Below are 41,206 nucleotides of genomic sequence, written 5' to 3' on the forward strand. Positions count from 1 at the left end.
TTTTCTTTTCTCCGGATAGGCTTCAATTCGTCCAATCTCGTTTGGATCTGATTTCTAAAATGAAAAAAAAATATGGTTCCGATTTGGCTGCGATTCTGGATTGCAAAAGTAAAGCAGAACAGGAATTGGAAGCGATGGAAGAAAATTCCAAGAATAAGGAATCGATGCAAGTCGAAATCGAGAAGGTGACTTCTAGACTTGCTTCTCTTTCGATTCAACTTTCCAAAGCGAGAAGGGAGTCTCTCATTCGTTTCGAATCTTCCCTCAAGTCCGAATTGGAGCAGCTCGGAATGCCAGGGGCGGCAGTTCAAGTCGTACTTCGCTGGGAACCGAGTCCGGAAGGAGAAGTATCAGCTTCAGGTAAAAGTTATATTGTAAACGAATCGGGACTGGATCAACTCGAATTTTATTTCAGTCCGAATCCGGGTGAAAAACCAAGACCACTTCGTAAGATCGCCTCTGGCGGAGAGGTGTCTCGAGTAATGCTTGCAATTCGCTCTATTTTGGGTAGGCAGGCCAATTTACGGGTTTTGATCTTTGACGAAATTGATTCCGGTTTAGGCGGAGAAATTGCAATGGATGTGGCTCGAAAACTCAGAAATCTGGCGGAAAATCACCAATTGATTTTGATCACACACTTACAACAGATCGCATCTGCAGCAAACGATCATCTAAAAGTTACGAAGTCGGTAGAGGGAGGACGTACGTTTTCGAAGACGGAATTTTTGAGTTTAGAAGAGAGGACTTTGGAACTTGCAAGAATGATCTCAGGTCAAAAAGTGTCAAAAGGCGCTCTAGAACACGCTAAAGAGTTGTTGAAGAAACAAGCGGTTTAAGATACAGATTTCCCAATTTCGAATCCTACAAAAAGGAGATACGCGAATTAGAAAACTGTTTGGCAGCTACAGTAGAGTTTTAAACTCTACTCATGGGAGAATTTTACTGAAAATGTTTTTAGCCAAATCCGATTCTCTAATTTCTGCAATTCCTCCGGAGTCTGTACCGATTGTTATTGTTTTAGTTTCCATCATCGGTTTTACGATCATTATTGAAAGATTGATCTATTTTTCTAAGTGGAAACCGATTGCTCTCGATGACTGGCGTTCTCTCAAAGAATTATTTCGCCAAAAAAATTGGAATACAGCGATCGATTATCTCAAAGGCATGAACAACGGCCCCTCTGTTCTCGTTCTTCAAGCAGGTATTGAATCTTCGCTTAAAAATTTAGAGGCGGCGGAAGAAGAAATGCTCTCTGCAGGTTTTGCACAAATTCTCAAAATGGAAAGATTTCTTTCCGGACTCGGGACTATTGCGACAATTTCTCCTCTTCTTGGTGTTCTTGGGACAGTACTTGGGATCATTCGTTCCTTCGAAGAAGGTTCAGGGACAAGAGGAGCTGAAGTAGGGATCAGTGAAGCTTTGATTACAACCGCGATGGGACTTGCAATTGCGATCCCTGCCTATGTTGCCTATAACTACTTTCAAAAGAAAAAAGAAGATACGATTGCCGAAATGGAAAATCTTTCCGGTCAAGCTCTTAAATATTTGAAATAAATATGAAGTTCAGAAAGTTTCGATCTTCCGCAAGTAGAACAGGGCAAATCGAATTAGCTCCTTTGATCGATGTGATTTCTTTTATCGTTATTTATTTTTTGATGAATGCAACTTTGGAAAAATCGACGGTCATGAAAATCGAACTTCCTCGGTCTTCTTCAACCGCCCAAGAAAAGAAAAAAGACGAACTTGTGATTACGGTCAATAAAGACGGTAAGATTTTCTTAGACAAGGATACCGATCCGGTTCCATTGGAAAAGCTGACGGAAAAAATCAATGTCTTCCTTGGTCCTTTGGAGAAAAGGGAACCAGGCAAAAATCGGGTTATCATCCGAGGAGACGGAACTGCAAGTTATCAGACCGTGATTAAGGTAATTGATAAAGTAAATGAGGCAGGAGTAAGTAAGTTTAACCTAGCGATGGTAAGACAAACTGGTTCCGGAGAAAAATAAATTCCGATTTTGGACGGTTTTGGTTCTAGTTGCAAATATCTAGGTGGCTTTAGTTTTTACTTTGAAACGAATATTATCCCCAACTTTAAAAGGATCTGTGCTTGTGATTCTTTTAGGACTTTTATTCTATTCAGGTGAACTAACTCAAATTTTTTCCAAACGAAACGACTTTTTGGGAAAAGTTATCAAAGAAGTTAAATTCAAAGGAAATAAAAATACTCCCGATAGTGATCTCGAATCGATGATCGAAATAAAAATCGGTAAAACTCTTACCAAAAAAATTCTCGATCGGGACCTAAAGAATCTTTTCAACTCCGGCTTTTTTTATTTCGTCGATATTCAAGCAGAAGAAGTTTCGGATGGAATTCGTATCATTTTCGATCTTAAAGAAAGACCACGAGTAAAAGAAATAGAGTTTGTCGGTGCGGACGAAGTTTTTCCGGCGGATTTGAGAGACAAACTCCCTCTCAAAGATAATGAAGTAATCACACCCCAAAAGATCACTAAGTCGAGAGATTTGATTCTTCAGAAATACAGAGACGAAGGATTTTTTCTCGCTTACGTAAAAGTGGAATTGGGAAAGCCGGATGCGAAGACAAATCTGGTTCGAGTTCGTTTTGTTATCGACGAAGGGGAAGAAATTCCTGTCTCCAAAATCAACGTTTACGGCAACGAATCCATCGAGACCTCGGAAATTCTTTCTGTTATGGAAATGAAAGAAGAGGGCGTTTTCGAAGGTGGTAATTTTAAGGAATCCTCCTTTGAAAAAGATAAGGATACCATCGTCGCTTATCTCAAAAGTAGAGGTTATCTTGATGCTGAATTGATTCGGGAAGGAACCAATTGGGAAATCCATTGGGAAAACCCGGAAAAAAAAGATAGAAGAGTTATCATCGTAAACGTAAAAATTTCCGAGGGCCAGATTTATTTCTTCAACGGCTATACTGTAAACCATGACATGTCCTTAGATGGAGAGGGCAGGCCCCTTTTTTTGAATAAAGAGAAGAATCCTCCCGAAACTGCAAAGGACGAATTGAAACCTCTTTTTTCTCCCAAAGAAATCGAAAGAAGTTTGGATTACAGCGACGGAGAGGTCGGAGCAATTTTTGATGAAACTCGTTTTATGCGGGACCGTGGAACCGTGAACGAAATGTACAGCTCGAAAGGTTATCTCTTTGCACAGGTGATTCCCCGTAGAAAAGTGGTTTCTCTTGATCGCGAAAATTTAGAATATTATGAAAATTGTTACAGCCGTAAATCCAAGGAAGAAAGAAAAATCTGTGAAAACGAATATTCTCAACTTCATATCAAACGATTGAGGCAACTCTACAACACCAAACCTGAGTTACACGGCAAAAAATTCGTTCATGTGGATTTTAATATCCGAGAAAACAATCTCGCCTATGTGGAAAATGTCATTATCAAAGGAAATAAAAAAACCCAGGATCGTGTAATTCGAAGGGAACTTCTTTTCAAACAAGGGGATCTGTTCAACTCCATTCTAGTCAATCGTTCCCGAGAAAGGATTTATAACCTGGGCTACTTCAAAGAAGTAAACTTTAACATGAGACCGGGTTCGGACCAGACGAAGATGAATCTTATTATCGAAGTTCTTGAACAACCTACGGGAACAGTTTCCATGGGTGGCGGTTACGGTACAATCACCGGATTCTCCATTTTTACCGAGGTCGGTGAAAATAACCTAAACGGAACCGGGCAAAAAATTTCCGGACGTCTTGAGTTCGGTCCTTTCCGAAGGCTCTTTCAGATAACTTGGACGGAACCTTGGCTTTATAATAAACCTTGGTCTCTTTCTCTTTCTCTTTTTTATTCTTCTAGGATTTACAACGTAGGTGCCGTCTCAATTACGGAGAATAATAACCAACAGTCCATCAAGGAACAGGCTATTTATTCTAGGGATGGGGTCGGTTTTACCGTCGGAATCGGCCACAGGATTTTTATCAACTGGACTCATTTTCATAGATATTCCCCAAGTATCTACGCTTCCACAAATCCGTCTTCTCTTGTGTCGGATCAAGTTCTTGCGGAGGTCCGTAGGGGCTGGCAGTTTCGTTCTCAGATTTCGAATGGAATCGCGTACGACATTCGAGATAATGTTTTCAACCCTACGCAGGGTTACGATTTGCTTTTTCAGATGGACAACGTCGGGCAGGCATTAGGCGGTCAATCTCATTTCGATCAATATAGGGTTCTTGCGGAATATTATCATACTTGGTTTGATTATAGTTTTTTCGGACTCTTTAGAAACAACGCACTTAAACGATGGAGAGTCGTGCAAGAATTTAGAAGTTCCTCTCTTTTTACATACCAAAGGGTTCCATATTACGGTAAACAGGATCCGATTCAAAGGCCATACATTCAATTGCAAGACTTACAGTTCTTAGGCGGTTACGAGTCCCTTCGCGGTTGGTTTTATAACGACGCAAAATATCCTACCGAATGGAGGGACGGTGCTGCAACCAGGATGCTTTTTAGCTCCGAACTTCGTTTTCCGATCGAACCCACCTTACTCTGGTTAGTCGCCTTTTTCGACGCAGGAGCCTTGTATGAGGAAGTCAATCGAGCGACTGGGGTGAGAAGGGATCTGTTTACAACTTACGATCAAAGAGTCAGAGAAGCTCAGTTAAAGGATCCCATCGGATACGCCCTTTCAAATTACTACAATCTGAACGCCCTTCGGAAAGCGGATTATACTTACGAAGAACTTAACAATCCTGCCAACCTGGTACTTTCCGGAAGTAATATCGCTTTGGATAAATTCCGGTTTTCCTGGGGAATCGGTCTCAGGATTCAGATTCCGGTTCTTCCTCTTCGAATTTATTTCGCTCAGAAATTGAAGTATTCGGGAGTTCCGGATCATCCCTTTACGAAATTTGAATCCGACAATGCATTTCAGTTTGTGTTCGGAATCGGAGATTATAGATTTTGACCTCTTCTTTCCTTATAGGTCTGAACGAAGAACAAAAAAAAGCCGTTTTACAGATAACCGGCCCAGTACTCATCTTAGCGGGCGCAGGCTCAGGTAAAACCAGGGTCATCACACATAGAATCGCAAACCTTTTAGTCAATCACGGAATTGATCGAATCTGCGCGTTAACCTTCACTAATAAGGCCGCCGCTGAGATGGTCGAACGAGTAAAAAACTTAGTCCCTTTCCTTCCGGCAAATCTTCAAATTAAAACATTCCATTCTCTTTGTCTTTATATCTTAAGGAGAGAAGCGTTTTTTTTTGGATTTGACAGCGCGTTTACCGTTTACGATACGACCCTCCAAGAGTCCCTTCTCAAACAGGTCGTAAAAGACCTTTCCTTGGATCCTAAATTCTACAAACCGTCTATGCTCGGAAATTATATCAGCGGTTTGAAAGATAAGATGTTATCTCCCGAAACTTATTTGGAAAAGGAAGGACGCACCGATTTTTCCAAAACTGTATCCGCAATTTATAAAGAATACGAAAAAAGAAAAGATGCGAACCGTGCTTTCGATTTCGGAGATCTCATTTGGAAAACGGTGCAGCTCTTTCAAAAATCCCCGGATGCAATCGCCAAATATCGTCATAAATGGGAATACGTAATGGTAGACGAATATCAGGATACAAACAAAGTACAATACCAGTTAGTACTTCTTCTTGCAGGTGAAAAAAGAAACCTTTGTGTTGTTGGCGACGACGACCAATCCATTTATTCCTGGAGAGGAGCCGACATCGGAAACATTCTGAATTTCGAAAAGGACTTCCCCGAATCCACGGTCATAAAATTAGAAGAAAATTATCGTTCTTCATCGAATATCATCCTTGCTGCTTCAAAAGTGATTTCGAACAACACTCAGAGAAAACAAAAAGAAATATTTACGAATAATCCCAAAGGTTCTCCAGTTGTGTTAAACGAATTTGAAAACGAATCCGAGGAAGCTCACGGAGTAATCACCAGGATCCGTTCCGCGTATTCTTACGGAACGGAATATAAGAATATTGCAATATTCTACAGAACAAATTCTCAGTCCAGATATTTTGAGGAAGCGCTTCGGAATTTAGGAATTCCGTATAAAATCTTCGGGGGTTTCCGATTTTTTGACAGGGCGGAAATCAAGGATTTTATCGCTTATCTGAGTGTGGTTTCCAACCCACTCGACAGCGTTTCACTTCTTCGAATCGTAAACTATCCTCCGAGAGGAATCGGCGATTCCGGAATTGGTAAAATCCGTGAATTTTCTCTGGAAAAAGGAATTTCTCTTTTGGAAGCCTTGGGCCAAGAAGATATTCCTCTCAAAAAAGCGGCGAAATCCAAAGGGAAGGAACTCTATAGTTTATTCAGCGATCTGATAGAAAAGGCTGAAAAGAATTCTTCCCCTTCCGAAATCGCATTAGAACTTTTGAATCGTTCCGGTCTCGTTTCCCATTTAAGGGACGAAGGTACGGAAGAATCGATTGCCCGTTTAGAAAACCTTCAGGAACTTGTTAATTCGATCGAGGAATACGAAAAAAATTCCGATTCTCCTTCCTTGGAAGAATATTTGAATCAGATCAGCTTAATAACAAGTGAAGAAGAATCAAAAGAACTTACCGATTATGTGAATCTTATGACGGTACACAATGCAAAAGGTCTGGAATTTAAGATCGTCTTTCTTTCAGGTTTGGAAGAAGGTACATTCCCTCACAGTATGAGTTTGGAAGATTCTCACTTTGGAGACGAAGAAGAAAGAAGACTTTTTTACGTCGCTCTTACGCGTGCCCGGGAACAATTGTTTCTAAGTTATTGTAGGACTTCCAGAAAGTTTGGTAAGGTGGAGGACAGAATTCCCTCTCGATTTCTGTCGGAAATCCCTGAAGAATGTTTCGTAGAACGTGTAAGCCGGGAACATACTGCGAGAAGACCCCAGGGGGCACCTTTGGCTTCTAAGACTAGGCGAATCGAAGAAAAATTTAATAGCGCCTTTTCATCTACACCCGATCCTACTAATCTCTATCTAAAGCCGGGAGACCGGGTAAGACACAAACAATTCGGAATCGGGACAATTCAGACGATTTCGGGAAAAGAAAAAAATACGAAAGTTTCCATTCGTTTCGGAAACGTTGAGAAAAACTTTTTTGTTGCCTATACCCCACTCGAGAAATTATAAGGAAGGGACTAAGTTTGCCCATTCTAAAATCCGATATTAGTATCGGAGATAGGAAACCAGATGAAGAAAATATTCGCAATCGCTCTTTTACATCTCATAACCTTTGTCGGCCTTCAAGCGGGAAAATCGCAAGGTGTTGTGGAAGAATTCAACAAAGTAGAAGAATTTAATAAAAACGTGAAGCTTTCCGACGCAATGAAAAAAGCGACTCTGGAAAGGAATCTTCTTTCTGCAGTAAAATATACGCTCCACCATAGATATCTTGAATACAAAGAAATCACTAAGGATCTGAATGCAGATACGATGCTTTACGAACCTCAAAAAGGAACGTATACGGTTTATGTAAAATTCAAAAAATATCTTTTCTTTTATAGCTTCAAAATGGATCCCGAAATATATCTCCAAACTCCTGAAAACGAAGTGTTTTATCTTCGTCCCGAAAATTTAGACGACCCTCATAAGGAAAATACCGCTAATCCGGGCGGAAAGTAATTCTCTTTTTTGGATTCGATTCAGTATCTTCAGCCCGCCGTAAACTCCGTTTTGGAAGCGGGCAAAATCGTATTAGAGATCTATAATTCGGATTTTAAGGTTAAAGATAAGGGAAAAAACGATCCCGTCACCGAGGCAGATCTAAAAGCCGGGGCTCATATTTCCAGAAATTTACATTTTTCGAATATTCCGATTCTTTCCGAAGAAGATTTGGAAAAAAAGGATATCTCCAAATTTGTCGCGGCTTGGATTTTGGATCCGATCGACGGGACCCGCGAATTCGTGCATAAAAATCCAGAATTTGCGATCAGTTTAGGGCTTTCCGTCAAAGGCAAAGCGATCCTCGGAATCATTTTCAATCCAGTTACCCGCGAATTGATCTATGGAATGGAAAACTTAGGCATCGTTTATCAAAAGTTGGAAGAAATTCCAAATTCGTTCTCTATTGAATCCAGGAATTTTACGAAAACATTAAACAATTCTAAACCTACAAACAAAGTTCTCATTTCTAGAACCGAAGAAAAAGAAGGACTTTTCTTTTCCTCTATGATTCCTGTCGGTTGGGAGTTTTCATCAATGGGTTCGATCGCATATAAGCTCGGTTTGGTAGCGGCGGGAAAAGCGTCCCTTTCGATCTCTCTAAAGCCCAAAAATGATTGGGATATCTGCGCGGGAATCGCCCTTGTAAATGCCTCGGGAGGTTCTGACTTGGAAATTCGATCCGGCAAACCTTATAAGTTTCAAACGGTGGGCGGAAGAGGGGATGGACTTGTGGCGGGACATACCCCGTCTCTCATACAGGTCTGGGAAAGTTCGAAATCGCATTTTCAATCGGGCCTAAAAGACTGGGATTAATTTTTTTAGTAAAATCATGAAAAAAAAAGAATATTCTGAAAATATAATTCATACGATTAAAATCGGTGTAGATGCCAGACCTTTCTCCACTCCTGTTTCCGGTGTGGGCAAGATGATTCACGGCGTTTTGTTTGATTTAGGGAAGGATGTAAGCTTCGAGTTCTATCTTTTCTCCCACAAAGATATTCATCCGAGTTACGTAAACCTTTTGGATCTTCCCGGAATTCGTTTTGTCAAAGGAGAAGGCTTTTTTTCCAAAAAGGGAGGACTTTACTTTGCGGTCGCTCTTCCGTTGCAGTTGAGCAAAATGCGACTTGATCTTTTCTGGGGAACTCAACAGGTAATTCCCCCTTTTCTTTCTAGAAAAACCGCAACCATTTTGACGTACAACGATCTGGTTGCGTATCGTTTTCCAGGCACGATGAGAACCCTCGCGAGAATCCAACAAAAATTTTACCTCGCTCGTTCCGTCAAACGTGCGGACAAACTACTTCCTATTTCCGAATCCACACGAAACGAAGTAGCCGAATTCTTTCATATTCCTTTTGAAAAGATGAAAGTCGTTTATCCCGGAATCGAACTTTCTGAATTCAAAGGACTGCTCAAAAAGAGACCGGGCAACAGAATAAGTTCCCTTCCTAAGAAATTTTTCCTTTCGGTTTCGACCGTCGAACCCAGAAAGAATTATCAATTTTTGTATAATGCTTATGTTGAATATTCAAAATCTGTAAAATTTAATCAAAAATTTTCCTGGGTTATCGGCGGGAAGGCCGGTTGGGAAGATCCTAAATTTATTGAAACCCTTCGAAGTCCGGAAAGTAGGGCTTTGGGCATCATTTGGATTGAAAGTCCGACCGATGTGGAGCTTGCTCATATGTACGAGAAGTGTGCTTTGTTTTTATTTTCTTCTTTGTATGAAGGATTCGGGATTCCACTTTTGGAGGCATTGAGTCTTCAAAAGCCTGCAATCGTCACGGATCTTTCGGTTTTTCGAGAAATCGGTGGGAATAAAATTCAGTATTTAAAACTCGAAGAAAAACTTTGGACTCTGGCGCTTTTGAATTTTTCTAAAAAACCGTATTCCGGTGAGAAAGTGGACATTCGAAAATTCTATCGAAGCACCGCAGCAAAAACGGTCTCGGATCAAATTCGAGAAGTTTTGAAATCAAAAAATCCGCTTGAAACTCGTTGAAGGAAAATGTAGAAACTCCCACGAAATTCAAGATCCACTGTAAAACCTATTGCTACAGTTGATTTTACGATAAACCTAAAAACCATTTTTTCCAGCCGTTAAGTCGAGCAAGGGTTCCTGAAAATTCCAAACCGATTTTAGAATCGACCTGGAGATGGATTCTTTTCCGATCTAAGGGCTGAAGTTTTACGGAAAATTCTTCTTCTCCATTCTCAAAGTGAAGATAATCCGGGCAAAATTCCAGCTTACGTCTTTCTTTTGAATTTGTTTCGGTTGGGTTTAAAGGAATTGAAAGGGATTTCGAACTTTCTTTTCCCTCGAGTAGAATTAATAGTCGACTTTGTTTCAATTCCAATTTTGCCTTTCGATCCGTTTCCAAAAAATAGGGTTCTTTTTGCATAGGTGTGGAAATCAATCCCGAACCACAAAATCGATCGTTCTTCAGATAAGATAGAAACTCTTCATGGTCTGAGAAATAATTGTAAAAAATTGGATTCACTGGAGTAATCCTAATTTGAAGAGAACGATTGTATTGAAAAGATTTTTTCCTTATGTGATATTCTTGATTCGATGGAGTTAAGAGGCTGGTGGAGGAAACGAAAGCGCGTTCACTTCTATTGGCGCTCGACAGAGTTTGGGTATCAGAACTCGGGCTTGACACAAGAAACATAGGAGAAGCGAAGCTTGAGTTAACGAAAATGCAGAAATTCCTATATTTTATTACGAACTTGTGGAATGATTGGAGCTAATTTCTTTTCAGGATTCAGGTCAGTTTTTAATCAGTTTTTTAATAGGATGGGGGATCATGTGGAATTTTCGTCCGATTTTATTATTCATTTTTTTTCTGGGATTCTCTTGTAGTTTTACCAAGGAAGAATCAATTCTCTATCAACTTTCCTTATACGACTTGGACGGACGCCCGGTCTCTCTTAAGGAATACAAAGGAAAAGTCTTACTTTTAGACGTTTGGGCTTCTTGGTGTGAGCCTTGTAAGGACGCAGTTCCTGTTTTAGAAAAACTTTCTAAGGATCTACAAGGAAAAAACGGTGTTCTTTTGGGAATCAACACTGAGCCGGAGCTTTCTAAAGAAGAACATTTGAAAGCCGTAAAGGAATTCGGGATAACGTACCCGTTCTTTGTGGACCGGGATTTTACTTTCATCAATCAGTATAAAGTGGAAGGACAACCCGCCTTGATTGTCTTTAGTCCATCTGGAGTTTTATTGAAAATTCAGTACGGCGTCCGAGAGAAAGATTATCCAAAACTCAGAGCAAATTTTTCGAATTGGTTTTCTGCACCATAGCATTACATAACAAAGTAAATAAAATAGAATCTCCCGGAAAGCATTTTGAAAAAAAGGTTTCTTTCTTAGGTTCCCTATTTACTTTTGAATCCTTATCAACAGGATCTTTGTCGGAATCCCTAAGTTGTAATAACGAAAGATACCAGGAGTTAAATTAGTTTAATGGCGGAAAATTTAGCACAACTGTTTCGCGAATCCGCGGAAAAATATCGGGACCTACCGGCTTTTTTTTCCAAGGATTCTAAAAAGAATTACTACCCAATGACGTATTCTCAATTGTACGAGCAAGGAATTCAACTTGCGGAAGCTTTGATTGAATTAGGTGTTCAGCAGAAACAAAGAGTAGGTTTGTTTGCTGACAATCGGATCGAATGGATCATTGCGGATTACGGGGTGATTCTTACGGGTGCGGCGGATGTTCCACGTGGAACCGATATTACTGATTCTGAAATTGTTTATATCCTCAATCATTCGGAAGTGGAAGTTGTTTTTATTGAAAACGATAAGATGCTCGAAAAATTCAACAGAAATAAATCTCAGCTGACTAACGTAAAAACTTTGATCATGATGGATTCAACGAGCACCTCTCCCGGCGTCTTGAAGATGCAGGATCTAATTGAAAAAGGTAAAAAACTTCGGACGGGCGGATCCCGAAAGGCGGAAGAGAGAGTTTCCGCAATTGATTCGGAGGATCTTTTCACGTTAATTTATACGTCCGGAACTACCGGACTTCCTAAAGGTGTAATGTTGAAACATTCCAACATGATGCATCAAATAAAATACGTAAGTCCTATGTTGGATATTAATTCGGAAGCACGCCTCCTTTCCATTCTTCCGATTTGGCACGTGTTCGAAAGGGTTGTAGAATATGTTTGTATCGGACTTGGAGCCGCTACTTATTATACGAATGTAAGGGATCTTCGTCAGGATTTGGCTACTGTAAAACCTACGTTTATGGGTTCCGCTCCTAGACTTTGGGAAAACATCTACAACGGAATTTACACTCGGATCAACGATCCAGCTCAAACTCCCGCCTTTCGCAGAGGTCTTTTTAGACTCGCGTATTTCTTTTCCAGAAAGAAAAATCAAGCGCTCCGTTTTTTGAAAGGAATCGAAGTGGATTATACAGGAAGAAATCCAATCTGGTCTTTCTTTTACGGAATTCTAATGTTCATCCAGTTCCTTTTAACGGGACCATTTACTCTCACCGTTTTTGCAGGTGGATTAGGTGCTTATTTCGCGGGAACCGAATTGTATTATCTGACTTCTTTTTTCTACGTCATAGCAGGTTTAGCACTTCTTCTAAACAGTTTTACATTAGACAAAATCGTTCTTGCTAAGATTAGAGCAGCTACGGGCGGTCAATTAAAAGCGTCTATATCCGGAGGGGGGGCCCTTCCCAGACATGTGGATGAATTTTTCGGTAACATTGGAATCAACGTTTTAGAAGGTTACGGCATGACAGAAACTTCTCCCGTGATTTCCGTAAGGACTTTTGAAAAACTCATCATCGGTTCCGTAGGTGTAATTGCTCCCAAAACGAAACTTCAGATCCGTAGCGACAACAATGCGGTGTTGACCGAGATGGACGAAAACGGAAAAATTACTCAGGGAAAACTAGGATTGAAAGGAGTTGTTTTCGTCAAAGGGCCTCAAGTCATGAAAGGTTATTTCAAAAACGAGGAGGCCACTTCTAAAGCGATAACCGATGGTTGGATGAATACTGGAGATATGGGAATGATCAATTTTAAGAAAACCCTAACTCTTACCGGCCGTGCTAAGGATACGGTAGTTCTTCTTGGAGGAGAAAACGTAGAACCAGTGCCAATCGAAAATAAACTTCAGGAGTCCACTTACATCAGCCAATGTATGGTGATCGGACAAGATCAGAAAAATTTAGGTGCAATCGTAGTTCCGGATTTCGAAAAACTCCAAGAGTGGGCACAAGAAAATGGAATCATCGAAACGAATAAGGATAAATTAATCGAAAATCCGAGGGTCTACGATTTATACAGAAAAGAGATTAAGGCTTTGAACAACACCAAAAACGGATTCAAATCATTCGAGCAGGTGACTCCTTTTATACTAATCTCTAAACCTTTTGAAGTTGGCGACGAACTCAACAATATGATGAAGATGAAACGTCACGTGATCACTGAAAAATACCACGACAAGATCAAGAAAATCTATTCTACAAATCAGGATTAGAATTTTCTAATTTTTGTTAGATTTTGAAAGCCGACCTTTTAAGGTCGGCTTTTTTATTTCTTCGGAGAATTTGACGTCGTACCGATAGAATTTGTATGACCGGCACTCCAAAACAAACCCAGAAATTCTCCGTATTTTCTCCTTTGGGACAAAGAGATATATATGCCCTCGACAACCTCTATTTTTCACCCCTCAGAGAAAACGAGGTTTGGGATTTTTCCAAAGTGGGGGAATTTTCTCCACTTAATCTCGGCTTTCTATGTATGAGATCTATTCTTGCCGATCGTTGTAAAGGTACAATCACTCTACAAGGGCTTAATCCAGGATTTGTTTTAGGACTTTCCAAAATCAACGGATTTGAAAACTGGAATCTTTTCAAGACCAAAGGATTTATCCCAAAAGTGTTCGGAAAAAAATTTCCGATGAAGATGAATTCCAAAATTCATGAGATTTTAAACCCAGTGCTTGGGACGTATGAAAAGGAATTGTTCGAAGAATGGAGCCCGAAGGCAATTGTGATTGAAGGAAGTTTTGAAAACCGGGAAATTCTGATCGCCGGAGTCGCTCTTCCGGGAGACGACAAAAATCTTCCTAAACTTCTAAAGAATCTCATCCAAACACTTTCCGGAAATTGTGGAAAATTTTATTTGAGAACGGAAAAACATTCTTACCTTTGTCTGAAGAAAGAAAAAGAAAATATAGGACCTGTTTTCTTTCAAGAGAAGGAAAATACGTGGGATTCTTTCATATTTTTGATTTTGGAAATCGAAAATACTTAACTTAACGTTAATTAACAAATGCAAAAGCGATTGTGTGAAAACTCTAAATTCAGATTTTTTTTATTTCTATCAAGAGTTTATATTTTAAAAGAATCAGTTGTAATCACTTGGTAAGTCTGTAATAAATGTAGGAGTTCTGCAGATTCTCGTTTCTACATTCCGAGGTTTTGAGACGGGCCCTTAGTAGGTTTGAGTTTATTTTTTGTTATCTACACAAAACCATCTATTGCACAAAATATCAAGATCCATATTTAGTCCCTTTTTGCGGAAAGATCGGTTTAACATTGCGATATGGCACTTTCAGTACAAGATTTTTCTCTTTTTTCCACCCTACGTCGAACTCACGCTAACTTAGGTGCTTACTGAAAAGGAAGGCTTCGATACTTTCATAGTTTTCTTCCTCGGAAAGTTCTAAGATCTTTCTTACTAAAATTCCTGCTTGGTGTAAAGAAATCGATCGGACGATTTTTCGAATCGGGTTTAAAAATGGGATTGAAACGGATAGCTCTCTAATTCCAATTCCGATTAAAAAGATCGTAAAGTCTGTATCTGATGCAAGTTCTCCGCAGAGACTGAGCGGTTTGTCGTAATCTCTTGAAACTTCCACGATTTTGATCAAAGCTCTCAAAAAAGCGATATGATATGGATTGTATAAAGAAGAAACGTGGATGTTGTTTCTATCCACCGCCATTATGTATTGAAGTAGGTCATTTGTTCCCACTGAAAAAAAATCCGCTTCTCGCGCGATCAGATCTAAAGCGGCAACCGCAGCGGGAGTTTCAATCATCGCACCGATTTTGATTTTTTTATTGTATTTTTCCTTTTTAACGCTTAATTTGCGTTTGCATTCTTCCAAAAGTTCGCGAGTGCGAACGATTTCCCCGGGACCGGTAATCATCGGCAACAAAATACTAACATTTCCGAAAGCAGAGGCTCGTAAAATCGCCGTTAGTTGTTCGGCGAACCATTCCGAATGAGAAAGTGAATACCGTATACCTCGGTTTCCTAAAAATGGATTTTCTTCGAGTTCTCCCGTTGAAAACTTATCGGCCCCAATGTCGAAGGTGCGGATGATAACCGGTTTATCTTGCATCCCTTCTGCGATTGCTTTATAAGCGAGAAACTGTTCTTCGCCAGAAACGTTTCTGTCTTGGTATTTTAAAAATAAAGATTCACTTCTAAAAAGTCCCACACCTTCGGCTCCGAATTTGATTGCCTGTTCGCAATCGAGTTCGGTTTCAAGATTACACTTGATTCGAACACGAATCCCATCTTTACTTATGGCTCTAATTTTTTTAGTTCCACTTTCTTCCGTGGGATAAGAAGAGGAAAATCCGTAATACTTAACTTCTTCCAAAGTCGGAAAACGAACTACGTTTCCCAACTCCGCATCTAAAAAGATAAATTCGTTATCTTTGACATGTGTGGAAAAATCCTTTAACCCTACGATAGTGGGAATCCCGTAATTTCTCGCTAGAATTGCCATATGTCCCGTTTTCCCACCTAAGTCGGTCGCAATTCCGCGGATACGAGTCTTATCCATCAGAATCATTTGAGAAGGAGTAAGTTCCCTTGCGACCAAGATCAAATCCTCTTTTAAACCGGAAAGAAAAGAATCCTCTTCCTTTTTACCCGCAAGGAACTCGATCAATCGATTTGAGACGTCTTGAAAATGATCCACTCTTTCCCGGAAAAATTCATTCTCCATAGCTTTAAACTTTTCGGAAATTTCGTGAGTTACGTTTTGTACGGCAAGAATCGCGTTCTCTCCGAATTCTAAAATTCTTTTTCGAACCGAGGTGGCAAGACTCGGATCGGAGCAAATCATAGCCTGTGTTTCTAAAATCTCCCGGATTTCTTTCTGATCCGGCCCGGAAGTTTCAAGAGAGGCAATCAAAATCCGCAAACTTTGAAGACTTTCTTCCAACGCGATAGAGAACTTTTGTATTTCTTCTTCTTTTTCGGATTCGTGAATGTAGGTTCCGGTGAGAATCGTATTTCGTTTTTTTCCGGTTTTTAAGACTTTACCATATAGTTTTCCCGGAAAAGCTGTAATTCCTGGAAAAACTATACGTTTGGAGGAGATCATTCTAAAAACGAGTTTCAACTCGACTACAGAATTCCCCAAAAGAAGAATCTGACAATTCTTTTCTAGGTAAGAATTACAACAGATAAAGTTTCAGTTTTTATATCGATCGAAACGAAAATATCGGAAAGTTTAAACAACTGCCACTTTTCTTTTGAAAAGCGGAATTCTTCGACTTTTGTATTTGCTGATTTCGTCTCCGGTAACACTGCTCATCACAAGTTTAGCCATGGAAATATCCAGTGCATGTCCTGCTTTAGATGCAAGATAATGTCCAATAATCGGCCGACCTGCGATAGATATGTCTCCAAAAAGATCCAAAATTTTATGACGAACACACTCGTTTTCAAAACGAAGCTGTTGGTTCAGATATCCGTCTTGGGTTAAAACAATTGCATTATCCAAAGAGCCGCCCATCGCAAGACCTTTTGCTTGGAGGGCTTCTACATCTTTTAAGAAGCCGAAGGTTCTTGCTGGGAGAATCTCTTGCTTGATCGTTTCTTTATCTAGGGAAATTGTAATATTTTGGCCTTTCAGAAGGGGGTGATTGAAGTCGATCGTGTAGGTTACTTTGAGTTTATCGCTGGGAAGTAAAACCAGATACTTATCTCCGTCTACAACCCAAAGAGGGTTTTGAACGTAAATCGGCTCTATAATTTCTGGATATTTTACAATTCCTGCCGACTCAAGTGCTTGTAAGAAAGGAAGCGAGGAGCCATCCATAATCGGGACTTCCGCAGCATCAATTTCCAAAATCAAATCCGTTAGACCGAGCGCGTAAATTGCCGCCAATAGATGTTCCACGGTTTGGATCCTATGAAGACCATCTCCCAGGGTAGTTGCATTACTGGTATCAACTACATTACTGAGTTCAACGGAAATCGACGCCTTTTCTAAACCTTTTCGATATTCAAAAACGATTCCTGTACCAGAGGGGGCAGGATGAGCTGTTAAGTTCACTTCCTTTCCGGAATGAAGCCCAATCCCTTTGATTCTAACTCTATCTTGTATGGATTTTCTATATAGGATTTCTTTCATAGTTTTTTGAGTATTTGATTTTTACGTCCCTCAACCAAAAAGACGGTCGTTATGGACTTGAAGTTCGTTTTCAGATTCATTAAGAGACAAAATCCAAACCTTTTCCCGGTTTGAAATCTCGTTCTCCCTAAGTGAATTAAGCAAACTTTATGCCAAAAGATCTATTAAAATCGGTTTTTTCAGACTTCCAAACCAAGATTTAAAGCCAAATCCGACATAATTTGGAATCAATTTCATTCCTATTGTCTCTTTTCTGCAACTGTGTATCCCAAGAACCACGGTTATGTTCCCATTGCTTTTACCAGAGAAGTTTTCAACTTTAATGAAAAAACTTTCCTGAGTTGTTTAAATTCAAAGATTCAATTTGTTCTATAAGGGCCTCGTACACTTTTAATTATTGTAGGAATCCTCCCAATCTCTTTCCGAATGGAAAATTCCTCAGGACTGAAATCCAGAACCAAACTCACAGCGATTGCGTTTAAGCGGTTTTGGAAGTTCTGTAACCATAGCACGCCTCAGAATTGGACCAACCCGATCCATTCTACTCGTTAAGAAGACGAGCTTTGTATTCGTATTCAAAAACGGTAAAAGTGCCTTCACCATATTTTGGGAGACCAAAACGTTTATTGAAAAATTGCGTGAAACATTTTCTTCACTTTATAAACTATCGGGATCGAGGATTTCAGTATTGTTAAAAAGAATATCGATTTTCATATCGTTTTAGTTCGGTTGATACAGATCGAACGAATCCAATACATCCACACCTTTTTAAGATACGAATCGGTTTTATGAATTCAAAGAAGACTTCTGTATAAAGCAAAAACTTAATCCCTTAAGTGAAAATTGTTTAGAACTTGTCCAAAAACCTTAAAAGAAATCAGCACAATCATTTCATAAGTTCGTAATAGAGTGCGGGAATTCCCGCAGATTGGTGATTTATGAATTTTCTAATGGATTTTATCGTTGGAACACTCTCGTAAGAGTTCCTACATCCCGAGATTTTGGGACAAGTTCTTAGTAAGTTCTAAATCGAAATTAGATTTCTTAGTCAAAATTCTTCTTTGAACCATATCTTACTTCTAAACTAAAAATTATGGATCTGTTCTGAAAGCACTTTTCCGATTGACGCTCCTAATCAATTTTTTTACATTACTGCTTCTATGAATTACGAGATCATTCACAAACCTTCGTATTCTTTTCTGAAAGTAAAACTGTCACCGGGACAAACGATCAAAGCAGAAGCAGGTGCCATGGTTTATATGACTCCTGGTGTCGATGTGGAAACAAAAATGGGAAGTGGATTTCTTTCTGCCATTTCCAGAAAATTTTTCGGAGGAGAGTCTTTCTTTTTCAACATATTTAAGGCTCCTGCCCAGGGAGCAGAGATCGGATTTGCTCCCGAACTTCCGGGCGATGTAGTAGGAGTCGATCTTACAAATACGGGACTTATCGTAGAAGCGGGTGCTTATCTCGCATCTGATGAAACCGTCACGATGAAGTCTAAATTTGGAGGGCTACGTTCTTTTTTCGGAGGAGAAGGAATTTTTCTTTTGGAAATACTAGGAAACGGAAAATTATTTTTAAATGCATATGGTGGCATTCTTCCAATTGACGTTCAAGGGTCTTATACAATCGATACAGGACACGTGGTTGCATTCGATAAAAGTCTTCAATATAAAATTACAAAAGCGGGTGGAAGTTGGAAATCTACTCTTTTTGGGGGAGAAGGACTAGTCATGGAATTTACGGGTCATGGAAAGGTTTTGATCCAAACAAGAGTACCTTCGGGTTTTCTGTCCTGGCTTACTGGTCTTCTCCCTGTATAAAAAAAGGAATATTATGAATATTGAAATTCTCAGCAAACCGTCTTATAGCTTCGCAAAAATCCTCCTGAACGCAGGAGAATCTATCAAGGCGGAATCCGGTTCCATGATGTCCATGAGTTCCGGAATCACGATCCAGACTCATAAAGCGCAGCAAGGGGGATTTCTGAAAAGTTTAAAGGCTGCGTTTCTCGGCGGGGAATCTTTTTGGATGAACACGTTTACCGCTTCTTCCGGAAACGAAGAGATACTCCTTGCTCCTACCCTTCCGGGAGACGTAGACAAGATCGAACTATCTGGGACGGTGTATGTTCAATCGAGTTCTTTTCTTGCTTCCTCGACAAACATTGAAATGGATACGAAGTTTCAAGGACTCAAAGGATTTATTAGCGGTGAATCCTTGTTCTTCCTGAAACTTTCCGGAAATGGTCCCCTTCTAATTTCAAGTTACGGAGGAATCGACGTACTAAACGTGAACGGTGAAATGATTGTTGATACAGGCCACATCGTAGCTTTTGATGAGGGTTTGCATTACGAGATGACTAAGTTCGGCGGTTGGAAGTCTTTTTTTCTTGGTGGAGAAGGATTTGTTGCTCGCTTTAAAGGAAAAGGAAAGGTTTGGATTCAATCCAGAAACGTTCCTTCTTTGGGTAGTTGGTTCAGAGACCAATTACCTCCGATCAAAAGATAAGGAAGAATGAATCGTGAAACATGAAATATTATTAAAACCTGATTTTCCAATTGTTCAAGTTCAATTAGAAGATGGAGAGTCCATCCGAGCCGAATCCGGTGCAATGGTAGCGATGAGTCCAACGATAAAGATGGTTACAAAAGCAGAGGGTGGAATTTGGGCTTCTGCAAAACGTGCTCTCTTGAGTGGGGAATCTTTTTTCCAAAACACGTTCAAAGCGGAAAATGGAAAGGGAATGATTTTCCTAACGAGTGCTACTCAAGGCGATATAGAACACCGTAAGATGAACGGAGAGGATCTGATTCTTAGTCGAGGAGCTTATGTTGCCGGTTCCGAATCCCTTTTGATCGACAGCAAATGGGGAGGATTCAAAGGTTTTTTTTCCGGCGAAGGTTTGTTTTTCTTAAAAGTAAGCGGAATTGGGGATCTTTTCTTCTCGAGTTTTGGTGCGATTCATACAATCGACATGAACGGTCAGTATATCGTGGATACAGGTCATATAGTTGGTTTTGAAGGATCATTGAATTATACGATTCAAAAGGTAGGAGGGCTTAAATCCCTTTTCCTCAGTGGAGAAGGTTTGGTGGCGGTGTTTTCCGGTACCGGGAAATTATATATTCAATCCAGAAATCAAAATTCGTTCGCGGCATGGGCCAATCAGTGGAGAAGGGTGGAAAAATCCTCTTCTTCAAGTTGAACTAAACGTGAATTCGATATAGAAAACTGTTAATCTACGGGAATTCCTTCGTTTTGGGAAAAGTATCACGATGATACTTCAATTTATGTGGAGATTTAGAGCCCATTTCAAAACTGTCTTTTGTTGGAACAGCCTTACCCGACACTGTCATCAATATTCTGAATGTGAGAGTTCCCACAGAAACCGTTGCATTGGCGGTTTTCTGCTGTCATTTAAAATTGTAATAGCTCCTACATTTTTGTTAAATTCAAGCTGTCTCGTTTCTATGGTCGCTCGACAGGATTTGAGACGGGGCTCTTAGGTTTACAAAGGAAACGGCTATAACCAGAAGACGTCAATTTCATCTTTTAAATCTTATCCATTTTCATCCTTTCTCGTTTTAAATTGACTTTTCATTACTTTTTCATGTACGACTACAAAACGATAGTATCGTTTGAAGTTGTTTCCTTATGAGATCAGGAAACAACTTGAAAATCGACTTTGGATTTCAAACTTCCGTTGATATGTATTTCCAAAGTATGTTTTCCTGGGATATGAATTCTAGTCGTCATCTGTTTAAAGGATTGTTTCTTTTTATAGGAAATCGATTCCTTTGGAAGGAAAAATCTTTCCTCCACTTGGAAAACTTTTTTGGAAGTTTTTCCGGAAGCTTTTGCATATTGAATTTTATACTCGATTCGAAAACGTGTTTGTTTTAATTCTTCCGATTGAACGGTAAAGCCGAAAGAAAGATTTTCACCGACTTTAACAACTTTTGATTTTAATTTTAGACTTGAAATTTTCGCTTTTACATTTGAACCAAAGCCGAAAATTTTAAGCGCTTTGGGATTCCCTGCCTTTAGAAGACCGCGTAACGCGTGTTTTAAAAGTGCGTCTCTTTCTTTCGAAAATCCAATCCATTTTTGTGCGATTTCTAAAACTAAATTCGGATGATCTTTGGAAATATCGTTTAAGTGATTTGCTACACTTCTTCGAACTACATCATCTTCATCGTCTTTCAGATTTTCAAGTATCGGGAAAGTTTTTTGAGGATTTTGTTTTAAACCTGGAATTCCTATTCCCCAGGGGAGTCTAGGTCTACTTCCTTCAGAGGATAACCTACGAACGCTCGGGTGCTTATGGGAAGACCATTCCAACATTTGTTTCCAGACGAGCACCGGGTGCCGAATTAAAAAAGGACGAATCGAAAATTCACAAGAGATCAGCTTTGTAATTCTTTCGATTGCTTGCATCGACTCTTTTGGATAATCCATCCCAAGTATCTCAACTACGTCTCCCAAAAAGGTCGTAAGAAAAATCTCCTTTCCCGCAAAAGATTCCTCAAATGAATCCGTAATTTTAAGCAAAGATCCCAGAGCTTTTGGAAAAGGTTTTGGTAAAGTTGCTGCTAAAATTTCCCCGATCCTTCGAATCCTTTGTTTGAGTTCGAGCTTTTCCCAATCTTTTTGTTTGAATTTTTGAACCCATTCTTTCTGAGAAATTTCAGGAAGTTCTTTCGAGAAGGAAATCGCAATTTTTTCTAATACATTTTTTGAATATAAATCTTTAAGTAGTTCTGGCATATACGAGATTTCAAAATTTTTCCTTTGTATTAAGAAGATTTCTTTTTTCCATAAACGCAATCGTTTCGTTTTAGAAGATTATTTTATTAGAGAAATTTCCTGCGAGTGATTTTCGTTAAGAGTCGCGTCAAAACTTAGAATCTTTCGCAAAATATAGTAGTTTTCGCGGACGATAGTAAGTTCTTGCATCTAACCCAACGCTTTCAAGTTTATAAGACACTGTTTTGTTTAAGTTTGATAAATTTATACCTACCGATAGAACGTCTAATGTCTAAAGAGGCCATTCCATGAAAATGAAATTCCTTTTCTATTTGGGATTATTGGGAACGGGACATCTTTTATCTCTGAACTGTTATTCAGGACTATATAGATATTACGATGACTGTCGCATTATAAACCCAACATATTCTCAACATTGTGATCAATATAACAAGGATTACGGTTACCAAAGTCAGCCTTATCCATACCACTATCGAAATAATCCTTACTACTACGAAAATAGGGGATCTAAGCACAACCTACTTCATATTTCTCCGAGTAGATTTCACAATTTTGGGAAACCTACTAAATGGAAATTTTAAAAAAACGTCCTTGTGCAGTTGAAAAAAACATTCAAATTTATGAATGTTTTATATTTTGTCTGAAATTTTTTTCTCTTTTCATAAGAGAATCTATACCGACCGCCTTATTCTTTTATTCTTTCCAAAAATCGCATTCGATATGAGATGCTCAGCCGAGAAATCAGTTCAATTTTTCAAGAAGGTCGTTCCAAAAAATACCTAATTTCGGTTTTCCGCAAAGATTGGAAACTTTTTCCAAAAAAAATCTTCAGTTCTTGAAAACATACGGGGAGTTTCTTTCTGCCTCAAGACGTTTCGGTAAAAAGCTGGAAGGGGAACCTTAGACCAGTTTGGGAAAATGAAATATGAAACGAGTCGACGTTCGGGTGATCTGCAAACTGGACTCCTTTTGGAACTTTTGCTATAGGTCTACGGCGTGTCCCGCTACTATCTTTTCAATTATCTTCTGTGGTTAGGAGAACTGTATCGTAGATATTCGGGAGAAATGCCCGCATTTTTACAGCTATATTCTTCACTTAGACTGTTTTAAACAACCAAGTCACACGCAAGACTCCGCTACGAACTGGAAAATTACTTTTACTTTGGGAATATAAAGAACTCGTCTCAAAACTGTCTTCTGTAGGAGCGGCATTGCGTGCACTGTCATCAGTCCTCTGAATGTGGGAGTTCCCACAGAAACCGTTACATTGGCGGTTTTCTCCTGTCATTTAAGATTGTAATAGCTCCTACATTTTTGTTAAACTCAAGCCGTCTCGCTTCTATGGTCGCTCGAAGAAACTCAGTGTCTCGCTTCTATGGTCGCTCGACAGGATTTGAGACGGACTCCGATCAACCCAATATCAAAAAAATGTTATAGAAGAACAAGTAAAATGTACGTACATAGATGATAATGAAAGCAAGCGCCGTTTTAGCTTCTTTGCTGATAACCAATCACATCCATAAAAGCGGAAACGGAAAAAACAGCTTTACCCGGACCTGGTTCACCATAACCGGGAGGAACCGGTAAATTATATTTTTCGAATGTAGCTTTCCATACAGTCAAGAGCTCACAGAAATATTCCAAAGGAGGACCCGCTTGTGTTCCAAGAGTTGTATAAGGTTCAGGACACCAGGCAGTAAATCGCGGCATGATTCCTTTTGACATAAAGAAATCCAGACCTTCCTCTGTGGAAGCAATTGCTTCCCTAACAGTTGCAAATCCGTACGGTTTGGAAAGTTCTACTCCGCCCACAAAATTTGGAATTACACAAGAAGGACCGAAAACTTCCGCGGAATCCACGACTCTTCGAATCCAGTTGTCTCTCCCAATGTAGGCTTCTTTACCGGGACAGATTTTTTGAAATAAATTCTTATCCCAAACTTCATAATTCGGATGATAAACCTGAATGCCCGCATTTTTGAATTTCCTACAATCTTCTATTTCCCAAGCCTGAGAGACGATCTTACCCATCCATCTTCCCGGAAATTTAGATTCAATTGCCCGCGCGTAATCCAAATAAAAATCGATTTCATTTTTTTTCCTTAAGGATGTGATTACACTTCCGCCGGTAATCGTATAAACCTTCGCGGTTTGATCTTCTGCATCGATCCAGGATAAAACTTCCAAGATATCCTCGATATCTTTTATACCGGTGTAGGGACGCCCTGCATTTTTCTGTTGGCGATAGTTATGATTGATATCACAATATGCACATTCCTCTTCTTTTCCAAAATACTGACAGTTTCTAAAAACAGTAAGATAGATCAAATATCCCCATTCAATTACGGGTGCAATCTCACCGGGAAGTTTTCCGTTTTTTGTTCTGTGACGATACCAAGCGGGAAGAGGTGGAAACTCAACATCCCCTAAAAACGTTTCACCAAGATAGAGGGAAGGATTCCCATCCGGAGACTTTTTGACTTTGTAGGGAGAATTTGGGTTGTTCCGTGTGGAAATTACCGTAGGAAGAAGACTGAAATGACCATTAGAAACTTTTATCTCTTCGGGAGCTTTGACGTCTGTACCTTCTCCTAATTCTGAAAATGGAATATGATCAAAGGAGAATATGAAATAATCTTTGGTTTTGTATTTTCCTGTTACATCAAAGGCTTCTTTAAGAAAATGGATTCCTTGTCTGAGGATATCTTGTTTGACGATGGCCTCCATAGGAATGAATTTGTATTTCCTTTCCATTTCTTCCAGAAGTGGAATGGTAGAATTTTGGCGGATTGAATCTGTGGCTTCCATCTTGATAAAGACAATGTCTCCAAAGGAACTGAAATGACACGCAGTTTTTTTCGGAAAACGGATCCGATTTTAAGAAGAAATTTAAAAAAGAAATCATCTTTTTAAAAATATGAGAAACCAAATCTTTTACAACTTGGGATAAACTTAAAATGACCGACTCGAAAAAATACTGAGAATCTATCCTAAAATCCTAAAAGAAACCAGTTTATAACCATTTGGTAAATTCATAATAAAACGTATGAGTTCCTACAAATTACGGTTTCTATGGATTCTCGAATAGACTTTATTATTGGAACACTCTTATGAGAGATTCCCATATTTTGAGGTTTTGAAACAAATTCTTGTTCTATGCTGGATTGTTAATTCGATTCGGAACTGTTTTTGGACACAGATTTTCTATTGAACGGGGTCGCATGAATTCCGCTTTGGATTTTCGACAAACTCGTTCTTTAAGTTCGGGATTCAACGAAATGATTTCGATTCTATTCAGATTTCCGTAAGAGTTCGATCATCTCCGAAACCAGTGTAAATCGAACCGACGTAAAACTAGGATGAATCCGAAGGAAAAGGGAATTACGGTCGAAATATAAAAAGAGGGATTTCATCGTTTTAGGAAAAATTTTGGGTAGTCTCTGACTACCCAAAAAAATCGATTCTTGAATACTCTAAAGGCGTTTTATTAACATGCAATCTGCGTAGAGAAGAAAAAAACCGCCTAAATGAGTAGATCTGTATGATGAATAGCTCAATTCGAGATCTTTTTACTAATTTCGTGCCTTAAAAACCCGAATTTTTTATTTGTTACTAAAATCTTCATATACGAGTTTCGTTTCAAATTTAGCATACAGATGGAGAAGTTTATTTTACCGATTTTGGCCTAGAAATGTTTTCGTTTAAGCAAAAAAAAATTGAAAGATTTGAAAAAAAAGATTCTATTGTTTGTTGAGAAATAATAGATAGAGGCTGTTTACCACCGCAGTCCTGTTATCAATCCAATCTTAAGGAAAATGTATGAAGAAGCTCTTAATCGTTTCCTCAATCGTATTGACCACCGGAGTTTTGGTGTTCAACGCTTGTAAGAAACCTGAAAGTTCTAAGTCAGCCGCTATTGGTAAAGAAAACAGTCCATCGGCTGTTGTTGTGTTCAGTGTAGGAGAAGCTAAAATTCTTCACACTGATCTAACGGAAGAGAAAGCCACATTGGGTGCTAGTCTAAAAACTGGAGATAAAGTCAGTACGAAAGATAAATCCAAAGTCGATATTCAATTTGCAGACGGATCTGCGGTTCGAATTTCCGAAAATTCCGTAATTGACTTTGATGCTCTTACAATAAATTCAAAAGGTAATTCCGACACAAGACTCGCACTTGTTTCCGGGAAAGTCTTTGCAAAAGTCAACAAGGCCTCCAAAGAAGATCAATTTTCTGTGGTCACTCCAACCGCAATCGCTGGTGTTCGAGGAACTTCCTTCATCGTAGACAGATCTAAATCTGACAAAGCGGTCGTAAAAGTTTTAGACGGTGCGGTTGCAGTAGCTCCTCGAATTGCGATTCTGGAAGGTTTGAGCGAAGAAGAAATCGCAAAGAATGAAAATCTAAAAAAGATCCAACAAAGTGTTGTATCTTCGGAAGTTGTTCTGGAGAAAAATCAAGCTTCCGTTTTGAAGGCTGATGATAAGTCTCTGGAGGCAAAAGATTCCTCTAAAATCAGTGAAAAGAATATCGCCGCTGTTGTGAAAAAATTGGACAGTTCGGGAATCTCTAAAAAAGAAGAAGAGGAGATTCGAACAATTGTAACCGTAGACAAAGAGACTACGGAAAAAATGGTTCGTATTAATGAGGAATCGTCCGGAAAGGTTGACGAGCAGAAAGCCGCTTCTCTAGAAGCCGAGAGAAAAAAACTAGAAAGTGAAATAGCAACTCGCCAGGAAGAAGAAGTTAAGAAATTCAAGCAAATCCTAGTTTCCGCTCCCAAAGAACTGAAATCCAGTAAGGATATCGTAAACTATTACGAAAGAATCGAAAAGATTATCATGACTGACGGATCTTCTATGATCGGTGCAATTGTGGATCAACAAGGATCTACGATGATCGTTCATACCGAGCAAGGTATTAAGAAGATCAATCAAGCGGATGTTCAAGAAGTGATTTACGACTTCCAAACGAAAGCTAAATTTTGATAACAGAGATTGAACCTGAAATCAGGTGGAAAAAACCCAGGCAAAGACCTGGGTTTTTCATTTTATTGCAAACGTTCGGCTTCATCAGCATTTAGGTTTTTTAATTCCTCATTTTGTTCATCAAGCAGCATGACTTCTGTAAACCTGATTTTAGGACTTTACGACATACACAAACCACTGATCCCTAAAAACCTGACATCTATCAGGCGAGTAGAATCGTAAACATCTTTTCAAAAATCGAATCTTTGATTCCAGAGCGAATAAATCGATTCCAAAATTTCTTCCATATCGATGAGCATAACTTGCTCTTTCCAATGAAGAACCATCTTATTCCTACCGAATCGATTGATTTCTGCCCAATGCGCGTCTAAGTTCGGGATCAAGTTGATCGTTTTTTCCAAAAGATTTTTAACTTCGAATCTACTGACAGGACCTTCTTGATTAGAAAGAAATTGAATCATAGAATGATAGATAAGTTTCTTAATCTCTTCGGGAGACGGACCAAAGTTTTTTAGGGATTCCATGAGACTTGCTCATCTGCGTGATAAGAACTTCTGACTAGAGGACCCGAAAAAACTCCTTTGAATCCGATAGACTTACCGTAAATTCTCAATTCTTGAAACACCTCCGGAAGAACATACTTTTTAACGGGAAGATGAGTCGGTGTCGGTTGAAGGTATTGTCCGAGTGTCAGCAAGGAGACTCCGACCCCGATTAAATCTCTCATACATTCCTTCACTTCTTCCACGGTTTCACCCATTCCTAAAATCAATCCACTCTTTGTAAGAAACCCTTTTTCGGAGGCGATTTTTAGAACGTCGAGAGAACGTTCATATTTTTTCTGAGGGGCAACTTCGGGAAATAAGCGTTTTATGGTTTCCACGTTGTGATTGAAAATATCCGGTTTACACTGAAAAATAATTTCCAAAGATTCTGGTCGAACCTTAAAATCCGGTACTAACAGCTCGATCTTACAATCCGGAAGTTCTTCTCTTACTGCTTCCACCGTTTCCGCAAAGTGGGCCGCACCACCATCTTCTAAATCGTCTCGATTCACGGCGGTAATTACCACGTGTTTTAAGCCAAGAGCGATTGCTGATTCGGCTACTCGTTTGGGTTCGTCCCGATCCAAAGCGGAGGGCTTACCGGAAGCAACATCACAATAAGAGCAACGTCTCGTACAAATATCTCCTCCGAGCATATAGGTCGCCGTCTTTCTGGACCAGCAATGGTTTAGATTCGGACAAGAAGCACTTTCGCAGACAGTGTTGAGTTTTTTTTTCTCCAGAGAATTCCGAACTATGGCAACTGGATTGTTTTTTGGGTCGGGAAAAGTAAGTTTTACTTTGAGCCAATCCGGTTTTTCAGGGGCTTCTTGGAGAAAATGAGTGCGAGGTTTCTTTTTAAGCGGATTTATCATATGTTTCGAATGAGCACAGAGTTTCTACTTCTATTTTCGTATGAGAGAGAGTTCGGGTCAATGAAAGTTTTAGATAGAAGATTTTTTGAGTCTTTTCGAAATGGAAGAATTCATGCAATCCAAAAACGATTCAAACGCCCGAGATGAAATTCGACTGAATCGATTTCTCGCGGATTGTGGTTTAGGTTCTCGTAGAAAAACAGAAGAACTGATTCTCAGGGGCCAAATTACAATCAACGGTAAACGAGTGACTGATTTGGGAACCAAAATCAAACCTGGGAGTGACGTGGTTTCTTATTTAGGAAATGTTGTAGAACCGACAAGAAAACCCAAAAGAATCCTAATTTTAAATAAACCGGTCGGATATCTTTGTTCTCATGGAGATCGTTTTCACGAGAAGACAGTTTTTTCTCTTCTTCCTTTGACTTATAAAAATTTTAAAATTGCCGGACGACTCGATCTCAATTCAAGAGGACTCCTCATTTTGACAAACGACGGTGAATTAGCTCAAAAAATTTCACACCCTTCCAACGGTTCCGAAAAAGAATATCTCGTGACCTTAAACCACGATCCGGGAGAAAAGTGGATTCAGGCCACTTTTCAAAAAGGGATTTTGGATGCAGGAGAAATTCTGCGTGCAAAAATGGTTAAACTCGTTCCGGGTAAGAATTGTGTATATCGTGTTACTCTTGAAGAAGGCAAAAAAAGACAAATCAGAAGAATGTTCCACGCATCTGGAGCGAGCGTGATCGATCTGCAAAGAATACGCATCGGTTCGATACAACTGGAAAAACTGGGCATAGAAGAAGGTAAATTTCTTCTAACTGAGACGGGAATTTGGAAATGAACTTTATCAGCATTGAGTTTCTTTTATTTTTTTTGGCATTCTATCTGATCTACTGGAACATTCCGGGAAAGAGTAGAAAGTATCTCGTGGTCTTAGGATCCGCGTTTTTTTATTCCCTATTTGGCCTTAATTTTTTATTTCATCTCATTCTGGTCGTTTTTGCCAACTGGTTCTTATACCGATATCTGTACGAAAAGACTTGGTATGTAAAGGCTATCGTCATTCTCAATATCCTTAATTTGGGTCTATTCAAATATTTTTATTTACTCATGGAGTTCATCGGTTTTGTATTTTCGATTCCGGTCCTTCAAAAAAAGACATCGCTTGACGCGGAATTTTCGGCTTTGTTCCATTTAGAGGGATTTGAAGTCGTCCTTCCCGCTACGATCAGTTACTATACGTTCCAATTGATCTCTTTTGCGGTGGATTCAAAACGAGAAGGTTTTGATAAGGACGTTAGTCTCACGGGATTTTTCTCTTTTATCTTTTTCTTTCCTGTGATGATTGCAGGGCCGATTTTACGATTCGATCAAGTTCGGAATCAATTTGAAAATCCAACAATGACCCCTTCTAAATTGATCGACGGTCTTTGGCTTTTTGTCCGAGGTCTCGTTAAAAAAGGATTATTATCTGCGGCGGTTCTTCCCTTGATCGCGCCTGTATTCCTATCTCCGAAAGATTATTCCGGAATCGCACTTTTACTGACTTGTTTCCTCTTTGCAGCCAACCTTTATTTCGACTTTTCGGGACTTACGGATATGGCGAGAGGGATCGGAAAGTTAATGGGGTTCGATCTACCGGAGAATTTTAAGGCTCCGTTTTTCTTCCGGAGCTTCGGAGATCTTTGGCGTAGATGGCATCTAACGTTTTCCTTTTGGATTCGAGACTATATTTATATTCCATTAGGTGGATCGAAAAAGGGAGAAATTAGAACGGCCATTAATCTTATCGTAACCTTCATGTTAGGCGGACTTTGGCACGGGGCAAGTTTGAACTTTCTCATATGGGGCCTGCTCACAGGTATTTATTTATCTTTGGAAAGATTATTCGAAGTGCGAAATTGGAGAATTCTTCCTGAAATTCCTTATGTAAAAGCGGTTATACGTTATGCTTTCGTGCTTGTCGTATATTCGATTTCTTGGACTTTCTTTTTTACACCAAATTTTAATTCCGCGACGTCTTCCATTGCAAGAATTTTGACGTTTCAAAACGGACAACCTTTGATAGGATTCGAAACGGGAATGTATATGCTTCTTTTCGTATTTTTATTTCATATACCTGAAGAATGGCCTGAAAAATATTCGGTTCCCGAAATCTGGAGAGCGAGATTTTTGCCGATTTTAGGCCTGATTGTTCTTTTTATCATGATTGGAACAAATGCGGGAAACGCGGATTTTTTCTATTCAAGGTTTTAGGTTTTAACTGGTTTTATCTATGAAGAAAATTTATATCTATTATCCGATTCTATTTCTCGTATTCATATTTTGTTTGGATAAAATATTTACTCTCGAATATTTTCAAAAGAATTTTATTCAAGCCGGTAATACGGTTTACTACACGCAAAGAAAATCCCTATTTGAAAAATTGATTCATGATAAGAACTTAAAAGAACGTTCTTTGGCGCTTGCTTTTGGAGATTCCAGAGCTTATCCGTATTCTGCGATGGGAATCGACAAAAAACTGCAAAAGGATTGGATATTATATAATTTTTCTGGCCCTCAAGCGGTTCCCGCTTATGGTTTCTATTGGTTTGAAAAAATTATCAACCAAGGATTAAAACCTAAATTTGTATTTTATGTTGTAAGCCCGGAAGGTTTTGATGATACCAAAGGAATTTTTTACGATCCGTTTTTAAAATACGGAGCGGATGACGAATTTCTACTCAAGTATGCGGATCAAATTTCGTTCGAAGATCGTAAGAAACTGCTTTTAGATCGCCTTTTTGTGGTTAGACGAGTTAATCCGGATTTAAAATTATTCTTCAAAAGACTTCAGGAAAAAAAATTGGCCGAATACAATCCGGCATTTAACACTGAGTATATGGTTCTCAATTTGAACCATGGAGAACAATTTGCCTATACCACTTTCTTAAACGATCCGGATCGGTTGGAAAAGGATGCAGCGCGAATCCGAAATTTATATCTTTCTACGTTCATTCTTGGACCGACTCAGTTCTTTTTTGTAGAGCAGTTTTTGAAGTTGGCGAAAGAAAACGATGTAAAAGTCTATCTTATTTGGCCGAAAGTTTACGAAACGTATCGAAAACGTTATTACGAGTTGGAAATGGAAAAAACTTGGTGGCCGAAAATTCAGGATCTTGCAAAGAGATATTCCGCCGTTTCAGTCGATTTGAATACTCAGACTTCCTGTGAACTTTTCTATGACGCTTCTCACCAATCGATTATGTGTTTTTTGGAATCGATGAAATTGATGATCGATGATTATTATGGATTTAAGAAGATTCAGTAAAAAAGCCCTCTTACATGCAGGAAGGCTTTTTAAATTTTGAGAAAATCGATCAGAAGGGTGCTTTTATTTGAGGCGAATTTTTCCGAATGATTACCATTTTAGCTTTTTGGAATCTTCCAAAAACTTTTCGAGCCCGATATCGGTTAATGGATGTTTGAAAAGTTGCAAAAATGCGGAATGAGGCATAGTCGCACAGTCGGCTCCTCTCAAAGCGGATTCCTTTAGATGCATAGGCCCGCGAATGGAAGCCGCTAGAATTCTCGTATCATAGCCGTAGTTGTCATAGATTTCTCTAATTTCGGAGATCAGTTCCATTCCGTCCCAGCTTGTATCGTCGACTCTTCCGATGAACGGAGAAATATAAGTGGCTCCTGCTTTCGCAGCCAGAAGGGCTTGAGAAGAGGAAAAACAAAGAGTTACGTTTGTAGGAATATTTCTTTTGGTGAGTTCTACAACAGTTTTAAGACCCTCCGGAATCAAAGGTACTTTGATGACTACGTTTTCGGCAATCTCCACAAGCTCTAGGGCCTCTTTCATCATTCCATCGAACTTTGTAGAAAGAACTTCCGCACTCACAGGACCGGAAACTATGGAACAAATTTCTTTGATGACTTCTCTAAAATTTCTTCCCGACTTAGCGATAATCGAAGGATTAGTAGTCACTCCGTCTACGAGTCCGTAGGATGCGATTTCTTTAATTTCGTCTATATTTGCGGTATCTAAATATAATTCCACCGACATGCTCCATAAAAATAGGATGCTTAGAGCATGTGGGGAAAGCTAAGGTAAGGTCAATTTAATTTTTACTCAAGCCAAACGTAACACAATGCTCTTCGAATCAGTACCTCACTCCCGATGGGTCGTTCGGTAGGGTCAATAGAATTTTGCTGCCAGTGACATCATATACTTGGATTTCCGATGCCTTAACGCATCGGATTTTTTAAAGAATCAGGTCGCGAAGAGTTTTGATCTCTTCCGCGCTGAAAAATTCTTTGTATTCCTTTTCGATCTGGAATCGGATCGAAGAACTAAAGTAATCCACCCTTCTTGTAAAAGGCATTTTTTTATAGGCTTCTTTCCACTGAACTACGTATCCCCCTTTGGGAGGAGATTGTTTCTCATCCGTTTTTTCCCAAAGAATCGCACCTCCGATTTTATTCTCTGCTAGAGATTCTTTCTTAGGTTTTCCGTATTTCTGTTCTAGTTTTTGTTGCACGTCTTTTCCGGGAAGATACCGAAATAAAACTCCCACAGAAAATAAAATTCCAGGTGCGGAATGATTTTCGTCTTCCAACTCGGATTTGTTTTCCGCTGTCGGAGTCGGTCTTTGATTTTTCGGTCTGGAATCGGTTACGATCTTAGGAGTGGAATAAAAACGATACGAATAGAAAATACCGTTTCTGCGAATGAGAAGAGTTTTTTCCTTATCTTCGAAAACGATTTCTACCTTTTCGTCACTCTGAGGATTTGTGGAAAGAGATAAGAATTTTTCACGCATATTTGCGTAACTTTCACCCCAAGAAGATTCCGCAAATCCTTCCAATAGATTGGCCACTTGCCCTGGTGTGCTGGTAGGTTGTCTTCGATCCGGTAACGTTTCGTCTGGAAGTTGTGCAAAAAGTGTCGCAGGAGCCAGAATCAAAGAAAAAAGAAGGACAGAAATTCTCATGCTCTTTCTATCGGCAATTTCGGGAGAAACCTATTCAGAATCTTCTTCAGTAAAACGATTTTTCGAATTTGAAAATTGAATTCCCCCGAACTTTACCTTTCCATTCCAACGAAGAACAAGTAAAACTGCGATGATTGATATGTTTGGTAGCACGAACAAGAACGGAATCTCATGAAAAAGTCCGTATACGGCGAGATTGGAAGAAATGACAGAGAGCGCAGATCCACTGAGAATAGGAATTTCCTGTTCGAAAAAACGAACCAAAAAGTGATTCGGACTCGTAGAGGGAAGGTCTTTGAGAACCAATTCCACGAGAACACCGTAGGTCGTCAAAAGAGTTGCAGGTAACAAAAACGAAAGAAAGAAATAGTTCCCAAATGCGTCGGAATAATGAGGCGCACCGATGATTCCACCGAGCAAAGTCCAAAGATAAGAAATAAAGGCGGAGACGAAGAACGCGATTGCTCCGTATTGAAGACTTCCGTTGAATTCCAACAGTTTGATAAGTTCGTCCGGAATAATTCGAATCCAATCCACAAGCTCCAATCTTTCGAAGGATTCTCTTCCGGAAAGAAACAGAAGTTTAAAATAATAATCCGCGAGAACAAGTACTCCCGAAACGATTCCGAAGAAGATTAAATAAAGTAAAAATTCCATATCAGTGCCTGAAATGCCTCATCCCCGTAAAGACCATAATGAGTCCGTGTTCGTCCGCCGCTTGAATTACTTCCGCATCTCGAACCGAACCGCCAGGTTGGATGATCGCTTTCGCTCCGGCTTTTGCAAGAGCATCGATCCCGTCTCTAAACGGGAAGAATGCGTCGCTTGCAACATAGGAACCAACTACGGATAAACCGACGTTTAACGCCTTGTTAGCACCTAACTGCACCGAGTCAACTCTAGACATCTGCCCCGCGCCGATTCCAAGAGTTGCATTTTCTTCCGTATAGACGATCGCATTGGATTTGATAAAACGAACACAAGACCAAGCAAACATCAAACCACGAATATCATCGGACGTAGGTTGTTTTTTAGTAACTACTTTTAGATCTTTTTCCGTAATCGTAGTATAATCTCTCTCTTGTATGAGCAAACCGTGATGGATCGGTCTTAGATCCAATTCGTCGAGCGCCTCTTTGAAGTTTTCAATTTCAATCAGACGGATATTCGGCTTTTTAGAAAAAAGTTCCAGAGCCTCCGGGGCGAACTTTTGAGCGATCACACCTTCTACGAAGTTTTCAGTGATGGCCGTAGCCAACTCTCCATGTACGATTCCTTTGATTCCAATTACTCCGCCGAATGCGGAAATCGGGTCGGTTCTTCTTGCAAGCTGAAACGCTTCCAAAGGATCGTCCGCATATGCAATCCCGCAAGGATTAAGATGTTTGATGATACAAACCGTGTTTTCCGGAAGTAGGCTAGAGATGTGAAACGCCGCATCGAAATCCAGCATATTGTTAAACGACAGTTCCTTTCCTTGTAAAGGAGAAAAATCACTCTTCACAAAAAGGGGTTCGTAAAAAGACGCGGCTTGATGGGGATTTTCCCCATATCTGAGTTTTTGTTTTTTTAAGAAGGAAAGATTGAGAACATCCGGGAAAACGTCTCCGGCTTGTTTGTGGAACCAGGATGAAATTGCGGTATCATACATCGCAGTATGAGAGAATGCTTTTCTCATATAACCCGCGGCCACTTCTTCCGAAATTCCTCCGGACGCAATCAAAACTCGTACTTCCTCGTAATCGCTCGGATCAGTGAGAACGAGAGTGTGTTTATAATTCTTAGCCGCGCTTCGAATCATGGAAGGCCCACCGATATCGATATTCTCGATTGCTTCCTCCAATTGAACTCCCGGTTTGGAAACCGTCTTTAAAAACGGATACAAGTTTACGACTACCAAATCTATTTTAGGAATTTTTAATTCTTCCATCTTCTGTTTGTGAGCTGGATTGGAAACGACTCCGAGCAAACCTCCGTGCACTTTCGGGTGGAGGGTTTTGACTCTTCCCTCTAAAATTTCCGGAAAACCGGTGTAATCGTCGATCGCGATTGCTTGGATCCCGTTGTCTTTTAAAAGTTTTAACGTTCCGCCGGTGGAGATGATTTCAACGCCGTTTTGATTTAGAAATTGTGCAAATTCTACTATATCGGATTTGTCGCTAACGGAAATAAGAGCTCTCTTAATTTGTATCATTACTTACTCAATGCTTACCTTTCTATTATGGATCTTAAGCCTATCCTCGCAAAAGTATTGAACCGCGAGTGGTAGGATTTTATGTTCCTCTTTGAGAATCTCCAGAGTCAAATCTCTTTCCGACATTCCTTCTTCGATTTTCACGACTCCTTGAAGAATTACGGGACCGGAGTCCACTCCCTCGTCCACGAAATGTGCAGTGCAACCGGCAATCTTAACCCCGTATTCAAAGGCCTGTTTTTGGGCATTCAGTCCTGGAAATGCCGGTAAAAGAGAAGGGTGGATATTGATGATACGATTGGGAAAAGCTTGGATGACCTGGTTTTTCAGGATTTTCATATAACCTGCGGTTACGATAAGGTCGGGTTCCAGCTCGATGAGGAAATTCAAAAGTTTCTTATGATATTCGGATTTGTCCACAAAGGAAGCAAAATTAAAAACATGAGAAGGGAGTTTAAATTCCTGAGCAACTTCCAGCGCTTTTGCATCCGGATTGTCACAAATCAATGCAGATCCAACTCCCCGAATTTTTCCGACTTTAATTCTTTGGAGAACTGCCTTGAGATTGGAACCTCTTCCGGAAGTTAAGAATACGATCTTTTTTTTAGGCTTTGTAAACGGGCTTGCCAAGAAAATTTTATCCGGGTAAAATCAGAATCGCCCCCGAACTGGAAATTGATTCAGAAAGACGATTTCGGGAACACCAAGCGGATTTTTCTAACTCGGTCAATAAACTGTGGATTTTTCCTTTCAAAGATTAAAATTCACGCAAAAATCTGTGGAAATTTTAGTTTTAATATTTCTACGAGATTTTTTTAGGTTTTCGGGTTCTTAAAAGATTACCGAAAGTTTTCAGAGAAACCGCAAGAATGTTCAAGTCCAGCATTAAGGAGGCAACCGTTTTTGTCGAAAAGTATTTCAGGAGAGATACATGTCACTTGCCAGAAAATCCACAGCGACCGTTGAACAATATAAATCCAACGAAATCTCGACTGTCAGCCAGGGCAAACTCATCGTTATGCTCTATGACGGGGCGATTCGCTTTTTAAATATCGCTCTGGAGAATAATACTCCTCGGAAATACGATGTGGTCAACAACCATATCCTCAAAGCCGGAGAGATCATTACGGAACTTATGCTTGCTCTCAATTTGGAACAAGGTGGAGAAGTGGCGAATAACCTCCTCGGAATTTACGTTTATATCAAAAAACGTCTCTTGGAAGCAAATATGAAGAAGGACTCCGAAATCCTCCAAGAAATCATCAAGTATATGGAAGACCTAAAATCGGCTTGGGAAGAAATAGAAAAAAAAGAAAAATCGAATGTCGTTCCTACACCATTCCAAGGTAGTCGCGGTTTATCAATTCAGGGGTAACAATTGTCGGATTCAAATTCAATCGATCTGAATCGTAGTCTTGTCGTCCTTTACGGAGATAAGATTCTTTTGCTCGAACAATTGATTACCAATCAAAAGCGACAAATGGAAATATTCGGGTTCGGAGACGGAGAAGGCGCGGCCAAAATCGAAGACTCAAATGAAAAAATCATCGACCAACTTTGTTCGGTGGATCTTAAGATCGAAAAAATGGCGGAAGGTGTTCCTCAAACTTTGGAATTGATCGAACTTACGGAAATTCTATTTCAAAAAATGGAAGAATCCAGATTTCTACATTCTCAAGTGGAAGAGAGAATGAAAAAAATTCTGAAAGAGTACCAGAAAGAATTAAATCAGGTCCAAGTTCAAATTCAACTCAAGCGCCATTTCAGACGAGACTATTGGAAGACGGGAGCTTGTTAGAAAGAGCCCTGGAGTTTCTAGGTTTAGAACCGGGGTTTAACGAAAAAGATCTGAAAGAACGTTTTTATTTCCTATCCAAAAAGTATCATCCCGATAGGGGAGAATTTTCAAACGATTCTCTATTCAAAAAATTGATCGAGTACAGAGATATTTTATATTCTTATTTGGGACAAGAAACTTTCAAAAAAGCGAATGTATTTGCCGATCCTTCCAGAAATTTTCACAAAGACGATTACACGATTTACAAACGGGCCAGAGAAATCTATGATTCTGCGATCCACGAATACTATAAACTCACAGAAGGAAATCCTATTTTTTTAAACGGAGAGGAGAACCCGGTTCTCCGAAAACTCAGACATTCCCTGGAAATTTCCAAATTGGGATTCGAAGAATTGATTTCCTCTCATCCTCAAAGCATCTGGATTCCGGACGCGAAAGATACACTCCAGAAAATCGAAGTTTGGTTTAAGGCACCTTAAGAGAATTAGAAGGCATTGAAAAAACGAAACCGGACGTGTTTCCATTCGTTATGCTGACGACCAATACATGCGAACGAAGAGTTAGATACTGTCCTGAAGAGAGAGTCACGTTCATCTTACAAATTCGATTTGGATTTTCTCCGGTCCCGATTGCAGCCAAAGGTCCGCTGTTCGGACTGAGTTCGATTGAATATTCCAGCGGTTGATTCGGAATTAAATTCAAGATTCCGTCCACACAATCGACTCCCGAATTTAGATCTGCAGGAAATCTGGAATCATTTTCCCTATTTGCCACATACAATCGATATCCACTGAAAAGAAGTTCGGGATTTCCCGCTCGCAATCGAAGTTCGTAACCGCTTGCAATCGGAACGATACTGACCAAAGTAGGCGGGGTAGATATCAGACGTGTTGTGGAATAGTGGGGACAACCGAGTAAAAGTGAAAATACTGGAAGCAAAAGCGAAATATAAAAACGTTTCAAAAAGAAATATACTCCCGCCAACCGAACTTTTCTACCTGCTGGTCCGATATTGAGTAGAGTGGAAATCTTAACTTGGGTGTCACTCGATTTTCTTCCGGTAAGTTCCATTTCAATTCGGCGAGAAGTTTATTTCCTTTTCGAGTGTTGCAATGTCTACATGCGGCAACCAGATTTTCCCAAGAATTGAATTCCTTCGGCCTTTCTTTTTTGGGAACGTGTTCCCATCGACTCCGTGGAATTACGTGGTCGAGTGTAAGCTTTGCACTTGGAAATTTTTTTCTACAATAGACACAATGATAGTTATCTCTTTGAAAAATATTTTCCCTGGAAACTCGATCCCTTCTGGGAGGAACTCTGTAATAGTCCCGGAGAAGTATGATTCTAGGTGCGGTGAATTTGAGTTTTTCGGAACGGATTAAAAAGTTTTTATCATCCTTGATGAGTTGTGCTTTTTCAAGAATGATTAGAATCAGGGCATCTTTGACCGACCGAATCCCGATGGGAACGTAACCGGCATTCAGTACGAGCACTGGCTGCGCAAGAATGTCCATAAACTGGTCAAAAAATAACCGATGGCTGGAAGATGTAAAGAAATTCTCTAGGTTAAGAACGTTTCTTTCGGATCCAATAGGCGATTCCGAAAAATAAAAACACGGTTCCCAAAACTCCGAAAATCAGAAGTTGTCCATTGTGAACCCAATTCATCAGGGTATCGAAATTATATGCTCCGAAATATCCCAAATAAACCCAAACCGGGACCGAAATGATTGCGGCGAGAAAATCAAGGGTTACAAAACGATAAAATGAAATTCGATCCGAGGTTCCGGCCGTGAGATAAATCGGCATTCTAAGGCCCGGCATAAAACGAGCCATGAAAGTGACCCAGTTTCCGTAGCGAGAAATTTTATCCTGAACCTTTGCAAAACGTTCGGGAGTAACAATCCTTGAAATCATTGGAATCTGAAGAACACGTACTCCGTAAATTCTCCCGATTAAAAAGACGGAGCTGTCTCCGATGAGAACACCGGCCATTCCGATGAGAAACATAAAATGTGGGTCCGCTTTACCGAATCCTGCGATTACTCCTCCGGAAACCAAGGAAATGTCTTCGGGAACCGGAAGTCCGAAACCGCAAAGAATGAGTGCTAAAAAGACAGCAATGTATCCGTATTCCGAAAAGATATTAACCAAAATATTTAAAAATTCCATTTCTTCAGTAAATGCCTTGTGAATTTAGGATTTCAGGACAGTAAAAAACGTCTCGTTTAAAATAGCAGTAAACAAAACAAAAAAAGTGGGCAGACTTTTAGGTAAAGTTCCGAAATTTTGTAAAACGTGTATTTTTCCAGAAACGACCTGATCCAAAAAGAAATCGCGGGACTTGCTCCTTACGCCATTTCCAGTACAAACAATGGAGGAAGATTTTACGAAGAAGAAGAACATTCTTACCGTCTTCCGTTTCAAAGGGACAGAGACAGGGTTCTGCATTCCAGTGCATTCAAACGTCTTCAATATAAAACTCAAGTGTTTATCTTTTCCGTCGGAGAAAATTATCGAAACCGAATGACACATACCCTCGAAGTTGCCGGTCTTTCCAGAACGATTGCAAGTGCACTTGGGCTTAATTCTCATCTTTCCGAATCTATCGCTTTAGCTCACGACTTAGGCCACACTCCTTTCGGTCATGCGGGTCAAGAAATTTTATCTAGTCTTATGAAAGATCATGGCGGTTTTGAACACAACAAACAATCTCTTCGAATCGTAACTTCGATCGAAAAGAAATATCCAAACTTTCCCGGGCTGAACTTATGTAGGGAAACTTTGAAAGGTTTGATGAAACACGGTACCGAGTATGATCCTTCCATGATGCTTTTGGAAAGAAAAGAAAGCGGCCCTTCTTTAGAGGGAATGATCGCAGACCTTTCGGACGAAATCGCATATACGAGTCACGATATTGAAGATGGTTGGGAGATGGGTTATTTGCACCTCGGTGATTTATCCGAAAATCCCTTTTGGAAAGAAGTCTACGAAGAATGCAAGGAACAATACAAGGATGTAGGTGAAAAAATTCTAGTTCGAACCGCGATTCGAACGTTGACTAATTCTATGGTCTCGGATCTGATCCAAAATATTTCCCTTCAGTTGGAAACATTCCAAGTGAGGTCCACGGAAGATCTGATTCGTTTATGGAAACAGGGAATTCGAATCGCTTCTTTTTCGGAAAAAGTCGATTCTAAATTCAGGGAGCTCAAATTTTTTTTGTACGAAAAACTTTATCGCCACGAAGACTTGGTTCGTATGAGCGATTACGGTAAAAAAGTCATAGAATCCTTATTTGATTATTTTTTAAAACATCCTGAGAAAGTTCCGGACACGTATAAGGAACGGATCGAGGAAGAATCCCTACATCGAGTCATCAGCGACTACGTGGCCGGTATGACCGATCGATACGCGGAGAAGATTTATCAATCGTTGCCTTGAAATTCGATTTATAGAGGGCGTTTCAGCCAAAAGGCAGCAGAGCGTTTCCGTTGACTCTTAACGAAGTTAAGAATTAAGAACTCGACGCGACTTTTTCTATCTGAGAGGAAAAAATAGTGTGCGACACGTCCGTTTTGGTTTTTTTAAAATTAAACTTTTAGAATGTTTAATTTGTCGGCCCCGTTTCCGTTTTAAGTCCTGTCTTCGGCGTTGAAAATGGTGTTTCAGATTTCGGTTTCGAACAATAGTTTGCCATGATCATAATAGGAAACGTATTGTTGGGGCAATAGTTTATAATTCCAATTTGGAGTCCGATGCTTTTACTCGATCCGATATTGATTGCCCCTATGCTGAATGACAAGCCTTCCTGGAAGTTGGTGATTCCTAAATTGAATCCTTCTGTATCTCTATTAAAAATACCTACATTCATTCCTTTTGAAGAAAGGTTGATCGCGCCGATCGTTAGGCCATTTGTTTCGTAATTCCCGACTCCAATCGTTAGATAGAA

General features: G+C 39.7%; 38 protein-coding genes (1 of these 38 only partly in view). 22 read left to right on the forward strand and 16 right to left on the reverse strand.

Annotated elements, in window-relative coordinates; all coding sequences use genetic code 11:
* The 8 genes from recN to CLV95_RS07715 form a co-directional block, all read left to right on the forward strand.
* Positions 1–836: the 3' portion of a DNA repair protein RecN gene (gene recN / locus CLV95_RS07680; RefSeq protein ID WP_002735745.1), read on the forward strand. Its footprint begins 871 nt before the window's first position; only the last 836 of its 1,707 coding nucleotides appear in the window; the start codon falls outside the window, past its left edge; its stop codon occupies positions 834–836.
* Positions 837–948: 112 nt separating this feature from the next.
* Entirely contained in the window at positions 949–1,554 is a 606-nt protein-coding gene (locus CLV95_RS07685) for a MotA/TolQ/ExbB proton channel family protein (protein WP_002728539.1), read from the forward strand.
* A 2-nt stretch (positions 1,555–1,556) separates the two neighbouring features.
* Positions 1,557–2,006, forward strand: a complete 450-nt coding sequence (locus CLV95_RS07690) for an ExbD/TolR family protein (RefSeq protein WP_002728497.1) — start codon at positions 1,557–1,559, stop codon at positions 2,004–2,006.
* Positions 2,007–2,067: 61 nt separating this feature from the next.
* Entirely contained in the window at positions 2,068–4,956 is a 2,889-nt protein-coding gene (locus CLV95_RS07695) for a BamA/OMP85 family outer membrane protein (RefSeq protein ID WP_476737667.1), read from the forward strand.
* Positions 4,953–7,145 (forward strand): ATP-dependent helicase, encoded by a 2,193-nt coding sequence (locus CLV95_RS07700; RefSeq protein ID WP_002735755.1) that lies wholly within the window; start codon positions 4,953–4,955, stop codon positions 7,143–7,145. The genes CLV95_RS07695 and CLV95_RS07700 overlap by 4 nt, the downstream gene beginning before the upstream one ends.
* 60 nt (positions 7,146–7,205) lie before the next feature.
* Positions 7,206–7,637, forward strand: a complete 432-nt coding sequence (locus CLV95_RS07705; RefSeq protein WP_002728456.1) for an LIC11625 family surface-exposed protein — start codon at positions 7,206–7,208, stop codon at positions 7,635–7,637.
* Between the two features lie 9 nt (positions 7,638–7,646).
* The gene (locus CLV95_RS07710) at positions 7,647–8,492 is read left to right on the forward strand and encodes a 3'(2'),5'-bisphosphate nucleotidase CysQ (protein ID WP_002728452.1); all 846 of its coding nucleotides are present in this window, start codon (positions 7,647–7,649) and stop codon (positions 8,490–8,492) included.
* A gap of 16 nt (positions 8,493–8,508) precedes the next feature.
* Complete coding sequence (locus CLV95_RS07715; RefSeq protein ID WP_002728415.1) at positions 8,509–9,684, forward strand: glycosyltransferase family 4 protein; 1,176 nt, start codon at positions 8,509–8,511, stop codon at positions 9,682–9,684.
* A gap of 64 nt (positions 9,685–9,748) precedes the next feature.
* On the opposite strand, the gene CLV95_RS07720 is transcribed toward CLV95_RS07715, so the two are convergent.
* Positions 9,749–10,183 (reverse strand): hypothetical protein, encoded by a 435-nt coding sequence (locus tag CLV95_RS07720; protein WP_002728545.1) that lies wholly within the window; start codon positions 10,181–10,183, stop codon positions 9,749–9,751.
* Positions 10,184–10,489: 306 nt separating this feature from the next.
* On the opposite strand from CLV95_RS07720, the gene CLV95_RS07725 reads away from it, so the two are divergent.
* The 3 genes from CLV95_RS07725 to CLV95_RS07735 all read left to right on the forward strand — a co-directional run bounded on the left by CLV95_RS07725 (position 10,490) and on the right by CLV95_RS07735 (position 13,974).
* Positions 10,490–10,987 carry a TlpA disulfide reductase family protein gene (locus CLV95_RS07725; protein ID WP_002728379.1) on the forward strand — a complete coding sequence of 166 codons (498 nt, stop codon included), beginning with the start codon at positions 10,490–10,492 and terminating at the stop codon, positions 10,985–10,987.
* A gap of 162 nt (positions 10,988–11,149) precedes the next feature.
* Positions 11,150–13,195, forward strand: a complete 2,046-nt coding sequence (locus CLV95_RS07730) for an AMP-dependent synthetase/ligase (RefSeq protein ID WP_002735790.1) — start codon at positions 11,150–11,152, stop codon at positions 13,193–13,195.
* A gap of 95 nt (positions 13,196–13,290) precedes the next feature.
* Positions 13,291–13,974, forward strand: a complete 684-nt coding sequence (locus tag CLV95_RS07735; protein WP_002735792.1) for an LIC11631 family protein — start codon at positions 13,291–13,293, stop codon at positions 13,972–13,974.
* A gap of 346 nt (positions 13,975–14,320) precedes the next feature.
* On the opposite strand, the gene ptsP is transcribed toward CLV95_RS07735, so the two are convergent.
* On the reverse strand, positions 14,321–16,063 hold the full coding sequence (gene ptsP / locus CLV95_RS07740) for a phosphoenolpyruvate--protein phosphotransferase (protein WP_042717559.1): 1,743 nt from the start codon (positions 16,061–16,063) through the stop codon (positions 14,321–14,323).
* A 129-nt stretch (positions 16,064–16,192) separates the two neighbouring features.
* Positions 16,193–17,098, reverse strand: coding sequence for a UDP-3-O-acyl-N-acetylglucosamine deacetylase (gene lpxC / locus CLV95_RS07745; protein ID WP_107694912.1), 906 nt, complete (start codon positions 17,096–17,098; stop codon positions 16,193–16,195).
* Positions 17,099–18,258: 1,160 nt separating this feature from the next.
* Here lpxC and CLV95_RS07755 point away from each other — a divergent pair.
* Genes CLV95_RS07755 through CLV95_RS07765 form a run of 3 tightly spaced genes read left to right on the forward strand, consistent with a single transcriptional unit; the run spans position 18,259 to position 20,309 of the window.
* The gene (locus tag CLV95_RS07755) at positions 18,259–18,924 is read left to right on the forward strand and encodes a TIGR00266 family protein (RefSeq protein ID WP_002735702.1); all 666 of its coding nucleotides are present in this window, start codon (positions 18,259–18,261) and stop codon (positions 18,922–18,924) included.
* 13 nt (positions 18,925–18,937) lie between these two features.
* Positions 18,938–19,612 (forward strand): TIGR00266 family protein, encoded by a 675-nt coding sequence (locus tag CLV95_RS07760; protein WP_002735768.1) that lies wholly within the window; start codon positions 18,938–18,940, stop codon positions 19,610–19,612.
* A 13-nt stretch (positions 19,613–19,625) separates the two neighbouring features.
* A complete protein-coding gene (locus CLV95_RS07765; protein ID WP_002723097.1) occupies positions 19,626–20,309 on the forward strand; it encodes a TIGR00266 family protein in 684 nt (227 codons plus the stop codon).
* Positions 20,310–20,764: 455 nt separating this feature from the next.
* Here the strand turns inward: CLV95_RS07765 and CLV95_RS07775 are convergent, their stop codons facing one another.
* Both CLV95_RS07775 and CLV95_RS07795 read right to left on the reverse strand, forming a co-directional pair.
* Positions 20,765–21,871 carry a DNA alkylation repair protein gene (locus CLV95_RS07775; RefSeq protein WP_016762677.1) on the reverse strand — a complete coding sequence of 369 codons (1,107 nt, stop codon included), beginning with the start codon at positions 21,869–21,871 and terminating at the stop codon, positions 20,765–20,767.
* A gap of 1,488 nt (positions 21,872–23,359) precedes the next feature.
* Entirely contained in the window at positions 23,360–24,679 is a 1,320-nt protein-coding gene (locus CLV95_RS07795; RefSeq protein ID WP_002723067.1) for a radical SAM protein, read from the reverse strand.
* A 1,011-nt stretch (positions 24,680–25,690) separates the two neighbouring features.
* On the opposite strand from CLV95_RS07795, the gene CLV95_RS07805 reads away from it, so the two are divergent.
* Entirely contained in the window at positions 25,691–26,857 is a 1,167-nt protein-coding gene (locus CLV95_RS07805; protein ID WP_002735889.1) for a lipoprotein LipL45, read from the forward strand.
* Between the two features lie 230 nt (positions 26,858–27,087).
* Here the strand turns inward: CLV95_RS07805 and CLV95_RS07810 are convergent, their stop codons facing one another.
* Positions 27,088–27,381, reverse strand: coding sequence for a hypothetical protein (locus tag CLV95_RS07810; protein WP_002723077.1), 294 nt, complete (start codon positions 27,379–27,381; stop codon positions 27,088–27,090).
* A complete protein-coding gene (lipA, locus tag CLV95_RS07815) occupies positions 27,369–28,274 on the reverse strand; it encodes a lipoyl synthase (RefSeq protein ID WP_026054134.1) in 906 nt (301 codons plus the stop codon). The genes CLV95_RS07810 and lipA overlap by 13 nt, the downstream gene beginning before the upstream one ends.
* Before the next feature lie 88 nt (positions 28,275–28,362).
* Between lipA and CLV95_RS07820 the strand changes: the two genes are divergently transcribed.
* The 3 genes from CLV95_RS07820 to CLV95_RS07830 are packed head-to-tail and all read left to right on the forward strand — an operon-like array spanning position 28,363 to position 31,593.
* A complete protein-coding gene (locus tag CLV95_RS07820) occupies positions 28,363–29,124 on the forward strand; it encodes a pseudouridine synthase (protein WP_016749553.1) in 762 nt (253 codons plus the stop codon).
* Entirely contained in the window at positions 29,121–30,539 is a 1,419-nt protein-coding gene (locus CLV95_RS07825; RefSeq protein ID WP_002735762.1) for an MBOAT family O-acyltransferase, read from the forward strand. The genes CLV95_RS07820 and CLV95_RS07825 overlap by 4 nt, the downstream gene beginning before the upstream one ends.
* Before the next feature lie 19 nt (positions 30,540–30,558).
* The gene (locus CLV95_RS07830) at positions 30,559–31,593 is read left to right on the forward strand and encodes a DUF1574 domain-containing protein (protein WP_002723048.1); all 1,035 of its coding nucleotides are present in this window, start codon (positions 30,559–30,561) and stop codon (positions 31,591–31,593) included.
* A 90-nt stretch (positions 31,594–31,683) separates the two neighbouring features.
* Here CLV95_RS07830 and fsa read toward each other — a convergent pair whose 3' ends face one another.
* From fsa to purN, 5 genes are all read right to left on the reverse strand, one after another.
* A complete protein-coding gene (gene fsa / locus CLV95_RS07835) occupies positions 31,684–32,328 on the reverse strand; it encodes a fructose-6-phosphate aldolase (protein ID WP_002633037.1) in 645 nt (214 codons plus the stop codon).
* Between the two features lie 205 nt (positions 32,329–32,533).
* A complete protein-coding gene (locus CLV95_RS07840) occupies positions 32,534–33,262 on the reverse strand; it encodes a hypothetical protein (protein ID WP_002735796.1) in 729 nt (242 codons plus the stop codon).
* A gap of 30 nt (positions 33,263–33,292) precedes the next feature.
* Entirely contained in the window at positions 33,293–33,919 is a 627-nt protein-coding gene (locus CLV95_RS07845) for a hypothetical protein (protein WP_002723069.1), read from the reverse strand.
* A gap of 1 nt (position 33,920) precedes the next feature.
* Positions 33,921–35,456, reverse strand: a complete 1,536-nt coding sequence (gene purH, locus CLV95_RS07850; protein ID WP_002723101.1) for a bifunctional phosphoribosylaminoimidazolecarboxamide formyltransferase/IMP cyclohydrolase — start codon at positions 35,454–35,456, stop codon at positions 33,921–33,923.
* A 3-nt stretch (positions 35,457–35,459) separates the two neighbouring features.
* Positions 35,460–36,086 carry a phosphoribosylglycinamide formyltransferase gene (gene purN / locus CLV95_RS07855; protein ID WP_002723079.1) on the reverse strand — a complete coding sequence of 209 codons (627 nt, stop codon included), beginning with the start codon at positions 36,084–36,086 and terminating at the stop codon, positions 35,460–35,462.
* 301 nt (positions 36,087–36,387) lie between these two features.
* On the opposite strand from purN, the gene fliS reads away from it, so the two are divergent.
* From fliS to CLV95_RS07870, 3 genes are read left to right on the forward strand one after another with little or no spacing between them, the layout of a single operon-like run.
* Positions 36,388–36,831 (forward strand): flagellar export chaperone FliS, encoded by a 444-nt coding sequence (gene fliS / locus CLV95_RS07860; protein ID WP_002723073.1) that lies wholly within the window; start codon positions 36,388–36,390, stop codon positions 36,829–36,831.
* A 3-nt stretch (positions 36,832–36,834) separates the two neighbouring features.
* On the forward strand, positions 36,835–37,254 hold the full coding sequence (locus CLV95_RS07865; protein ID WP_002735694.1) for a hypothetical protein: 420 nt from the start codon (positions 36,835–36,837) through the stop codon (positions 37,252–37,254).
* Positions 37,248–37,733, forward strand: a complete 486-nt coding sequence (locus CLV95_RS07870) for a J domain-containing protein (RefSeq protein ID WP_016561409.1) — start codon at positions 37,248–37,250, stop codon at positions 37,731–37,733. The genes CLV95_RS07865 and CLV95_RS07870 overlap by 7 nt, the downstream gene beginning before the upstream one ends.
* Here CLV95_RS07870 and CLV95_RS07875 read toward each other — a convergent pair.
* Genes CLV95_RS07875 through CLV95_RS07885 form a run of 3 tightly spaced genes read right to left on the reverse strand, consistent with a single transcriptional unit; the run spans position 37,720 to position 39,426 of the window.
* Positions 37,720–38,217 carry an LIC11661 family lipoprotein gene (locus CLV95_RS07875; RefSeq protein WP_026054133.1) on the reverse strand — a complete coding sequence of 166 codons (498 nt, stop codon included), beginning with the start codon at positions 38,215–38,217 and terminating at the stop codon, positions 37,720–37,722. The two genes, CLV95_RS07870 and CLV95_RS07875, sit on opposite strands and share 14 nt — an antisense overlap.
* A complete protein-coding gene (locus CLV95_RS07880) occupies positions 38,214–38,768 on the reverse strand; it encodes an HNH endonuclease (RefSeq protein WP_002729952.1) in 555 nt (184 codons plus the stop codon). The genes CLV95_RS07875 and CLV95_RS07880 overlap by 4 nt, the downstream gene beginning before the upstream one ends.
* 52 nt (positions 38,769–38,820) lie before the next feature.
* Entirely contained in the window at positions 38,821–39,426 is a 606-nt protein-coding gene (locus CLV95_RS07885; protein WP_002723054.1) for a DedA family protein, read from the reverse strand.
* 126 nt (positions 39,427–39,552) lie between these two features.
* Here CLV95_RS07885 and CLV95_RS07890 point away from each other — a divergent pair, with 126 nt between their 5' ends.
* Complete coding sequence (locus tag CLV95_RS07890) at positions 39,553–40,698, forward strand: deoxyguanosinetriphosphate triphosphohydrolase (protein WP_002735776.1); 1,146 nt, start codon at positions 39,553–39,555, stop codon at positions 40,696–40,698.
* 166 nt (positions 40,699–40,864) lie between these two features.
* Here CLV95_RS07890 and CLV95_RS07895 read toward each other — a convergent pair.
* On the reverse strand, positions 40,865–41,206 hold a 342-nt coding region (locus CLV95_RS07895; RefSeq protein WP_423790205.1), incomplete at its 5' end, for an LA_2272 family surface repeat-containing protein.

Source organism: Leptospira borgpetersenii serovar Javanica (assembly GCF_003046425.1).
GTDB lineage: Bacteria > Spirochaetota > Leptospiria > Leptospirales > Leptospiraceae > Leptospira > Leptospira borgpetersenii.

Excerpts from the sequence above, each read along its gene's own strand:
- fliS (WP_002723073.1), top strand. The coding sequence starts at position 36,388 with ATGTCACTTGCCAGAAAATCCACAGCGACCGTTGAACAATATAAATCC.
- CLV95_RS07725 (WP_002728379.1), top strand. The coding sequence starts at position 10,490 with ATGTGGAATTTTCGTCCGATTTTATTATTCATTTTTTTTCTGGGATTC.
- CLV95_RS07830 (WP_002723048.1), top strand. The coding sequence starts at position 30,559 with ATGAAGAAAATTTATATCTATTATCCGATTCTATTTCTCGTATTCATA.
- CLV95_RS07690 (WP_002728497.1), top strand. The coding sequence starts at position 1,557 with ATGAAGTTCAGAAAGTTTCGATCTTCCGCAAGTAGAACAGGGCAAATC.
- CLV95_RS07840 (WP_002735796.1), bottom strand. The coding sequence starts at position 33,262 with ATGAGAATTTCTGTCCTTCTTTTTTCTTTGATTCTGGCTCCTGCGACA.
- CLV95_RS07885 (WP_002723054.1), bottom strand. The coding sequence starts at position 39,426 with ATGGAATTTTTAAATATTTTGGTTAATATCTTTTCGGAATACGGATAC.
- CLV95_RS07685 (WP_002728539.1), top strand. The coding sequence starts at position 949 with ATGTTTTTAGCCAAATCCGATTCTCTAATTTCTGCAATTCCTCCGGAG.
- CLV95_RS07805 (WP_002735889.1), top strand. The coding sequence starts at position 25,691 with ATGAAGAAGCTCTTAATCGTTTCCTCAATCGTATTGACCACCGGAGTT.
- CLV95_RS07705 (WP_002728456.1), top strand. The coding sequence starts at position 7,206 with ATGAAGAAAATATTCGCAATCGCTCTTTTACATCTCATAACCTTTGTC.
- CLV95_RS07755 (WP_002735702.1), top strand. The coding sequence starts at position 18,259 with ATGAATTACGAGATCATTCACAAACCTTCGTATTCTTTTCTGAAAGTA.
- CLV95_RS07880 (WP_002729952.1), bottom strand. The coding sequence starts at position 38,768 with ATGGACATTCTTGCGCAGCCAGTGCTCGTACTGAATGCCGGTTACGTT.
- CLV95_RS07775 (WP_016762677.1), bottom strand. The coding sequence starts at position 21,871 with ATGCCAGAACTACTTAAAGATTTATATTCAAAAAATGTATTAGAAAAA.
- CLV95_RS07730 (WP_002735790.1), top strand. The coding sequence starts at position 11,150 with ATGGCGGAAAATTTAGCACAACTGTTTCGCGAATCCGCGGAAAAATAT.
- purH (WP_002723101.1), bottom strand. The coding sequence starts at position 35,456 with ATGATACAAATTAAGAGAGCTCTTATTTCCGTTAGCGACAAATCCGAT.
- CLV95_RS07760 (WP_002735768.1), top strand. The coding sequence starts at position 18,938 with ATGAATATTGAAATTCTCAGCAAACCGTCTTATAGCTTCGCAAAAATC.
- CLV95_RS07825 (WP_002735762.1), top strand. The coding sequence starts at position 29,121 with ATGAACTTTATCAGCATTGAGTTTCTTTTATTTTTTTTGGCATTCTAT.
- CLV95_RS07845 (WP_002723069.1), bottom strand. The coding sequence starts at position 33,919 with ATGGAATTTTTACTTTATTTAATCTTCTTCGGAATCGTTTCGGGAGTA.
- CLV95_RS07715 (WP_002728415.1), top strand. The coding sequence starts at position 8,509 with ATGAAAAAAAAAGAATATTCTGAAAATATAATTCATACGATTAAAATC.
- ptsP (WP_042717559.1), bottom strand. The coding sequence starts at position 16,063 with ATGATCTCCTCCAAACGTATAGTTTTTCCAGGAATTACAGCTTTTCCG.
- CLV95_RS07735 (WP_002735792.1), top strand. The coding sequence starts at position 13,291 with ATGACCGGCACTCCAAAACAAACCCAGAAATTCTCCGTATTTTCTCCT.
- CLV95_RS07810 (WP_002723077.1), bottom strand. The coding sequence starts at position 27,381 with ATGGAATCCCTAAAAAACTTTGGTCCGTCTCCCGAAGAGATTAAGAAA.
- lpxC (WP_107694912.1), bottom strand. The coding sequence starts at position 17,098 with ATGAAAGAAATCCTATATAGAAAATCCATACAAGATAGAGTTAGAATC.
- CLV95_RS07795 (WP_002723067.1), bottom strand. The coding sequence starts at position 24,679 with ATGGAAGCCACAGATTCAATCCGCCAAAATTCTACCATTCCACTTCTG.